Source organism: Streptomyces sp. NPDC059874 (assembly GCF_042731135.1).
Taxonomy (GTDB): domain Bacteria; phylum Actinomycetota; class Actinomycetes; order Streptomycetales; family Streptomycetaceae; genus Streptomyces.
The window spans coordinates 1-55,334 of sequence record NZ_JBHWJY010000040.1 but is presented as its reverse complement, the minus strand read 5'-3'; the positions used below and the strand labels follow the sequence as shown (position 1 = coordinate 55,334).

The 55,334-nt window shown below is 71.1% G+C and carries 53 protein-coding genes and 1 tRNA gene (1 of these 54 running past the window's edge); 24 read left to right on the top strand and 30 right to left on the bottom strand.

Going from position 1 to position 55,334, the window contains the following annotated elements:
- Window positions 1-154: the start of an SDR family NAD(P)-dependent oxidoreductase gene (locus ACFV9H_RS22910; RefSeq protein ID WP_385401182.1), read on the bottom strand. Its footprint begins 578 nt before the window's first position; only the first 154 of its 732 coding nucleotides appear in the window; the start codon lies at window positions 152-154; its stop codon lies beyond the left edge, outside the window.
- Window positions 155-341: 187 nt separating this feature from the next.
- A complete protein-coding gene (locus tag ACFV9H_RS22905; RefSeq protein ID WP_385401179.1) occupies window positions 342-2,135 on the bottom strand; it encodes an IPT/TIG domain-containing protein in 1,794 nt (597 codons plus the stop codon).
- Window positions 2,136-2,618: 483 nt separating this feature from the next.
- On the opposite strand from ACFV9H_RS22905, the gene ACFV9H_RS22900 reads away from it, so the two are divergent.
- Window positions 2,619-3,242, top strand: coding sequence for a hypothetical protein (locus ACFV9H_RS22900; protein WP_385401176.1), 624 nt, complete (start codon window positions 2,619-2,621; stop codon window positions 3,240-3,242).
- A 493-nt stretch (window positions 3,243-3,735) separates the two neighbouring features.
- On the opposite strand, the gene ACFV9H_RS22895 is transcribed toward ACFV9H_RS22900, so the two are convergent.
- Together ACFV9H_RS22895 and ACFV9H_RS22890 are read right to left on the bottom strand one after the other, a co-directional pair.
- Window positions 3,736-4,521, bottom strand: a complete 786-nt coding sequence (locus ACFV9H_RS22895; protein ID WP_385401173.1) for a TIGR04222 domain-containing membrane protein — start codon at window positions 4,519-4,521, stop codon at window positions 3,736-3,738.
- A 163-nt stretch (window positions 4,522-4,684) separates the two neighbouring features.
- Window positions 4,685-5,923 (bottom strand): MFS transporter, encoded by a 1,239-nt coding sequence (locus tag ACFV9H_RS22890; protein WP_385401170.1) that lies wholly within the window; start codon window positions 5,921-5,923, stop codon window positions 4,685-4,687.
- A 99-nt stretch (window positions 5,924-6,022) separates the two neighbouring features.
- Between ACFV9H_RS22890 and ACFV9H_RS22885 the strand changes: the two genes are divergently transcribed.
- Both ACFV9H_RS22885 and ACFV9H_RS22880 read left to right on the top strand, forming a co-directional pair.
- Window positions 6,023-7,105, top strand: coding sequence for a DUF5937 family protein (locus ACFV9H_RS22885; protein WP_385401167.1), 1,083 nt, complete (start codon window positions 6,023-6,025; stop codon window positions 7,103-7,105).
- A gap of 115 nt (window positions 7,106-7,220) precedes the next feature.
- Entirely contained in the window at window positions 7,221-8,348 is a 1,128-nt protein-coding gene (locus tag ACFV9H_RS22880; RefSeq protein WP_385401165.1) for a MerR family transcriptional regulator, read from the top strand.
- A gap of 124 nt (window positions 8,349-8,472) precedes the next feature.
- Here ACFV9H_RS22880 and ACFV9H_RS22875 read toward each other — a convergent pair.
- The 3 genes from ACFV9H_RS22875 to ACFV9H_RS22865 form a co-directional block, all read right to left on the bottom strand.
- Window positions 8,473-8,549, bottom strand: a tRNA-Met gene (locus tag ACFV9H_RS22875).
- 102 nt (window positions 8,550-8,651) lie between these two features.
- Entirely contained in the window at window positions 8,652-9,014 is a 363-nt protein-coding gene (locus ACFV9H_RS22870; protein ID WP_385401162.1) for a hypothetical protein, read from the bottom strand.
- Window positions 9,015-9,201: 187 nt separating this feature from the next.
- Window positions 9,202-9,429: a hypothetical protein gene (locus ACFV9H_RS22865; protein ID WP_385401159.1), complete on the bottom strand. Its 228-nt coding sequence runs from the start codon at window positions 9,427-9,429 to the stop codon at window positions 9,202-9,204.
- 152 nt (window positions 9,430-9,581) lie between these two features.
- Between ACFV9H_RS22865 and ACFV9H_RS22860 the strand changes: the two genes are divergently transcribed.
- From ACFV9H_RS22860 to ACFV9H_RS22850, 3 genes are all read left to right on the top strand, one after another.
- Window positions 9,582-12,110, top strand: a complete 2,529-nt coding sequence (locus tag ACFV9H_RS22860; protein ID WP_385401156.1) for a helix-turn-helix domain-containing protein — start codon at window positions 9,582-9,584, stop codon at window positions 12,108-12,110.
- A gap of 158 nt (window positions 12,111-12,268) precedes the next feature.
- The gene (locus tag ACFV9H_RS22855; RefSeq protein ID WP_385401153.1) at window positions 12,269-13,378 is read left to right on the top strand and encodes an alpha/beta hydrolase; all 1,110 of its coding nucleotides are present in this window, start codon (window positions 12,269-12,271) and stop codon (window positions 13,376-13,378) included.
- A gap of 21 nt (window positions 13,379-13,399) precedes the next feature.
- On the top strand, window positions 13,400-14,089 hold the full coding sequence (locus tag ACFV9H_RS22850) for a DUF6585 family protein (RefSeq protein WP_385401150.1): 690 nt from the start codon (window positions 13,400-13,402) through the stop codon (window positions 14,087-14,089).
- A gap of 56 nt (window positions 14,090-14,145) precedes the next feature.
- Here the strand turns inward: ACFV9H_RS22850 and ACFV9H_RS22845 are convergent, their stop codons facing one another.
- Window positions 14,146-14,718, bottom strand: coding sequence for a hemerythrin domain-containing protein (locus tag ACFV9H_RS22845; RefSeq protein WP_385401148.1), 573 nt, complete (start codon window positions 14,716-14,718; stop codon window positions 14,146-14,148).
- A 263-nt stretch (window positions 14,719-14,981) separates the two neighbouring features.
- Between ACFV9H_RS22845 and ACFV9H_RS22840 the strand changes: the two genes are divergently transcribed.
- From ACFV9H_RS22840 to ACFV9H_RS22825, 4 genes are all read left to right on the top strand, one after another.
- Window positions 14,982-15,431 (top strand): SRPBCC family protein, encoded by a 450-nt coding sequence (locus ACFV9H_RS22840; protein ID WP_385401146.1) that lies wholly within the window; start codon window positions 14,982-14,984, stop codon window positions 15,429-15,431.
- Window positions 15,432-15,506: 75 nt separating this feature from the next.
- Window positions 15,507-16,316, top strand: a complete 810-nt coding sequence (locus ACFV9H_RS22835) for a crotonase/enoyl-CoA hydratase family protein (protein WP_385401143.1) — start codon at window positions 15,507-15,509, stop codon at window positions 16,314-16,316.
- A 74-nt stretch (window positions 16,317-16,390) separates the two neighbouring features.
- Complete coding sequence (locus tag ACFV9H_RS22830; RefSeq protein WP_385401140.1) at window positions 16,391-18,427, top strand: DUF4139 domain-containing protein; 2,037 nt, start codon at window positions 16,391-16,393, stop codon at window positions 18,425-18,427.
- 8 nt (window positions 18,428-18,435) lie between these two features.
- Complete coding sequence (locus tag ACFV9H_RS22825) at window positions 18,436-19,998, top strand: mucoidy inhibitor MuiA family protein (RefSeq protein ID WP_385401137.1); 1,563 nt, start codon at window positions 18,436-18,438, stop codon at window positions 19,996-19,998.
- A gap of 20 nt (window positions 19,999-20,018) precedes the next feature.
- Here ACFV9H_RS22825 and ACFV9H_RS22820 read toward each other — a convergent pair whose 3' ends face one another.
- Window positions 20,019-20,408, bottom strand: a complete 390-nt coding sequence (locus ACFV9H_RS22820; RefSeq protein WP_385401135.1) for a hypothetical protein — start codon at window positions 20,406-20,408, stop codon at window positions 20,019-20,021.
- A gap of 654 nt (window positions 20,409-21,062) precedes the next feature.
- Between ACFV9H_RS22820 and ACFV9H_RS22815 the strand changes: the two genes are divergently transcribed.
- Window positions 21,063-21,341 carry a DUF6296 family protein gene (locus ACFV9H_RS22815; RefSeq protein WP_385401132.1) on the top strand — a complete coding sequence of 93 codons (279 nt, stop codon included), beginning with the start codon at window positions 21,063-21,065 and terminating at the stop codon, window positions 21,339-21,341.
- Window positions 21,342-21,372: 31 nt separating this feature from the next.
- Here ACFV9H_RS22815 and ACFV9H_RS22810 read toward each other — a convergent pair whose 3' ends face one another.
- From ACFV9H_RS22810 to ACFV9H_RS22800, 3 genes are all read right to left on the bottom strand, one after another.
- A complete protein-coding gene (locus ACFV9H_RS22810) occupies window positions 21,373-21,804 on the bottom strand; it encodes an SsgA family sporulation/cell division regulator (RefSeq protein ID WP_385401129.1) in 432 nt (143 codons plus the stop codon).
- Between the two features lie 201 nt (window positions 21,805-22,005).
- A complete protein-coding gene (locus ACFV9H_RS22805) occupies window positions 22,006-24,438 on the bottom strand; it encodes a SpoIIE family protein phosphatase (protein ID WP_385401126.1) in 2,433 nt (810 codons plus the stop codon).
- Between the two features lie 91 nt (window positions 24,439-24,529).
- Window positions 24,530-28,270, bottom strand: coding sequence for a HAMP domain-containing protein (locus ACFV9H_RS22800; protein ID WP_385401123.1), 3,741 nt, complete (start codon window positions 28,268-28,270; stop codon window positions 24,530-24,532).
- A gap of 190 nt (window positions 28,271-28,460) precedes the next feature.
- On the opposite strand from ACFV9H_RS22800, the gene ACFV9H_RS22795 reads away from it, so the two are divergent.
- Window positions 28,461-28,919 carry an ATP-binding protein gene (locus ACFV9H_RS22795; protein WP_385401121.1) on the top strand — a complete coding sequence of 153 codons (459 nt, stop codon included), beginning with the start codon at window positions 28,461-28,463 and terminating at the stop codon, window positions 28,917-28,919.
- Here ACFV9H_RS22795 and ACFV9H_RS22790 read toward each other — a convergent pair.
- Window positions 28,914-29,261 carry an STAS domain-containing protein gene (locus ACFV9H_RS22790; protein WP_385401118.1) on the bottom strand — a complete coding sequence of 116 codons (348 nt, stop codon included), beginning with the start codon at window positions 29,259-29,261 and terminating at the stop codon, window positions 28,914-28,916. The genes ACFV9H_RS22795 and ACFV9H_RS22790 overlap by 6 nt on opposite strands.
- 225 nt (window positions 29,262-29,486) lie before the next feature.
- Here ACFV9H_RS22790 and ACFV9H_RS22785 point away from each other — a divergent pair, with 225 nt between their 5' ends.
- From ACFV9H_RS22785 to ACFV9H_RS22770, 4 genes are all read left to right on the top strand, one after another.
- On the top strand, window positions 29,487-30,428 hold the full coding sequence (locus ACFV9H_RS22785) for a SigB/SigF/SigG family RNA polymerase sigma factor (RefSeq protein ID WP_385401117.1): 942 nt from the start codon (window positions 29,487-29,489) through the stop codon (window positions 30,426-30,428).
- A 9-nt stretch (window positions 30,429-30,437) separates the two neighbouring features.
- Window positions 30,438-30,866, top strand: coding sequence for an STAS domain-containing protein (locus tag ACFV9H_RS22780; RefSeq protein WP_385401115.1), 429 nt, complete (start codon window positions 30,438-30,440; stop codon window positions 30,864-30,866).
- Window positions 30,863-31,822: an anti-sigma factor RsbA family regulatory protein gene (locus tag ACFV9H_RS22775; protein ID WP_385401113.1), complete on the top strand. Its 960-nt coding sequence runs from the start codon at window positions 30,863-30,865 to the stop codon at window positions 31,820-31,822. Before ACFV9H_RS22780 ends, ACFV9H_RS22775 begins: the two co-directional genes overlap by 4 nt.
- Before the next feature lie 185 nt (window positions 31,823-32,007).
- Window positions 32,008-32,472: an ATP-binding protein gene (locus tag ACFV9H_RS22770; RefSeq protein WP_385401110.1), complete on the top strand. Its 465-nt coding sequence runs from the start codon at window positions 32,008-32,010 to the stop codon at window positions 32,470-32,472.
- A 78-nt stretch (window positions 32,473-32,550) separates the two neighbouring features.
- Here ACFV9H_RS22770 and ACFV9H_RS22765 read toward each other — a convergent pair whose 3' ends face one another.
- From ACFV9H_RS22765 to ACFV9H_RS22755, 3 genes are all read right to left on the bottom strand, one after another.
- Complete coding sequence (locus ACFV9H_RS22765) at window positions 32,551-32,919, bottom strand: hypothetical protein (RefSeq protein WP_385401108.1); 369 nt, start codon at window positions 32,917-32,919, stop codon at window positions 32,551-32,553.
- A 555-nt stretch (window positions 32,920-33,474) separates the two neighbouring features.
- On the bottom strand, window positions 33,475-34,290 hold the full coding sequence (locus ACFV9H_RS22760; RefSeq protein ID WP_385401106.1) for a DUF1206 domain-containing protein: 816 nt from the start codon (window positions 34,288-34,290) through the stop codon (window positions 33,475-33,477).
- A 216-nt stretch (window positions 34,291-34,506) separates the two neighbouring features.
- The gene (locus tag ACFV9H_RS22755; protein ID WP_385401104.1) at window positions 34,507-34,962 is read right to left on the bottom strand and encodes a transglycosylase SLT domain-containing protein; all 456 of its coding nucleotides are present in this window, start codon (window positions 34,960-34,962) and stop codon (window positions 34,507-34,509) included.
- Window positions 34,963-35,448: 486 nt separating this feature from the next.
- Between ACFV9H_RS22755 and ACFV9H_RS22750 the strand changes: the two genes are divergently transcribed.
- Window positions 35,449-36,099: a CatB-related O-acetyltransferase gene (locus tag ACFV9H_RS22750; RefSeq protein WP_385401102.1), complete on the top strand. Its 651-nt coding sequence runs from the start codon at window positions 35,449-35,451 to the stop codon at window positions 36,097-36,099.
- 44 nt (window positions 36,100-36,143) lie between these two features.
- Here ACFV9H_RS22750 and ACFV9H_RS22745 read toward each other — a convergent pair whose 3' ends face one another.
- The 3 genes from ACFV9H_RS22745 to ACFV9H_RS22735 all read right to left on the bottom strand — a co-directional run bounded on the left by ACFV9H_RS22745 (window position 36,144) and on the right by ACFV9H_RS22735 (window position 38,299).
- Entirely contained in the window at window positions 36,144-37,412 is a 1,269-nt protein-coding gene (locus ACFV9H_RS22745; protein WP_385401099.1) for a hypothetical protein, read from the bottom strand.
- A gap of 180 nt (window positions 37,413-37,592) precedes the next feature.
- Window positions 37,593-37,814: a helix-turn-helix domain-containing protein gene (locus ACFV9H_RS22740; RefSeq protein WP_385401096.1), complete on the bottom strand. Its 222-nt coding sequence runs from the start codon at window positions 37,812-37,814 to the stop codon at window positions 37,593-37,595.
- The gene (locus tag ACFV9H_RS22735; protein ID WP_385401094.1) at window positions 37,814-38,299 is read right to left on the bottom strand and encodes a DUF2975 domain-containing protein; all 486 of its coding nucleotides are present in this window, start codon (window positions 38,297-38,299) and stop codon (window positions 37,814-37,816) included. Before ACFV9H_RS22735 ends, ACFV9H_RS22740 begins: the two co-directional genes overlap by 1 nt.
- Before the next feature lie 823 nt (window positions 38,300-39,122).
- Here ACFV9H_RS22735 and ACFV9H_RS22730 point away from each other — a divergent pair.
- On the top strand, window positions 39,123-39,299 hold the full coding sequence (locus tag ACFV9H_RS22730) for a hypothetical protein (RefSeq protein ID WP_385401092.1): 177 nt from the start codon (window positions 39,123-39,125) through the stop codon (window positions 39,297-39,299).
- A gap of 51 nt (window positions 39,300-39,350) precedes the next feature.
- Here ACFV9H_RS22730 and ACFV9H_RS22725 read toward each other — a convergent pair whose 3' ends face one another.
- Window positions 39,351-40,598: an acyltransferase gene (locus ACFV9H_RS22725; RefSeq protein WP_385401089.1), complete on the bottom strand. Its 1,248-nt coding sequence runs from the start codon at window positions 40,596-40,598 to the stop codon at window positions 39,351-39,353.
- Window positions 40,599-40,600: 2 nt separating this feature from the next.
- Window positions 40,601-42,691, bottom strand: coding sequence for a bifunctional polysaccharide deacetylase/glycosyltransferase family 2 protein (locus ACFV9H_RS22720; RefSeq protein ID WP_385401225.1), 2,091 nt, complete (start codon window positions 42,689-42,691; stop codon window positions 40,601-40,603).
- A gap of 867 nt (window positions 42,692-43,558) precedes the next feature.
- On the opposite strand from ACFV9H_RS22720, the gene ACFV9H_RS22715 reads away from it, so the two are divergent.
- Complete coding sequence (locus tag ACFV9H_RS22715; protein WP_385401087.1) at window positions 43,559-44,506, top strand: glycoside hydrolase family 16 protein; 948 nt, start codon at window positions 43,559-43,561, stop codon at window positions 44,504-44,506.
- Window positions 44,507-44,600: 94 nt separating this feature from the next.
- Window positions 44,601-45,254 carry a tetratricopeptide repeat protein gene (locus tag ACFV9H_RS22710; protein WP_385401085.1) on the top strand — a complete coding sequence of 218 codons (654 nt, stop codon included), beginning with the start codon at window positions 44,601-44,603 and terminating at the stop codon, window positions 45,252-45,254.
- Between the two features lie 52 nt (window positions 45,255-45,306).
- Here ACFV9H_RS22710 and ACFV9H_RS22705 read toward each other — a convergent pair whose 3' ends face one another.
- Window positions 45,307-45,906 (bottom strand): ABATE domain-containing protein, encoded by a 600-nt coding sequence (locus tag ACFV9H_RS22705; protein ID WP_385401082.1) that lies wholly within the window; start codon window positions 45,904-45,906, stop codon window positions 45,307-45,309.
- Between the two features lie 82 nt (window positions 45,907-45,988).
- On the opposite strand from ACFV9H_RS22705, the gene ACFV9H_RS22700 reads away from it, so the two are divergent.
- A complete protein-coding gene (locus tag ACFV9H_RS22700) occupies window positions 45,989-46,777 on the top strand; it encodes an MBL fold metallo-hydrolase (protein WP_385401079.1) in 789 nt (262 codons plus the stop codon).
- Between the two features lie 100 nt (window positions 46,778-46,877).
- On the opposite strand, the gene ACFV9H_RS22695 is transcribed toward ACFV9H_RS22700, so the two are convergent.
- Complete coding sequence (locus tag ACFV9H_RS22695) at window positions 46,878-47,594, bottom strand: hypothetical protein (protein WP_385401076.1); 717 nt, start codon at window positions 47,592-47,594, stop codon at window positions 46,878-46,880.
- 130 nt (window positions 47,595-47,724) lie between these two features.
- On the bottom strand, window positions 47,725-48,183 hold the full coding sequence (locus ACFV9H_RS22690; protein WP_385401073.1) for a nuclear transport factor 2 family protein: 459 nt from the start codon (window positions 48,181-48,183) through the stop codon (window positions 47,725-47,727).
- Window positions 48,184-48,318: 135 nt separating this feature from the next.
- On the opposite strand from ACFV9H_RS22690, the gene ACFV9H_RS22685 reads away from it, so the two are divergent.
- On the top strand, window positions 48,319-49,209 hold the full coding sequence (locus ACFV9H_RS22685) for a LysR family transcriptional regulator (protein WP_385401070.1): 891 nt from the start codon (window positions 48,319-48,321) through the stop codon (window positions 49,207-49,209).
- A gap of 7 nt (window positions 49,210-49,216) precedes the next feature.
- Here the strand turns inward: ACFV9H_RS22685 and ACFV9H_RS22680 are convergent, their stop codons facing one another.
- On the bottom strand, window positions 49,217-49,837 hold the full coding sequence (locus ACFV9H_RS22680) for a TetR/AcrR family transcriptional regulator (RefSeq protein ID WP_385401067.1): 621 nt from the start codon (window positions 49,835-49,837) through the stop codon (window positions 49,217-49,219).
- An 84-nt stretch (window positions 49,838-49,921) separates the two neighbouring features.
- Between ACFV9H_RS22680 and ACFV9H_RS22675 the strand changes: the two genes are divergently transcribed.
- Window positions 49,922-50,359 (top strand): DUF4345 domain-containing protein, encoded by a 438-nt coding sequence (locus ACFV9H_RS22675; RefSeq protein WP_385401064.1) that lies wholly within the window; start codon window positions 49,922-49,924, stop codon window positions 50,357-50,359.
- Window positions 50,360-50,511: 152 nt separating this feature from the next.
- Here the strand turns inward: ACFV9H_RS22675 and ACFV9H_RS22670 are convergent, their stop codons facing one another.
- From ACFV9H_RS22670 to ACFV9H_RS22650, 5 genes are all read right to left on the bottom strand, one after another.
- On the bottom strand, window positions 50,512-50,727 hold the full coding sequence (locus ACFV9H_RS22670; RefSeq protein ID WP_385401061.1) for a heavy-metal-associated domain-containing protein: 216 nt from the start codon (window positions 50,725-50,727) through the stop codon (window positions 50,512-50,514).
- Complete coding sequence (locus tag ACFV9H_RS22665) at window positions 50,724-51,794, bottom strand: sulfite exporter TauE/SafE family protein (protein ID WP_385401058.1); 1,071 nt, start codon at window positions 51,792-51,794, stop codon at window positions 50,724-50,726. Before ACFV9H_RS22665 ends, ACFV9H_RS22670 begins: the two co-directional genes overlap by 4 nt.
- A 93-nt stretch (window positions 51,795-51,887) precedes the next feature.
- Window positions 51,888-52,298, bottom strand: coding sequence for a hypothetical protein (locus ACFV9H_RS22660; RefSeq protein WP_385401055.1), 411 nt, complete (start codon window positions 52,296-52,298; stop codon window positions 51,888-51,890).
- 247 nt (window positions 52,299-52,545) lie between these two features.
- On the bottom strand, window positions 52,546-53,193 hold the full coding sequence (locus ACFV9H_RS22655) for a hypothetical protein (RefSeq protein ID WP_385401053.1): 648 nt from the start codon (window positions 53,191-53,193) through the stop codon (window positions 52,546-52,548).
- A 102-nt stretch (window positions 53,194-53,295) separates the two neighbouring features.
- Window positions 53,296-53,895, bottom strand: a complete 600-nt coding sequence (locus tag ACFV9H_RS22650; protein WP_385401050.1) for a hypothetical protein — start codon at window positions 53,893-53,895, stop codon at window positions 53,296-53,298.
- Window positions 53,896-54,258: 363 nt separating this feature from the next.
- Here ACFV9H_RS22650 and ACFV9H_RS22645 point away from each other — a divergent pair.
- Window positions 54,259-55,334: ATP-binding protein (locus tag ACFV9H_RS22645; RefSeq protein ID WP_385401047.1), on the top strand; the 1,076-nt coding region annotated here is incomplete at its 3' end.

Here is a 55,334-nt window from a genome sequence, read left to right as displayed (position 1 = left end):
TGCCCAATTCGGCTGCGGCCGTGGCGAGTTCCGCCTCCCGCCGACCGTTGAGGAAGACCTGGGCGCCCTCCTGGACGAAGCGGGCGGCTATCGCCAGGCCGATGCCGGACGAACCGCCCGTCACCACCGCGACCTTGCCATCGAGCTGTCCCATACGTCCTCCGCACGGTGGGGCCCCTGACGAAGCGGGCGGGGGTGCGCTGAGGGTCGAGCAGCGGCCGAACAAAGTCAATGAGCCCGGAACGGCCGCGGCCCCGCGAGCCGGTGGGCTTGCGGGGCCGCGGCCGCGCCCCGGAAGGTGTGCGTCGTCCGTGTGCGGAGCGCCGGGGGCTGTCCGAGGATCAGGGGCAGGTGGACAGGAGGACGGAGACGACCGTGCAGGTGGCGGTCGCGCTGTCGTTGAGTGTGTTGGGGTCGGTCGGAGCGGACACCGTCCGAGTGGCGGTGATCGAGACGCGGCCCAGTGAGAGCAGGCTGAGCGGTACCCGGAACGTCTTGGCCGAGACTGCGCCGCCGGCGATGGCGCCGTAGACGCAGGTCACGGTGGTCCCCATCGCCGTGCACCCCGGGGCCAGGGCGGTGGCGGACGAGCCCGGCGGCAGTGTCGCCGTCAGCGTGGCCGAAGTGACCGTACCGGGGCCGGTGTTGTGAGCGGTCAGGGTGTAGCTGAGGTACGGGGCGAGGAGGCTCAGGCCCGGCTGCGCGGTCAGGTCCACGTCGATGTCCGCGGGCGGGAGCTGGTACGTGTACCGGCCCGCGCCGACCACGGCGCTGGTGCCGCCGGGCGTGGTGACCTGCACGTCGACGGGGCCGGCGGCGTGCGCGGGTGCGGTGGCCGTGCACGTGGTGGCGGTGCAGGACAGACCGCCGGCCGGGTTGCCGGGGCCGAAGGTGAGCGAGGTGGCGCCGCTCAGGCCGGTGCCGTTGACCGTGACGACGGTCCCGCCGTCCGTGGTGCCCGAGGACGGGCTGAGCGAGGTCACCACGGGTACGGGAATGTAGGTGTAGCGGTCGGTCGGGGAGGCCGCACTGGTGCCGCCGGGCGTGGTGGCCTGTACGTCCACCGTCCCGGTCCCGGCCGGTGCGGTGGCGGTGCAGGAGGTCGGGGTGCAGGAGACGCCGGTGGCGGGGTTGCCCGCGCCGAAAGTGATGGCGGCGCCCGCCAAGTTCGTGCCGGTGACCGTCACCGTCGTGCCGCCCGCCGCAAGTCCGGAGGTCGGGCTGATGGCGGTGACCGTGGGCGCGTCCCGGTGGAAGGCGAACACGATCCGGCCGTCCGCGGCGTTGGCCCCGTCGGTCAGCGTGACCGGTGAGCCGGGAACCGTTCCGGAGACCAGGCTGGATCCGCCGCCTCCGCCACCGCCTCCGCCCCCGGTGGTTCCGTACCGGCCACCGGCTCCGCCCCGGCCTCCGCCGCCGTACCCGGCCCCACCGCGCCCGCCGGCGCCGGTCGGACTGAAGACTCCCTGCGCGGCGGAGCCGCCGGAGCCGTTCGGGTAGGCGCCGGGGGAACCGTTCGCGCCCTCGTTGTCCGCGCCGGGCCCTCCGGTCCCGGCCGCCCCGCCGGCGGTGTCGGTGCCCGCGCCTCCGCCCGTACCGCCTTGCGCGTCCGGAACCAGACCGTTGCCATCGGCGCCCGCGCTGCCGCTGTCACCACCGGCCGCTCCCGGGTAGGCCGGGGAGCCGATGCCCGGTCCGCCCGCGCCGCCGCCCGAACCCGCCGTCAGCAAGGGGGTGTTGGATGCCGTGGTCACCGCGACGAGGGCTCCACCGGACCCGGGCGCCCCGAACTGCGAATTCGCGGCGGCGTTGGCGCCGCGCCTGCCGACGGTGACGTTGAACGTCTGGCCGGGAGTCGCGGGGACGGTCGCCACGAGGTGGGCGCCCTTGCCGCCCGGTGTGCCGTCGTAGGCGTTCCCGCCTCCGGCGCCGTCGAGGGTGACCACGGCGCTGGACACGCCGTCGGGCACAGTGAGGCTTCCGGAACCACCCGCCGTGCAGGTGATCGTGGTGACGGCATCCGCCACGACCGGGGCGGCGCACACCCCTTCCGCCGCCGCCGGAACCGCCAGAACCGTCAGGCCGCCCGCTGCCAGCGCGGACGACGCGGCCACCGCCAGCAGCCGGTTGCGCAACCGGGATCTTGGTCCGCGTAACACCGCATTCGATGACATCGAAGTCTCCCCCTCTCAGTTCCGCCCGGCGGCGGCCGGAGGCGAGACTCCTGGGAAGCCGCGGCCGGACGCTCCGGCACGGCGAACCGGAGAGCACCGTTCCGCACGACGCCGCCGACCGTTCGCCCGTATCGAGGACCGCTCGCGGGAGCGACGGCCCGGTGATACCGGCGGAAGCATCGCAGCGGCCGAGGCGCGGCGCGCAGGAAATGCCGGATCGTCACGTCGCCCCTGTCGAAAACTCCGACCGAGAGGCCGAGTTCGCACGGACGTACGAGCATTTCGCGCGGCCCGCCCCGAACCGGGGAACATCGTCGACCGTCATGCCCAGACACGGCCGCCGGAGTATGCCGCCGACTACGACCAGGCAGTCGTCCTTTGGGGATGTGTTCGACTGACGGGCCCACATCAGGCCATGTCAGTGGCGGGTGACACGCTTACGGCGTGCTGATTCCGGGATACGACGACGGCCCACTGGTCGCTGGGGAGCCGTTGCCGGCTCGCCCGGGCTTCTGGTCGAACCACCTCATGGCGCTGTGCGAGGACGGGACGTGTGTTGAGCGTCCGGTTCCGGAGTGGTTCGGCGATGACGGCGCCGACGCCGATGCCCTGTCCGAGACGCTCTTCGATCCTGAGCGCTGGCCCGTCTTCCGCGTGCCCGCCGCCGACGGTCCCGGAGTCGTAGTGATCTACCGCAACCTGGTCGGCGACTACGGCATCGACTACCTGCTCACCCACCCGGGTCACAGCTACGCCCAGAAGATCGCCGCCTGGCAAGGGCACCTGCCGGGGAGCGGGCTGGTCTGGCAGGAACTGGCCCGTATCGCCGATACCCCGGCCCCCGACGCCGAAGGGGTCCGGGATGCGGCCGCACGTCTCCTCCTGATCCTTCCCCTCTTCAACGACCTGGACATACCGTCGGCGGCGCTGACAAGGATCCGCGCTGCCCTGACTGCGGTGGGAGCGCCGGAGGACACCGCCGCCGACACAGCAGAGCACCTGATGGGCCACCTGACGAGAAAGCCGTCGCACGATCCCGGGTGGGGTTCGCCGCTGAGCGACGGCTAGGGGTTAGCCCGGGCTGCCGGCACCCGCACTCTTGTGATGGGATGTCCGACGGCGGGCGCGTCGGACACGGTGCGGATACGGAGAGGCTGAGTCATGACGAGCGGGCACGCCGGCTGGGCAGACTCCGACGCCGGACTGCCGGCGACGCGCGCGCTGGTCCGGAAGTCCGGGCGAGCTCGGCGAGGGGGCACGAGGTCCGCCCCGCCGGGTTCGACGCCCGCCCGCCGGCTCGTCTTCCTCGGCCGCCAGTCGGGAACGCGGCGGGCGAGGCCCGAGGAGCCCACGGCGGGATCCTCGGCGAGTGCAGGGGATGGTCTTCGGTCATCTCAACTCGGGCCCTCCCCTTCGTTCGACAACGGAATCACCGGCGGCCACCGGGGAATTCGACCGGGCTCGTGGATCGGTCCACGCCGACACGATGGGTATGCGAACCAGGCGCTTCACGATCGACCTCAAGCTCTGACCGACCCCGCCGAGCGACACAGCCCGCGTACTAGCCGCCGCAGCTCGCGAACGCTTCGCCGGAGCCGCCGCCTCGGTCCATGGGCTCCCTCGGAGGGCGGGTCAACAGGCCGCTCTCCTCGGTGAACCGGGGGAGCTGGGCGCGCAGCGCCGGGGCGCCGAACAGGGCGACGCTCAGCAGCAACGCGTCCGGCCGGCGCTCGGTCGCCCGGCGGACTCCCGCCTGGTCGCGGCGCAGCCGGGCGAGCAGTGCCGCGCCGCGCAGGGTGCGCCGGGGCCATACCCACAAGGCCACCGCGCCGGCGTCGGCGAGGAGGTCGAGCGCGAGCCACACCGCCGTCTGCCCGCCTGCGGCGGCTCCGAGCGGGGCGGCGGCGAAGACCGGCAGCAGCAGGCTCCGTACGACCCACACCCGTCTGCGGGACACCACCAGCCGCGCCCGCTCCAGCTCCGTCGACACCCCTTGGACGGCACGTTGCACCCGCTCCATGCCTTGCAGGCGGCGCGGGTGCAGGGGCCCGTACAGCACGTGGTACTGGGCGCGGGCCACCTCGGAGCAGCCGCGCGGCAATCGGGCCTCGCCGGGTCGGACGGTCTGCCGCCATCCGGCTTCGACCGAACCGGCCAGATACAGCTCGACCAGCCCGGTCTGCGCCGCACCCCGTCGGCCCCCGCGCAGCAGGCCCGTCTCGACGGGCGAGAGCCGCCGGTCGAGTGGGTCGGGCACCGGGCGCAGGTCGGGGCGAAGGCGTAGAGCGGCAGCCATCAGCAACAAGAGCCACGCGGCTCCTGCCGACACCGCGTTGATCACGAGCACGGGCCACCACCCCTCCTTTTGGCACCAGACTGGCGTCAAATCACGTTGTCCGCCAGCCGGTTGCCGGCGCAGGCGCCCGGAATGCCGGTCCCGATGACTGGCCACGCGACGTACGACAACGGGCCTCGCCGCGTTCTCGTCGGTCGCCGACGTCCCCAGGTGGTCATGCGGGCATGCGGTCGTTCTCGGTGGCGACGGCGGAGGCGGACAGGAGGGTCGCCACGGCGAGGGTGCCCCAGAGGGCGGTCGGGCCGTGGGGGGCGAGGGCGGTGATGGCGGCCGGGGAGACGGCAAGGCCGAAGCCGGTGGAGAGTTCGAAGCGGGCGAGTGTGCGTCCCAGGGCATGGGCCGGGGCGAGGGCCGTCACGAGAGCGGTGGCGCTGCCGGCGTAGATGATCTCGCCGAGGGTGCAGGCGACGGAGACGGCGGCGACGGCCGGGGCGGCCCACCCGTTCGCGTCCCCGTGTCCCAGGGACGTCACGGCGAGGAAGCCTGCGTACGACGCCGTGAGGACGACGCCGGCGATGGTCAGCGCGGTGCGCCGGGAGTATCGGGACATCAGGATGGTGACCGGGACTTGGAAGGTGACCACCAGCACCGTGTTGGCCACGAAGATCGCTGCCGACCACACCGGGGAGGCGTCCAGCTGTGTCAGCAAGACCAGCGGGAGCGCGATCTCGGGGACGTTGAGGCAGAAGACGTAGACCACGTTGGCGGCCAGTAGGGCGCGCATGCGGGGTGCGGGCTCGTCGTGCCCGGCGGACGTGACGGACAGGGTTGCCGCCGGCTCCACGCGCACGCGGACCGACCACGCGAGGCCGGCGGCCACCAGGTACGCCAGGCCTGTGGCGCCGGCCAGCGTCTGCAGGGCCGAGGTCCCGCCCGCCAGGCAGGCCATGGCGAGGAGCGCCCCCACTCCCAGCCCCGCATTGCGCAGGGCGCGTCCCGCCGCGAGCGCGGTGTCACGTTCGCGCCCGTGGGCGATGGTGGCGACGAGGGCCGCGTGGGCGGCCGGCCATGCCTGGTTGCCGATGCCGAGGAAGAGGGCCGCGGCCGCGAACGGCCAGATGTGCCCCGGCGGGGTCGCCAGCAGCACGGCCACGCCCGCCACGCGTATCAGCATCGATGCGGCGACGACGGTGCTGCGCGCGCCGCGGTCCAGCCAGCGCCCGACCGCGGGCATGCACAGCAGTCCGATGACGATGCCGGCCGTCATCGCGATGCCGGTGGCCGGCGCGGACAGGCTGAGCACCGACACTCCGTAGAGGAGGAGGAAGGGCCTCAGCAGGCCGGTGCCGAGGGCGTCGACGGCCAGGGCGACGGCGTAACGGGGGCCGCCGGAGGCGCGGACGAGGGCGCGGGGCCGGACCTTGGAGGTGTGGGTGGTGCTCGTGACTGCCATGGCGTGAACGGTGGGTTCGCCGGCCCGGCCGGGCACGTCGGTTGACGGAGACCGTCAACCGACGTCGTCGCCGCCCGCCGGGGCGGTGATGATGTGCGGATGACGTTGAGGATCGACATCAGCGGCATGCCGCCCGAGCGGCTGCGGTTCGCCGCCTCCCCGCTGGCCGAGCTGACCGCGATGCTGCACGTGCTCGCCGAGCCGGAGCACCATCCGCAGTTCGCGGCCTGGGCTGCCGATGTGTGGGCGGGGCTGCGGCCTGGGCCGGCCGAGCGGTTGCGGGAGGCGGAGTTCCTCTGGCGGGCGTCACAGGCCGACTTCATGCTGCCCGCGCGGCCCCGGCCGACCCTCGCGGAGGAGCTGGACGACGTGGACCGGATCGATGACGAGACGTACGTGTCCGCCGCACTGGTCACCACGTGCGGCAACCGGATCCACCTCACCTCCCCGTCGCCCCTCACCGATACCGCTGCGCGGGAGCTGGCTCTGGAACTGGCCCAGGCCCGAGGACCGCGCCAGGAAGCGTTCGCGGAACGGCTGCTCGAGGACCCGACGGCGGTACGAGCGCGGGTTCGCGACACCCTGGAGGCCTGCGCCGAAGCCTTTTTCAACGCGGCCTGGGCCGACTCCGCCGTCCAGCTCGCCACGGACCTGCGCCTGAAGAAGGACCTGCTGAAGCGCCAGGGCCTCGGGGCGGCCCTCGCCTCGGTCTCCGGCGCGGTCACCCTGGCCCCGGACGGCGACTGCATCCTCGTGGACAAGCTGCTGGACAAGGCGACGACCGCCCACGGCACCGGCGTCACCTTCATCCCGAGCGTCTTCGGTCGGCCGCACCTGGCGATGGTCCACGCGCCCGGCTGGCAGCCGGTGGTCCAGTACCCGGTGGCCGAGCCGGGCCCGTCGGAGCCGGTCTCACTGGACACGGTCACCCTGCGTCTGGAGGCCCTGGCCCACCCGGCACGGCTGCGTCTGCTCCGCACCCTCGCCCGGGGCCCGCACACCAACGGCGAACTGGCCCACGCCTGGGACCTGACGCCCCCGGAGGTCTCCCGCCACCTGGCCCTCCTGCGGCGCGCGGGGCTCCTCGTAGCTCGGCGGGAGGGGCGGTACGTGCGCTACAGCCTCAACCTGTCGGCCCTGACGGCGCTGGGGACCGACCTGCTCGCGGCGGTATTGCGGTAGCCCGACTTCCTCGGTCGCCGTCCCGCGACAGGCCCTGGGGCCGCGGACCGCTGCTTCGCGTTCGGCTGTTGCCGCCGTGAGTGCGGCTCTTGACCCTCACCTGGCGTCAGGCTGCATGGTCGTTGCCGTGGAAGATCACTGGACCGTGGGACGCGTGGCCGAGCCGGCCGGCGTGAGCGTCCGCACGCTGCATCACTATGACGCGATCGGGCTCGTGCGTCCGTCGGCGCGGACCGCGGCCGGGTACCGGGCCTACTCGGCGGGCGACGTTGAGCGGCTCAGGGAGGTGCCGGCCTACCGGCGGCTGGGCTTCGGTCTGCGGGAGGTTGCGGAACTGGTCGGCGACTCGTCCACCGACGCGGTCGCGCACCTGCGCCGACTGCGCGGCCTGCTGCTGGAGCGGCGTGATCGAGCTGACGCCATGGTGGAGGCCATCGACAGGGAACTTGAGGCGCGGGCGAAGGGACTGAAGGTGACACCGGAGGAGCAACTGGAAATGCTCGGTGCACGACTGTACGACGCGATCGGCGGCGCCTACACGGCGACACACGGTACCTATCCGCGGATCGCCGCGCAGATCTGGGATGCGCTCGGGGACGCGCAGACGGTGCTGAACGTCGGGGCCGGCACCGGCTCCTACGAGCCTGCCGATCGCGACGTGACCGCGGTGGAGCCATCGGCGGTCATGCGGGGGCAGCGGCCTGCGGGCTCGGCGCCGTGCGTGGCCGCCGCCGCGGAGAGCCTCCCGTTCGAGGACCGCTCCTTCGACGCCGCGATGGCCGTTTCCACCGTTCACCACTGGGGGGACCCGATGGCGGGGCCGCGCGAGATGCGGCGCGTGGCCCGACGCGTGGTGGTGCTCACCTTCGACACCGACGAGCCCGGATGGCGGGACCGGTTCTGGCTCACCCGCGACCACCTGCCCGAGTTCGCCACCGTCCTCACGGAATTTCCCTCACTGGCCGGGATGGCCGATGCGATCGGCGCCCGCGCCGAGCCGGTGCCCATCCCGTGGGACTGCGCTGACGGCCTGTTCGAGGCGCACTGGCGCCGACCGGGGGCGTATCTGGAGGATCACGTGCGCCGTGCGATGTCGGTGTGGACGAGGGTCGGGCCGGAGGCCGAGGAGCGGGCGGTACGAAGCCTCAGCGACGACCTCGATTCCGGCCGGTGGACCGAGCGCAACGGCCACCTCTCCGACCTCGACGCGGCAGATCTCGGCCTCCGCCTGCTCATGGCTTGAACCGCGTCGCAGCGACAGCGTCATGGCGACTCCTGGACATCCCGCCGTTCTCGCCGAGCCGTTTTTCGTGAGCGTGGCTGTCGGGCGGGCCCGTCGCTCGTAATGAGCGACGGGCCCGCCTCTTTGGTGGCCGGGGCGGGATTTGAACCCGCGACCTCTGGGTTATGAGCCCAGCGAGCTGCCGACCTGCTCCACCCGGCGACCTCCACCGTAAGACGCCGGGGCGCGCGGGCGCGAACGAATATCCGGATGATGCCGTTGCCGTGGCCGGTGATCGGGGACCGCCGCGCGCACCGTGCCGGCTCAGTTCTCGTCGAGGTAGAGCTTCGTCGCCGGCCGTTCGCACAGCACGATCAGGGTCACGGCAAGGATGAAGGCAATGACGAAGCCTGCCAGTTGAGTGAGGGAGGCGTCGTTGTCCCAGTCGGCCCCCGCCGCCATGCCGCCCATACCCAGCCCGGCCAGGACCGCGGGTACGAAGGCCAATTGACTCAGCCGGTCACCTGAGTGGGCCACCCCGGCGAGCACCTTGACGCCGTTGCGCAGGAGGCCCACGCCGAGGGCGAGCACGGGCAGCCCGAACAGCCCGAAGCCGTTCCCGTCCGTGAGGAGGAGCAGCACGTACACCGCGCCGCATGCGACGACGACACCGAATGCGATGCCCATGGCACCCGCGCCGGTGGCCGACCCCGGCCGTTGACGCGGCCGCTCCGGTCGAGGCCGCCTTGACTCCATAGAGAAACCGCTCATTGCTCAAACTCTCTTTCTGTCGTCCGGTTTTGCTCTGTTACAACCGGCGTCGACGCTTTGCCCAGTGGCTCTGCGCCATGCCCTGTGGATGCCCCGCACACGCTCAATGGCGCCAGGCGGCCACGATGCCGAGCACGACGAGTGCGGTGGTCGCCAGCAGGAGGCATCCACGGCTCGCGACCGGGCTGCGTCTTCGGGTCTCGACCTGGCCGCCCGGGGAAGAGCCGGGGTGCTTGCTGGCGTAGTGCTCGATCTGTCGGCGGAGTCCCTCGGACTTCTCGAGCCAAGGTGTCTTGAAGCCGCACTCTCCGCACCAGTAGCGGTTGGCCACGTCGGCTCCTCGCCTTCCGTCGGTGTGTGGCGCTGACGACGATGGTGACCCTGGTGACGTGGGCTGCACAGGTCAGACACCCGGCCATTGGTGACCGGCGGCCACAGGTAGGCTCGGGGCCGTTCGTACTGGTTGCTCAGGGGAGATGGTGGATGACGGAGGACCTCGGCACCTTGCTTCGTGAGCTGCGCGATGGAGCGAACCTGACGCAGGAACAGGTGGCCGAACGCTCCGGGGTCAGCGTGCGCACCATCCGCCGGCTGGAGAGCGGTAGATCCACGAACCACCGGACCGGAACGGTGAATCTGCTCGCGGACGCACTCGGCCTGGACGAAGTGCACCGTCTGCGTCTGGCCGCCGCGCTCACCAACTCGTCCAGCTCACTCGCCGCCCGAGCGGGCACCGGCACGGGACAGCGGCCCGAACCCTCACCGGAACGTTTCCCCATACCCGACCCGGAACCCGGCTCGGCGATCCGCGACACCGGTGCCCACGGCCCCGGCCACGGGGTGTGGGCACCCGCCCCACCCGCCCGATCGCCCGTCCACGACGCACTCGCCGACGCCGCGCAAGAGCTGGCGACGGAAGTCCGGCGCCGCTGGCGCCACGAGGAGGCGCAACGCCGCGTCCACGACCCGTTCCCGCTGCCTGTCCGGTGGAAGCCGGCGCCGGCCGTTCTGACCGACCGCGCCGAGAACATCCAACGCCTCGGGCCGGGTGAGACTCCGCGTGCGGTGGATCTCGATGGCGACCTGCGGAGCATGGCCGAGGTCTACCTCAGGATCCCCTCCGGACGACTGGTGATACTCGGCCGGGCCGGCTCGGGCAAATCCGTCCTCACGATCAGGCTCGTCCTGGACCTCCTCGACACCCCGGCCCCGCACCACCGCGTTCCGGTCATCTTCAGCATCGGCTCCTGGGACCCGTCCACCACCACACTGCGGGATTGGCTGATCGGGCGACTGCTGCGCGACCACCCGCATCTGGCCCGCCGCAGCTCCGGCGGGGCCTCCCTGGCAGCCGTACTGGTCGACACCGACCTCATCCTGCCGGTCCTGGACGGGTTCGACGAGATCGCCGAAGGCCTGCGGCGGGACGCCTTGGACGCCCTCAACGCGACCTCCTTACCGCTCGTCCTCACCAGTCGGCGCGACGAGTACGCCGAGGCCGTCCGGGCCGCGCACGCGCCCCTGGTGTGGGCCGGCGGCATCGAGCTCACCGACCTCACCCTCCAGGACCTCGCCGACTACCTTCCCCGCACCTCCCGTACCCTCCCGCCCGACGAGAGCGACGCCCGCGGCACCGACCCGGCCGGCTCTCCATGGGACGTGGTGCTCACGCAGCTGCGCACGCGCCGGAGCCCGGCACACGAGAACCTCGCCACGGTGCTCACCACCCCGCTCATGGTCATCCTCGCCCGCACCCTGTACAGCGAGACGCCCGGCCGGGATCCCGCCGAGCTCCTCGACGCCGCCCGGTTCCCCTCGGTGAAGAGCCTGGACGAACACCTGCTGGCGGGGTTCGTGCCCGCGGTCTACCGACGCCGTGTCCCGGAACGGGACGCGGCCGGCCGGCGGCCCGGGGCGTCGTACGCGGACCCGGTCCGGGCCGAAGGCTGGCTCGGTCACCTCGCCCACCACCTGGTGCGTCTCGACCGCGAACGTCAGGATCTCGCGTGGTGGCAGCTCGGCGATTCGATGTCACGGCTCCAGCGGACCCTCGCCTTCATCCTCGCCACCGCCGTGAGCATCGCCCTGGCCGACTGGCTGGTCGGCCTACTGCTCACCCCCCTCTCCGTCAGCGAGGTCCTGCTCCAGGGCGGACTCATGGGGCCCGCCGTCGGCCTCGGATTCGGAGCCCTCCACGCGATGACGGACAGATCCGGCGGCGGGTTCGAACCAGCCCGTGTCCGGCTGACCCTGCGCGCCGCCCGCGACGGTCTCGGCCGACGGTCCCTGCGCACCTTCTCCTTCCGGTTCGGGCAAGGTCTGATCGGCGGGACCGTCATGGGCATCGGATGCGCCTGCGCCCTCACCCTCCAACGCGCGCTGGTCTCGGGGACGCCGCTCACCGACCCGCACGTGGTGCAGGGCACCCTGATCAACATGCTGGTCTTCGGACTGATCTTCGGCTCGGCCGCCGGTCTCGTCTTCGGGCTCATGTCCGCGCTCGAAGCGCCTGTGGACGTCACCGCGGCGGCCACCCCGGTCAGTCTGCTGTCCGCGAACCGTACGACGGTCTGCCGTCAGTTCCTGATCCTGGCTCCGGCGTTGACCCTGGCCATCGCCGTCGGCGGGTACCTCATCGTCGATCTGCTCCGGAACGTGATGGGACCGCTCAACTGGGGTCTTCAGGACAGCCTGTTCATCGGCACGGTCGGCGGCCTCGGCGGCACGGCCTCCTACGTGCTCACCTTCACCGCCTGGGGTCAGTGGATCGTCCTGGCACGTGTCTGGCTGCCCTTGGCCAGCCGACTTCCCTGGGACCCCGCCGCGTTCCTGGACGACGCCTACCGCCGGGGGGTGCTGCGGCAGACCGGGGCCGTGTTCCAGTTCCGCCACGTCCGGCTGCAGCACCACCTCGCACGCGTGTTCCGCAGCCGGCACCGGGACTTCGCACCGGCCACCTTCACGACCCCGCCCGCCGGCGCCCCGTCGCCGGGGGAGCACGACGACGGGTGACCTCGGAGCCGACACGGTCGGCTGCTCCCCCGGGCGCCGGTCACCGATGGCCGGTCGTTTGGCCTGTCGGCCGGGCGGTACGGGGCGCCAGCATCGGAGGAACGTCCCGCTCGCGGCAGCTCGCCGCGGCGCGGGCTTCCTCGATGAAGGGTTCGCCGATGACTTCCCTGCGCCTCACCACATTCGGCGCGGCACTCGCGCTCACCGTCCTGGCGGGTGCCGGCGCCGCGCACGCCGCGCCGGCCACCGCCACGCCGGCGGTCACCGACGCCCACGCGGCCTCCGCCGACGTTCCCCCGTTCTCGAACGGGTTCGGTCTGACCTTGGTGCCCGAAGACACGCAGGTGCACAGCCCCACCGACTTCACCCTCACCGTCACCACGGCACAGCTCTCGGGGAAGCACAGGATCCGCATCCTTCTCCCCACCGCATACGCCACCGACCCCGACCGGCGCTGGCCGGTCACCTACTTCCTGCACGGTGGCAGCGGCAACGTGAACGACGTCGCGGCAGCGCCGGCACTGCATGCGGAATCGATGATCACCGTGGTTCCGGACGGCGGGCTGAAGGGCTGGTACGCCGACTGGCTGATGCAGAACACCGCCGAAGGGAAGGCGAACTGGGAGACGTTCCACCTCACCCAGATCGTCCCCTTCATCGACGCCAACCTTCGTACCCGCAACGACCGGGCCCACCGGGCCGTCGTCGGGCTGTCCATGGGCGGCTTCGGCTCGCTGCACTACGCCCAGGCCCGCCCCGACCTGTTCGGACACGTGGCCGCCCTGTCGGGCGGCATCGACTTCGGCATGTGGCAGGTCCGCGCGGCCGTTCTGGGGACCGAACTCAACGTCACGGGCGCCTGGTGCGCGAGCAGTACTTCCGGTTCGGCCGGTTCCGGCCAGTGCACCGGTTTCGGCCCCGTCGTGGACAGCGACGCGATCTTCGGCTCTCCGTACCCGTTCTTCGACGCCGACCGCGTGTGGAAGGCGGTCGACCCGGCCGCGCCGACCAACCTCGCCAAACTGTCCGGCACCGGTATCACGCTCTACACCGGCAACAACGACCTCATCGACGTCCACACCGAAGCGGCCTCGAACACGGTCAAGGCCCGCCTGGACCAGCTGGGCATTCCGAGCCGCCTCGTCAACTACGGCAACGGTGCGTCGCTGGCCCCGAGCTGCAACGGCGGCCACAACTACGGCTGCTGGGCCCCGGCTTTCGCCGACTACGTCCCGCGCCTCGAAGCCGCCTTCGCCGCAGCGGGCTGACCGGCCGAAAGGAGGGAAGACATGGAAGAGAAGGACACCTACGAGAAGCCCACCGACGAGGTCGTGGCGCTGGCAGCCGAACGCGGACTCGGCCAGTGGCAGCGGACCTTCCGGATGAAGCAGAGCCGCCTGTTCGGCAAGCACAACGCGTCGCGGCTCTACATCCACGCCAACGGCGCGGTGGTGACCGGACCCGAGGGTTTCCGGGCCGCGTACGACTGGGAGACCGTGCGGGTCCTGCGGTACATGAGCACCCGCAACGGCGTCCCGTGGGACGCCCGGTACACCCTGTTGGACCCGCAGGGCGCCGCGGTGAACATCGGCCCGGGCACCCGGGTGTTCCTCAAGGAGGAGAAGCAATCACTGGGCATCACGTCAGTGGTGCAGGGTGCCCTCTTCCTGTGGCCGGACGTCTGGGGGGAACACATCATGCAAGCCGTCACGCGGACGCAACTGCTTAAGGTCCTCGACGCCATCGAACGCGGCGGGACGGTGGACTTCGGTGCCTACAAGGTCGACCGGAAGGGCCTGGCCGGCCGTAAGCACTCCGCTCCTTGGTCCGACATCACCACGATCTCCTCCTTCAGCGGAAGGCTGATCTTCAACGGCTCCCAGAGGCGCACGACCGTGGACAGTGCGGACCTGCAGAGCATCGCCAACGTGGATCTGTTCCTCCGGCTGTGCCGGGGTTTCAAGGCCGACGGCAGGTGACGCGCCGCCGGGCGGAGCCTAGTGCTGTGACCCGGTGAACCTTTCCGGTCACAGCACTAGTCGCCGCGTCCGGTGGCGAAGTCCCTCGCCCGGTCGACCAGTCCGGTGCCGGCGGACAGCAGCCGGTGGTGCGGCTGCGAGGCGAGGACGCCGGGGTGCGGCCTGGTCGGCGCGAACCTCTTGGTCCGCCGGACCTTGGCCCCCAGCTTCACCAGGGCTTCGGGGGAACACGCCTGGCGGAGCCGGGGGAAGAGGTTCTCCTCCTCGTCGTGCACGTGGGCCGTGACCTCCGCCTTCAGCGCTGCGATCAAGTGGTCGAACTCGGGGCCCGCGGCGTCCAGTCCCTCGAGGTCCTTGAGCAGCTTCTCGACGAGGGCGTGGTCGGCCAGCTCCTTGTCCGCGATGAGGTCCCCGTCCGGGAAGTGCTCCCGGACCGCCGGGTAGAGATGTTCCTCCTCCGCAACCGAGTGCCGCACCAGTTCGATGGTCAGCTGCTCGGCCGCCTTCTGGCGTTCGCCGGCCGGTGTGGTGTGCTCGATCCTGTCGAACAGTCCGGCCACCTCGCGGTGGTCGACGGTCAGTTCGGCGATGATGTCCGCTGCCTCCGCCTGTCCCTGCCCGTGTCCCATGCCGTTGCCCCTTCCCTATCGGCCTCGGCCGGCGGCGCGCCCGCCGGTCGCTTCGCGCGTACCCGGGATGACGCGGCGCTAACAGGACGGCAACCAGTCGGCCGGGGTGTCCGGGGTCGATCCCCTTGACGTCGCCGTACCGCGGCGCATGTGGCACCCGGGGGCGGGTAGCCGGGCCTTGAAAGGATTCTGAGGGCGGCGACGACCGGCGGCACCGTGGGGTGCGGCGGCCCGCTGCCGACGACGACACGGAAGGGTTGCGCATGTCGCACGTCGAAGAGTACGTCGAGGTCAACGTTCCCGTACGCACGGCCTACAACCAGTGGACGCAGTTCGAGGAGTTCCCCGCCTTCATGGAAGGGGTCGAACGCATCGACCAGCGCACGGACACACTCACCCACTGGGTGACGAACGTGAACGGTGTACAGCGTGAGTTCGACGCCCAGATCACCGAACAGCTCCCGGACCAGCGCGTGGCGTGGGTGACGGTGGACGGCGAGGCGCGCCAGGCCGGGCTGGTCACCTTCCAGCCGATCGATGCCACCACCACCAAGGTCGTCCTGCACTTGAACTGGATTCCCGCGGGACTGGCCGAGACCGCCGCCGACAAGCTCGGTTTCGTGAGGCGCCAGGTCGCCGGGGATCTGGAGCGGTTCAAACTGTTCATCGAGGCGCGCGGCATCGAGACGGGCGGCTGGCGGGGCGAGGTCTGACGCGCTGAGCCCCTGCGGCCGGGACACGCGCACGGCGGGCTGGCCGCCTGGGCGCGGCCACGTGAGAATGGCGCCATGACCCAAACCCCGGCGACACCTGCGGAGCAGGACGCCGTGCGCGCCGTCCGCGTCGAGCGTGACGGGCCCGTGACGACGGTGGTGTTGTCCCGGGCCGCCGCCCGTAACGCCGTGGACGGGCCGATGGCCCGTCAAATGGCCGACGCTTTCCGCTCGTTCGAGGCGGACGAGGACGCCTCGGTCGCCGTGCTGTGGGGCGAGGGCGGGACGTTCTGCGCGGGCGCCGACCTCAAGGCGGTCGGCACCGAACGCGGGAACCGCGTGGAGCGCGACGGCGACGGCCCGATGGGGCCGACACGGCTGAATCTGACCAAGCCCGTCATCGCGGCGGTCTCCGGTCATGCCGTGGCCGGCGGGCTGGAGCTCGCCTTGTGGTGCGATCTGCGCGTGGTCGAGGAGGACGCGGTCCTCGGGGTGTTCTGCCGCCGGTGGGGGGTGCCGTTGATCGACGGCGGCACGGTCCGGCTGCCGCGGCTGATCGGCGAAAGCCGCGCCATGGACCTGATCCTCACCGGCCGGCCGGTCCCCGCCGCCGAGGCGTACGCCATCGGGCTGGCCAACCGCCTCGTACCGCCGGGGCAGGCCCGGCAGGCGGCGGAGCAACTCGCGCGGGACATCGCCGCGTTCCCACAGCTGTGCCTGCGCCACGACCGGCTGTCCGTACGGGAGCAACACGGACTGGCCGAGTCCGAGGCGCTGGCGGACGAGCTGCGGCACGGCATGGTGCCGCTGTCCGCCGGCGAGACCCTCTCGGGCGCCGCGCGGTTCACGTCCGGGGCGGGACGACACGGTTCGTTCGCCGACTGAGTCGCCCGGCCCCCTCCGGCTCAAGTGCGGGGCGTAGGCTGCGCTCAGCACGGACGCGGTGGGGGGTAGTGCGCATGACGGCTGAGACGGCACACAGGTGGGGGTCGACCCTCGATTCGGTCGTGGTGTACTCGCAGGGCGCGGTATGCCGCCGCCTGGCGCGGGGCAGCGTTCCACCGGACGGTCGGGTGCGGGTGACGGGTCTGCCCCGCTCGCTCGACCCGGCCTCGCTGCGGGCCAAGGTCCTGCGCGCCCCCGGGGTACGCGTCACCGAAGCCCGGCTGGAGATCGAAGCCGAGCCGCTCGACGCCGCCGCACCCCATGGGTTGCGGCGCGAGGTCGAGCGGCTGCGCGACGAGTACGCGGCGGCTCAGGGCCACCGGGACCGGCAACTGGGCCTGATCGAGGAGGTCAGGGGGCTGCGTCCGGTGGCGCCGCGCAGGCGCGAGGACGTGCACCGCCGTACCCCGGTCGACGCCTGGCTCGAACTCGCCGACTTCGTCGACGAGCGGCTGTCGGGACTGCAGACCCGCCTCGTCGAGCTGGAGGACGCACTGCTGCGCGCAGGCCACGAGCTCGCCGTCGCCGCGGACAGGCTCGCCCGTGCCTCCACGGACGCCCCGTCTGCGCATGTGGAGACCACGGCGTGCGCGGTCCTGACCCTCGACTCGAGCGGTGACACGGGCGCGGAGACGGAAGCCGAGGTGGAGGTGGAGGTCGAGTACGGGGTGCCGGGCGCCGTTTGGGTCCCGGGCTACCGTCTCACCCACCGTCAGGGCGACGGCATCGCCCGGCTGGTGCTGCGCGCCTCGGTCGCCCAGCGCACCGGCGAAGACTGGACCGGCGTGCGCATTGCCCTGGCCACGGCGGACCTTCGCCGCCGCACAGACCTGCCGAGGCTCCGCTCGATGCGGATCGGGCGCCGGCAGCCCGCCCCCGCGCCTGCCGGATGGCGCGAGCCGCCGACAGGGCTCGCCGACCTGTTCGCCGGGTACGACGCCGCCGGCGGCGCGCCCCGTCCCGTTCCGCCGCCACCGCCACCGCCACCGCCACCGCCACCAGCACCAGCACCGCAGAGCTACGGTGCGCCGCCCTCCGTGCCCCCGGCGCCCGGCGGCGGGATGCCGGATCGGGCGCAGCCTGCCCGCCCGTCAGCCCGCAGCGGATCCTTCGCGGGAGCCCCCGCACCCATGGCACCAGCGGCTCCCGGTCGGGCCGCACCGCCCTCGGCGCCGGCATCGGCACCAGCACCGGCACCGGCACTGGACGTCGGTCCGCCGCAGCCGAGTGGAGCCGAACTCGACTACGCCTCACTGGTCTTGTGCGGCCCCGACGAGCAGGGACCTCGTAGAGGGAGGCTGTTTCCCGACTCCCCCTTCGACCCGGTGGCGGCCGAGTGCCGGCGCCGCGCCGAAGCGGTGGCCGCGCTGCCGCTGCCCGGACACGCCGTGCGACCGCGCGAGTCGGCGGGGTCCTTCGACCACCGTTTCGACGCCGCCGCCCGCGCCGACATTCCGGCGGACGGCACCTGGCACACCGTCACCGTCGGTGAAGTGCCAGTGGGCTTGCGCACCGAGTACCTCTGTGTGCCGTCCGTCGAACAGACCGTGTACGCGACGCTGGTGCTCTCCAACGCGACCGACCAGGCACTGCTGGCCGGTCCGGTGGAGGTCATCGTCGACGACGACTTCCTGCTGACAACCGCACTGCCCACGCTCGCTCCCGGCGGTGTCTGCCGGGTCGGGCTCGGGCCGGCCGAGGGCATTCGGGTCACCCGCCGCACGAACCTGCACGAGTCGACCTCGGGGCTGCGGTACAACATCACCGTTCTCGACCACCGCGTCCACGTGGAGCTGGCCAACCAGCTCGCGCGCCCCGTCACGGTCGAGGTCCGCGAGCGGGTGCCGGTCACCTCCGAAGCGGACGTCCGGATCGAGGAACGGGCCGACTGGACGGCGCCCGAGGAAGGCGTGGAGCCCGAACGCCACGCGCCGGGCACCCGCCTTTGGCGGGTTGACCTGCCCGTGGGCGGCACCGCCGGCCTCGACGGACGCTACGAGATCCGCTTCCCGGCAGCCAAGGGGCTGGCCGGCGGCAACCGCAGGAGCTGAACACCGTCATGTCCACGGCCCCGCAGCCGATCGCCCTCCCCGTCACAGCCGTCACCTGCATGGAGGACCGCGCGCACATCGAGCGGGCCGTCGTGCTCCAACTCGAGGCCGGGGTCCAGCGCCTGCGTCTCGGTCCGGTCACCGCGCTGGCGGTCGACCGTACCCTCCACGCCGAGCTGACCGCCGATCACCCCGCAACCGTGCTCGACGTACGGATCGTCCGCACCTGGGTGCCCCGCGGGCCGCTGCCGTCCGCCGAGGACGACTCCGCCCTGCGCCGACGCGTGCACACCCTCGAAGAGGATCGGACTTCCCTGCGACAACACGGCGACCGGCTGCACACCCGCCTCGACCTGCTCGGCCGCCTGACCGCCGATCTCCTCCGCGAGATCGGCGAGGGGGCGGGCCGCGGGGAGACGGACGGGGCCCGCTGGACCCGCGAACTGGACCGGCTGGACGCCGAGCGCGACACTCACGCCGAGCAACTGCGCACCGTGGAGGCCCGGCTGGCCACACTCGACGCCGAACTCGGTGAGGTCCGGCGGGCCATGGCCCTCGCCGAGGAGGAGCCGGCCGAGTTGGTCGGCCACATCGAGCTGACCGTGCAGGCGTCGGCGGCCGGGCCCGTCGGGCTGCGGCTGACCCACCTCACACCGTGTGCTCTGTGGCGGCCGGCCTACCGGGCCGAACTCGCCGGGGATTCCCTGATGTTGGAGACCGATGCAATGCTCTGGCAGCGCACCGGCGAGGACTGGTCGGACGTACGGCTGACGCTGTCGACGGCCCGGTCTGCGGCGGCCACGGACCCACCGCGGCTGACCGAAGACCGCCTGACGCTCCAGGACCGCACCACCGCGGAGCGCCGCACGGTCGACGTCGAGCTGCGCGAGGAGGAGATCGGGCAGCTCGGCCCGGCCCCCGTGCTCGGCCTGCCGGGGGTGGACGACGGCGGCGAAGCCCGCGTGTTGAGCTGCCCCGGGCCGGTCTCGGTGCCCGCGGACGGTCGCGCCCACCGGGTGTCCCTCTCCGTCTTCACCGCGCCCGCGGCCGGCGAATACGCCTGCTCACCCGAGCTGTCGACGCTGGTTACACAGGTGGTGCGGTTCGACAACCGGTCCGGCCATGCGCTGCTCGCCGGGCCCGTCGACCTGGTGCGCGGCGGCGGATTCAGCGGCCGCGGCACGCTGGACTTCACCGCTCCCGGCGCCCCCGTCGAACTCGCCTTCGGCAGCCGCGACGACCATCGCGTGGTCCGGCTCGCCCAGGAGTCCCGCGATTCCGTCGGGATCACGCAGCGGACCGTGGTCACCCGCACGATCCGGCTGCACGTGTCCCGGTTCTCCGCCCCTGGAGAGCAAGGCGAACGGGTCGTGGTCCTCCGAGAGCGGATCCCGGTCTCCGAGGTCTCGGCGGTGGAGGTGCGCCTGCGCCGGGAGGCCTGTTCCCCGGTGCCCGACGGGGTCGACGCCGAGGGGATCGCCCACTGGGCCGTCGCCCTCCCGCCCGGCGGCCGCCGCACGGTCACCCTCGTCTACGAGCTGACCGCGAGCGCCAAGGTCGCGGGGGTCTGAGCGGGCGGCCGGATTTCGCATTACTGCGGCGTGACGGGGGAGATCTTCGCGGCGTGGACGGTGAGCCGCCCTATCCGCGTTTCGTGGTTCGACGCCGTCGTGCTGTGGTCCGCGATGCCGTCCGGCTTGGCGTCGTGGAGGTGCCACGTGGTGACCGGGGTCGGCGAATCCGGGACCATTTCCTCGATCGTGACGTCGCAGGACTCGGCCAGGCCCTCCGCCGAGAGGGCCCACTCCTGCGCCCCGGGAACATCGGTGAGTACGCAGTCGTCCAGGGTGAGCGTGAGCTCCTGTCCGGGAAGGCCAAGGCCCCCTTGGGGGCCGAGGCCCGAGATCTGCGCACAGGTGAACCGCTCTCCACTGACGGTGACGGAGTAGCTGCGGGATGCTTTGTCAACAGAATCGGTCATGCGTGGCGCCTGCCCAGCCCGCGCGGTCCCAGACACCAGCCCGTCAGCGATTCCCGTCCCGACTGCGGACGGTCCGAGGGACGGCTCCCCGCACATGCCCCCGTCGGCCGGTCCTCTATCGAGCCCGGTCCTCCGTCGCCGAACCGGGACGAGCGGCATGACGGTGACGGGCCCTGTGACGGCTCGGCCGCGCCGCGGCGGAAGCCGCTTCCGGGGGCCGGTCGGGACCGGCTGTCGGCAGGGAGGGGTCCGGGCGGGGCCCGAGCATGAACTCCTCGTACCGGCCGAGGGCGAGGACGGCGCACAGGAGAGCGGGTAGGAGCAGCAGCGCGGTGATGAACATGGGTGTCCCTTCGGCAGCCTCTCCCCCGCGCATGCCCCCGACCTGCCGTGGCACGCAGCCGACGCCGAGCCTTTCAGCCGGAGCAGCTCCAGGATCCGGGCCGTACGGTAGGCCGGGCCGGCCGCGCCGCGCCGCGCGCCAAAGCTTCCCCGGCGCGGGCGGACGCCCTGGCGACATCGTTCTCCACGGGCTGTCCGCCGTACGGCCGCGGTGTGGCCTGCGCGGCCGCCGAGCCGGGCTTAGCGTGGCAGGGGAGGGAGAGCCACCGCCATGCGAACGGCAGAGGGCACGTCACGGCAGGAAGGTCAGCCATGGGCACGGTGCACGAACCTGAGGGCCCCCGATCGCCGGACGGGGACACCGGTCCGGTGGACGCCTTCGAGGTGGTCTTCGCGGCCTCGGACGGAATCGGGGAGGACGTGGTCCGCATGACCCGCACCAGCGCGGCGGGGCCGGGCGGTCACCCCGTCTACGAGGACGCCACCGGCATCGTCAGGGCGGAGATCAGCGGGCAGGGCGAGGTGCGCGTACTGGCGACCGGGGGCGGCCAGGAGCCCGCCCGCGTGCTGCGGGCCCGGGCCGTCGCCTGACGCCCGGACCCTGAACACGCCCGCCCACGGCCTAGCGGTCCCCGAGGAGGCCGTCGAAGAACTCCCAGTCCAGGCACTCCGCCTCGGTACCGGCCGGAACCACCTCCCACGTGTCCTCCAGCCAGGACCGCAACTCGGCCCGGTCCAGCGTGAAGAGGGCGGGCGGCCTGCTCCCCAGCCGCAGCAGCACCTGCCCCGCCCGGCCGGGCCCGGCCGTGGGCTGGATCCGCACATCTCCTTCGCCCGTCAGCGTACGGACGCCCCGGGCGAGGAGGTCTCGGCCGAGCACCCAGGTCACGTCGGACCGGCCCGCCCGCGCGTGGAAGGTGACCTCGACGTCCAGGGGGGCGTCGGGGCGCCACCGGAACGTGGCCCGGAGAGGGAACCGCAGCCGCGTCCGGTGTTGATGGATCTCGATCGTCCGGGTCAGGTCGTGCTCGGCGACGGAGGACCGGAGGGCCATGGTGACTCGTTTCTGCGAGAGGGCGGACCGGCAAGCCGGCCAGAGAGAGGTCCTCTGCCCGGAGGGGCACCGGGAAAGCACTGGCGCCCTTGCTCGCGTCTGTTCACTCGTGCCCATCCCAAACGACCATCCCCTGTCCCGGTTTTCGGCGGTGCACGCATCACCGGCCCCGTTTCCGAGCCCGCAGACGTGTGGCCGGCGTCAGCCGACCTGGATGCCGATCACGCAGGTGTCGTCGTCCGTGTCGGAGCGGCTCTCGGCGAGGAGGCGGTCCAGCTTCCGGTCCAGGTCTCCGGCGCCCGCGGCCGCCGCGTTGACCAGGTGGCCGAGCGAGTCCTGCACCGAGGAATCGCGTCGTTCCACGAGCCCGTCCGTGAACATGAGCAGGGTGTCGTCCCGTTCGAGCTGTACCTCTCGCTCGACGTACGCCACATCGGGGAGGGCGCCGAGGAGCAGGCCCTCGATGAGCGGGAAGACCCGGGCCTCGCCGTCGCGGACGAGGACGGGCGGCAGGTGGCCGGCGCGCGCCCAGCGCATCACCCGCGTGGCGGGGTCGAAGAGTCCGCAGACGGCGGTGGCCGTTACGTGCTCGGCCAGGTGGTGGGTGACCGTGTTGAGCCAGGACAGCAGCTGAGCCGGCCCGGCTCCCGTGACGGCGAGGCCCCGCAGTGCGTTCCGGAGGACGACCATGCCGGTGGCGGCCTCGATGCCGTGTCCGGCGACGTCGCCCACGGACAGCATGATCAGCCCGGAGGGCAGGACCACGGTGTCGTACCAGTCGCCGCCGACCAGCGACTCGGTCTCGGCCGGCCGGTAGCGGACGGCGACCCGCAGGCCCGGCGCCTCGATGGCCGGCGGCGTGGGCGGCATGATGGCGTGCTGGAGCTGGAGGGCGAGCCGGTTGCGTTCCGCGGACTCGGCCTCGGTGTGGGCGAGTTGGTCCCGGGTGGCGGCCAGGGCGACCTCGGTCCAGTGCTGGGCGGAAATGTCCTGGTAGGCGCCGCGGACGGCGTACAGGCGCCGGTCGGCGTCGAGGACCGGCTCGGCCACGACACGGATGTGGCGGGTGATCCCGTCGGCCCGCTGGAGGCGGAGGTTGACGGATGCGGGACGGCGGTGGCGCAGCACCGCGCGCAGGAAACGCCCCAGGGCGGCGGAGTCGTCGGAGTGGGCGTAGCCGGGCAGCTCCCGCAGCGGCACGGGCGGCGCGGTCGCCGGCAGTCCGTGCAGCGCGTACAGCTGCGTGTTCCAGGTGACCTCGCCGGTGACGAGGTTCTCCTCGAAGCCGCCGATCCGGCCCAGGCGCTGGGCGTGCTGGAGGAGGTCGGCCAGGCGCGCCGTCTCGTCCTCGACGCGCCAGATCAGCAGGACGGCCGCGCCGTGCCGGCTGACGCTGATGTCCGCGACCGAGGTGAGGGGGATCTGGTCGACGAGCGCGGTCAGGCTCATGCGTTCGGCGCGGAAGGGTTCGCCCGTCGCGTGCACGCGTTCGATGATGTCGAACAGTCCGCTCTCGCCGGCGGCCATGGGATAGGCCTCCAGCAGCAGCGCTCCGTTCACTTCGCCGCGCGGCCGCCCCACGGGGTCGACGAACCGGCTGCTGACGTGGCGGATGCGGAAGTCGGTCAGCCGGCCTTCGGGATCGGGTACCGGGGTGAGCACCACGGCGGGGTCGTGGAGTCCCTCGGCCAGGTCGATCAGCTCCGAGACGTCCGGGGGCACCGCCTCGGGAGCAGCCGGGTCGCACGGGGGCGAGATGTCCATCGTGCGGGCGCACAGCTCCGCGATGGCCTCGACCTGGCGCTCGATCTGCTGGGACTGGGGGGCGAGGGGCTGCGGCCAGCAGATTTCGAGGACGCCGTGTATCCGTCCGCCGGTCCCGGCCGGTGCGGCCATCCGTCCGCCGTCGGGCCAGTGGAGGTGGCCGATCGAGGGAAGTCCGGCGCGCCCCAGGCGGGCGAGGCCGACCAGCCGCCGGTCCCGCAGCGCGAGGCGGGCGACGGTGGAGACGCCCGGGGGGACGTGGCGCCAGCGCGCGGCCTCCCCCGGCGGGAATCCGGCGTGGCCCGCGAGGGCCAGGGAGCCGTCGGGCGCCGCGGCCCACACGGCGACGGCAACCGCTCCCAGCGGCCCCAGTGCGTTCGTCAGGAGTGACTCGGCCACCGCCTGGGTGTCGGCGGCGGCGGCCAGCACACCGCTCTCGGCGGTGCGCAGCCGTACCGCCATCGTGGTCGCCCGTGCGGACGGCTGGGACGGCTGTCGCGTGCCGGCGCGCTCGACGAACTCGGCGGCCACCTCGCTGACGTGGTCGCGTGCAGCCTGGTTGACGATGTCGGCGGCGAGTTCGAGCGGGGACATCCCGGTCTCGCGGCACAGCTCGTCGAGCTGCCGTGCCGCCGCGGCGGGAGTGCAGCTCAGCTGTCCGATCAGGATGCCCTTGGCCAGTTCGACCAGGGCCCGGCCGTCCGCGGCCGCGTGCGCCTCCCGCACCTGGCGGCGCAGGCGATCGACGGTGGCGACCAGGCGCCCGAGAGGGGCCGGAGTCCGGTGCGGGAGGGCGTCTCGGGAGGGCTCCTCGACCTTCTCTCCCGGGTACCGCGCGTCCTCGTGCTGTTGTGCGTCGGGCGTGTTCACCGTGCTGCCGACTCCTTGCTGGGACGGTGGTGGCTCCGCTGTCCGGGCCCGGTGGGGCGCGGGCGCGCGGACCCTGCCGACGGGGCGGCGGTCATCTCGTGAGCCAGGGCCGGACGCGGGCGATGAGGTCGTCGGCGTCGACCGGCTTGGTCACGTAGTCGCTGGCCCCCGCGGCGAGGCTCTTCTCCCGGTCGCCGGGCATCGCCTTGGCGGTGACCGCGATGATCGGCAGACCGGCGTAGGCCGGCATCCGCCGGATTTCCGCGGTCGCCGCGTAGCCGTCCAGTTCCGGCATCATCACGTCCATCAGGATCAGGTCGATGCCCTCGTTGTGGGTGAGCATCTCGATGCCCTTGCGCCCGTCTTCCGCGTGGAGCACGCGAACACCATGCAGTTCGAGTAGGCCGCTGAGGGCGTACAGATTGCGCGCGTCGTCGTCCACGACGAGGACGGTACGTCCGGCCAGATCCGCGTCGAGCGGGTGGGCGGTCCGCTGCGGCTCCGCGCTCCCCTGGACGAGGGCCTTCGCACCCACCGGCTGGTCTGCGGAAAGGTGCAGCACGATGCGCTCCCGCAGCTCGTCGAGACTCGTCAGCAGTTCCAGGTGGCGTGACGCGGCCCGCTCCCGCAACGCCTGCTCCTGGCCCGTCTTCAGACGGGAGTTGTCGTGCGCGAGGACCGGTAGGGAGGAGAGCGCCGGGTCCCCGTCGAGCGCGTCGAGGAAGCGCAGGGCTTCGCCGCCGGGCATGTCGAGTTCGAGGACGACGCAGTGGAAGGAAGCCGATGCCAGGGCCGCGGCGGCTTCCCGTGAGCTCGTGGCGTTGACCACCTGGATGCCCCCGCGGTCCCCGGCCGGTTGGCGGTTGGGAGCGAAGTCCCGGTCGGCGCTCTCGGCGACGAGGGAGAGCAGGCCTCCCTGTCGTTCTTCGATCACCAGGAGGCGGCGGGCCGCCCGCTGCGGCGGAAGGGCGATACCCGCACGGCCCCTTTGGGGGGTCTCGGTTTCGGCGGCGCCGTGCGAGGCGGGCGCCGGAGCGTCGGCGCGGGCGGCCTCTTCGTGGTCCGGGCGGCCGACCGGCAGGTAGAGGGTGAAGGTGCTGCCCTGCCCCGGTGTGCTCTCCGCGGTGACGGCGCCGCCGAGGAGTTGGGCGATTTCGCGGGTGATGGAGAGCCCGAGGCCGGTACCGCCGTACTTGCGGCTGGTGGTGCCGTCGGCCTGCTGGAAGGCGCCGAAGACGGATTCCAGCTGCTGCTCGGGGATGCCGATGCCGGTGTCCCGTACCCGGAAGGCCACCAGGGGCCCGCGGCCGGCGAATCCGGCGGGGACCTCTGGACCCGTCGCCGGTTCGATCCGCAGCTCGACGCCGCCGCGTTCGGTGAACTTGACCGCGTTGGAGAGCAGATTGCGCAGGATCTGCCGCAGCCGCGAGTCGTCCGTGTGCAGGTCTCCCGGGGCGTCGGGGGCGGTGGTGACGGTGAAGTCGAGGCTCTTCTGCGTGGTCATCGGGCGGAAGGTGGCCTCGACGTATTCCAACAGCTGCGGCAGGTGCACCCGCTCGGGGGTGATGTCCATCTTTCCGGCCTCGACCTTCGACAGGTCGAGGATGTCGTTGATCAGCTGGAGCAGGTCCGAGCCCGCCGAGTGGATGACGCCCGCGTACTCGACCTGCTTCGGGGTGAGGTTGCGGGCGGGGTTCTGGGCGAGCAGCTGGGCGAGGATGAGGAGGCTGTTGAGCGGTGTGCGCAGCTCGTGGCTCATGTTGGCCAGGAACTCGGACTTGTAGGTGGAGGCCAGCGACAACTGCCGGGCGCGGTCCTCCAGTTCCTGCCGGGCCTGTTCGATCTCCAGGTTCTTGGCCTCGATGTCACGGTTCTGGCTGGCGAGCAGGGCCGCCTTCTCCTCCAACTCGGCGTTGGAGCGTTGGAGTTCCACCTGCTGGACCTGGAGTTCCTCCGAGCGGGCCTGCAGTTCGCCGGTGAGTCTCTGGGACTCGCCGAGGAGCTCGTCGGTGCGGGCGTTGGCGACGATCGTGTTGAGGTTGACGCCGATGGTTTCCATCAACTGGCCGAGGAAGTCCCGGTGGACGGGGGTGAAGGTCCCGAAGGAGGCGAGCTCGATCACTCCGAGGACCTGGTCGTCCACCACGATCGGCAAGATGATCAGGCTGCCGGGGGTGGTGTGGCCGAGGCCCGAGGAGATGACGTAGTCGCCGGGGACCTGGTCGGTGAAGATGGCGCGGTGACTGCGCGCGGCCTGCCCGACCAGGGATTCCCCCAGGGCGAAGCCGATGCCGCCGGCGCCGGCGGGGCGCCCGTAGGAGCCGACCAGGGTGAGGACGGTGCCGTGGGGGCCGTCCTCGGCGAGGTAGAAGGCCCCGTACTGGGCGGCGACCAGCGGTGTCAGCTCGTCCATGATGAGTTCGGCGACGACGGCGAGGTCGCGGTGGCCCTGCATCAGGCCCGAGACGCTGGCCAGATTGGTCTTGAGCCAGTCCTGTTCGTGGTTGGCGCGGGTGGTCTCCCGCAGCGATCCGACCATCGAGTTGATGTTGTCCTTGAGTTCGGCGACCTCGCCGGAGGCGTCGACCGTGATCGAGCGGGTGAGGTCGCCCTCGGCGACCGCGCTGGCGACCTCGGCGATGGCCCGGACCTGGCGGGTCAGGTTCCCGGCCAGTTCGTTGACGTTCTCCGTCAGACGTTTCCACGTGCCGGAGACGCCCTCCACTTCGGCCTGGCCCCCGAGTCGGCCTTCGCTGCCCACCTCGCGGGCGACGCGCGTGACCTCGGCGGCGAAGGAGGAAAGCTGGTCGACCATCGTGTTGATGGTGGTCTTCAACTCCAGGATCTCGCCACGGGCATCCACGTCGATCTTCTTCGACAGATCACCGTTGGCCACGGCCGTCGTGACCAGTGCGATGTTGCGGACCTGTCCGGTGAGGTTGTTCGCCATGGAGTTGACGTTGTCGGTGAGGTCCTTCCAGGTGCCCGCCACGCCGCGGACCGTGGCCTGGCCACCCAGGTTTCCCTCGGTGCCGACTTCGCGGGCGACCCGGGTGACTTCGTCGGCGAAACCGGAGAGCTGGTCGACCATCGTGTTGATGGTCTCCTTCAACTCCAGGATCTCCCCGCGCGCGTCCACCCGGATCTTCTGCGTCAGGTCGCCCTGGGCCACCGCTGTGGTGACCTCCGCGATCGAGCGGACCTGCGCGGTCAGATTGTCGGCCATGACGTTGACCGATTCCGTGAGGTCCTTCCAGGTACCGGAGACCCCCTTGACGTCCGCCTGACCGCCGAGCCTGCCCTCGGTGCCGACCTCCCGGGCGACCCGGGTGACCTCGCCGGCGAAACCGGAGAGCTGGTCGACCATCGTGTTGATGGTCTCCTTCAACTCCAGGATCTCCCCGCGCGCGGTGACGTCGATCTTCTGGGAGAGGTCTCCCTTGGCCACGGCCGTCGCGACCTGGGCGATGGACCGAACCTGGGCCGTGAGGTTTCCGGCCATGGAATTGACCGAATCCGTGAGGTCCAGCCACGCGCCCCCGACGCCCGGGACGTCCGCCTGACCACCGAGCGTTCCCTCGGTGCCCACTTCGCGTGCCACCCGCGTCACTTCGGACGTGAACAGCGACAGCTGGTCGGCCATCCCGTTGAAGACCGTGGCGATCTCGCCGAGCAGCCCGTCCGCCGTTTCGGGCAGCCGCGTACGGAAATCCCCGTCCCGCACGGCTGTCAGGCCGGCCAGCAGCCGGCGCAGCTCCGATTCGCCGATCCCGTCCTGGCAGGGAAGCGCAGCCGACCCGCTCGGTGACTCCACGTCCGTCCGCTCAGCCATCCCGCCCACCTCACTCTAGACATCGACCGCTCCGGCGCACGTCGGTAAAGGCCGGCACCACCGAATGGACCATAAGGCACACCCGATCACTCGGAGGCATCGCTTCCGCGGACTGCTGCGGGAGCAGCGGGTGCTTGCCCAAGCTGCGGGTAGACGAATCGGTGACGAACGACACAACCGATGAAGTGGGGTGAGGGCATTGGCGGTCAAGGCAGTGGGCTGGGCACGCTCGTTTCCGGTTTCGAAGGGAGTGCGGGCGGCACGGCAGTGGACCGCCTGGCACCTGGCGTCGCTCCCGTGGAACGACTCGGCTGCGGACACGGTGCATTCCGTGCTTCTGAGCGTCTCCGAGCTCGTCACGAACACCCACCTGCACGCGGCGTGCACCGCGCACCTCGTGCTGACGTGGGACGGCAGCTGCCTCCACGTGAGCGTCGCAGACTCCGATCCCGGGCTGCCCATCCCGCGCGCGGCCGACGCCGGCGCCGCGGGCGGCCGGGGGCTGGGAATCGTCGCCACCCTGGCCGACTCCTGGGACGTCCACTCGTTCCACGGCGGCAAGGCGATCACCGCGTGCTTCCGCCCCCGGGGCGGACCCCCTCCCCGCCCCGGCCGACCTCCCGACCGGGGCGGTGCCCGCCCGTCATGACGCGCGGACGGCGTCCTCGACGTTCGGGTGCAGGGAGAGAACCGTATCGGCGCCCGTCAGGGCGAAGAGGCGGCGGAGCTGATCTCCCGGAGCGGCGATGCGCAGGGTGGTGAGATGGTGCACCCGCAGCAGCAGGTTCAGGAACGACGAGTCTCCGAAGGTGACGGAACCGGCGTCCAGCACCACCAGCCGGTGCTGATCCGCGGCAGAGGCGAGCGCTTCCTCCAGCGGGCCCAGCGTGTCCTGGTCGAGCTCGCCGTGCGCGGCCACCACCCACCCGGCACCCGCCAGGTAGCTGTCCTTGATCACGCCTTCACCGTTCGTGTCCCTAGCTCCGGTCATGTCCCGCGCCTCCCCGGATCGTCACCTGTACGGCCTCCGCAAGGGAGTATGCCTGCTCATCGACCGGACGGGGCCGCCCCCAGGTCGCGGTACACGGGCGGAGGTGGCCGACGCCCCTGTCCGCCGGAGGCCGAACGCCCGATCTTCGGCGAGGGCGTGTAGGACCGCGGGAAGCGGGCAGGAGCGCCCGAGCAGCCGTCAGTCAATCGGGAGGGAACGGCCACCATGTCTCGCTCGGCCACCGCCGTAAGCCCCATTCGTGCAACAGACGTGCAGATTCGTGCAACGGACGTGCAGACCGCCCCCGCTGTGCCGGGCACGGTGCAAGCCCCGGCGCAGGACCTGGCACTGCCCGAGGTGAAGAACGCCGGGGAGATGGCGCCCGCCGACGCACGCAAGCTTTCGAAGCTCTTCTTCGGGCGCCTTCGCGCCCTGGAAGAGGGCACCCGCGAGTACCAGTACGCCCGCAACACGCTGATCGAGATGAACCTCTCGCTCGTCCAGTTCGCCGCGCGTCGTTTCCGCTCCCGAGCCGTCGGTGGCGGCCTCGACATGGACGACATCATCCAGGTGGGAACCATCGGCCTCATCAAGGCCATCGACCGCTACGATCCCGAGCGCGAGGTCGAGTTCTCCACCCTCGCCCTCCCGTACATCACCGGTGAGATCAAGCGCTACTTCCGCGACACCACCTGGGCCGTACACGTCCCGCGGCGCCTCCAGGAACTGCGCATCGAGCTCGCCAAGGCCCAAGAGGCCCTGACCGACGTCCTGGGCCGCGCACCGACGGTCAAGGAAGTCGCCCAGCACCTCGAACTGACGGAGGAGCAGGTCATCGACGGGCTGGTCGCCGCGAACGGCTACACGAGCGGTTCCCTGGACGCCGCCGACAGCGACGAGCCGTCGACGACGGGCCGGGCGACCCGGCTGCCGGCGGACCGGCTCGGTGAGGTCGACCCGGCAATGGAACTCTTCGAGGACTTCCACATCCTCGCGCCCCTGCTGGAAGAGCTGGACGAACGCGACCGGCTGATCCTGCACTTGCGCTTCGGCCAGGACAAGACCCAGGCCCAGATCGGCGCCGAGCTCGGCATCTCGCAGATGCAGGTCTCGCGTCTGCTGTCCCGGACCCTGACCCGGCTGCGTGCCGGAATGCTCTCGGAGTAGGCGGCTGCCATGCCATCGCCTCACCGACACGACGGGTCCGTCCCGCCCAAAGGCGCACCGGCGCTCTACGACGACGTCGTCTGGGCGGACGCGGTCGTGCGGTGCGCGAACACGGGGCCGGGGGCGACTCCGGCGCTGACCGCCGAGCCTTTGCGCGACCGTCCCGGCGCCCTCCTGAGCGGCAGCTGCGACCTCGACACCCGGCCGATACTCCGCGCGGCGCTCGGCGTCGTCACCCGGATCCCCGGCCGGGTCGTCCACCTCGATCTCTCCGCCGTGGCCTTCCTCGACACGGCGGCGGTCGCCGCCCTGGTGCAGGCCACGGCCACCGTTTCCGGGCAGGGGCGTCGCCTGCTGCTCCACCACCCGCCCTACTCGCTCCGCAAGGTAGTGGAGATGTTCCCGGACGAATGTGCCGCGCTGGAGGTCGCAGCATGATCAACCTTCCTGCGTCCACGACCTCCGGAGCCTTCGTCCACCCTGCCCTCTTCTACGAGGGTCAGGCGGAATACCTGGCAGGCGTCGGCGGGTTCGTACGTACCGCACTCGCGGCCGACGAGCCGGTGCTCGTGGCCGTGCCCGGTGCGCGACTGGACGCCCTGCGCGAAAGCCTCGACGTGGGCGCGGCCGAGGTCACGTGGACGGACATGACGCGATTGGGCCGCAATCCCGGCCGCATCCTGGCCGCCTTGCAGGATTTCGCGGACCGACACGCAGGCCGGTCCGCCCGGATCGTGGGCGAGCCGATCTGGCCCGGCCGCTCGCGGGCCGAGGTATTGGAAGCCACGCGCCACGAAGCCCTCATCAACACCGCTTTCGCGGGGCGGCGGGCCACCATCCTGTGCCCGTACGACGTCCAGGGCCTGCCGGCCGCGGTGGTGTCCGATGCCCGGCGCACCCACCCCACGCTGATCGAGAAGGGCGAGGACCTGCTCAGCCCGGACTACGCCGATGCCTCGGCGGTCTGCGCCGACTGCGATCACCCCCTGCCGGAACCCGACGGGGCCGTTCCCCGGCTCGAGTACGCCCACGGACAGCTGGGCGAGGTGCGCGCGTACGCCGAGGCCTGGGCCCGCGGCACGGCCCTGAGCGCGGCGCGGCGGGGCGATCTCGTCCTCGCGGTCAGCGAGGCCGCCGCCAACTCCCTCTCCCACGGGGACGGGAAGGGCACACTGCGACTGTGGAGCGCGTGGAACTCCGCCGGCTCCGGGGTCGTGGCCGAGATCCGCGACGGCGGCCATCTGGCCGATCCGCTGGCGGGGCGCCGCCGCCCCTCGCTGGCGTCACCCCATGGAGGTCGCGGCCTGTGGATGATCCATCAGCTGTGCGACATGGTGGAGATCCGCGCCTCGGCCGACGGCCTCACGCTAAGGCTGCACATGACAGCCCCGTGAGAGCGTCGGTCGCCTAGACTGCACGGACTTGCTCTGGTGTCCTCGTTCCCGGGTCATGGGCGGGCTCCAGGACACCGGGGCCGTGAAGTCGTCGGCCGCGCCGGCCGGGGCCACGACGGTTCCCGCGAGCAGTGATCAGTGTCAACGGAGTGATCAGTGTCAACGGTGGGGGGTAAGAGACCACAGTGGAAACCATCGGGCCGGAAGCACGCGATCCACTGCGCGCCGGGCCTTCCGTCACGGGGCAGCGCCGTCGACTGGCCCTGTCCGGCGTTCGCGGCCACGTGGCCAAGGGCCGCGACTTCACGCACCAGGCCTTGCTGGACTGGGGCTGGGACGGGACCGAGACCTCCGAGGACGTCCTGCTCCTCGTGTCCGAACTGCTGACCAACGCGTCGCTGCACGCGGGTGGCTGCATCGAGCTCGCGCTCACGGCCGGCGAAGTCCTGCGGATCGAGGTCTTCGACGGCACGACGACGCCGCCCCGCCGCCACCCGTCCCCACAGCGGGGCCTCCCGGGCGGGCACGGCCTGTACATCGTGGAGCGCATCTCCGATCGCTGGGGCACCCGCACCCATGAGAACGGCAAGGCCGTCTGGGCCGAGATCGAGGCGTCCCGGCTGGTTTCGGGCAGGTCCACGGGCCGCTGACCCGGGTGAGCCGACCTGGCCTACGACCACCGGGTCCTGGCCCCGGGCGGCGGTGCCGAGGCCGCCCTCCTCGGTTGGTCAGGAGCGGAGGCGGAGTCCGATCTCCTTCTCCTGGTCACCCGAGACGGTTCCGGTGTCCTCGATGGCGAAGTGCCCGGCAAGCGCGGCATGCACCCGCTCCACCGCGCGGGGGCCTCCCTGCAGGGTGACGCTGACCGTGTCCTTCAGCCGGACGGCGGTCTCCCGCCGCTCCGCCGGCTTTGCCGCGTCGAGGGTCGCACTCCACACGGTCGCGCCCCCACCACCTTCCGTCGGGCTGCCCTCAACGGCCTCCGCGGGGAACGAGTGCTCTAGCAGGTCGAGGACGGTGCGAGCGTCCTCCGGCGAGCAGTCGCCGACCGCCACCACCACTTCGGCCGCCGGGTTGTCGTTGTCCTGGCTGTCCATGGGCTGCCACCTCTCTCGTGTCATGCAGTTCGGTACGGAACCGGGCATGCAGGGGGGACTCGCCCGTGCGGTCAGATCCTGTCGCGCTTGCCGTGGAGGGAGTCCTTGATACCGCGGGCCCGCTCGTCGGACTCGCTCACCGCTGCCCGCGCCTTGCCCTTGGCGTGGGGTCCCCGATGGGATCAAACAGACGAAATCTAACCATTGTGTGCGTCGGGGTCGGCAGTTGCCGCGCCGCATGCGGAGAGCGCCGGCCGGGCGCCGAATTTTCCCGGCGTTCTTGTTTGAACCCCCGGTTCGAGGCCATACGCGTGAATGACGGCGGGTCGCCGTTCGAGCGGGCGGTGACCCTCCGAGATCGGCGGCCGCGCGCCCTGTCCCGTCCCCCCGGGCACTGCGTGCGGCCGCCCTCGTGCGCCACCAGCGTCACCAGCGCCGCTACCGCCCGCGGGCGGGCGGGCGGGCCACGAAGCAGAGACGGTCCTCCCCCAGCCGCCGGCGGGCCAGGCACACGCCTCAGCCGCGGCCGCGTCCTGGTCGACATCCGCGCAAGCATCACACCCGCCGCCAGGCAGCCATGGCCCAGGAGAACACGCCGAACAGCACCAGGCCGGTCGCGACGACGACCAGCAGCCACGGCCCGGCGGGGGTCTGCGCGAAGGAGCGGAGCGTGTCGTCCAAGCCCTTGGCCTTCCCCGGGTCGAAGGACACGGCGGCGTAGACGAGGATTCCACCGGCGGCCGTGAACACGGCGCCGCGTGCGAGGCCGCCGATGACCCCGAGCGCCTCCACGCCCTGGCGGACGCGCTCGGGCAGGTGGCCGATGTCCATCTCCTCGCGGAAGCCGAGCCGGGCCGCGCCCACGATGATCACGATGCCGCCGATGGCGATGGCGATGCCGGCCAGCGCCACAAGCCATTGACCCGCCGGGGCGTCCAGCACCTTGGCCGTCACGTCCCGCGACTGCTCGTCGCTTGAGCGGCCGCCGCCCGCGCCGACGGCGAAGGACAGTACCGAGAAGGCCAGCACCGCATAGAAGACAGCGCGTGCGGCGGACGCGACGCGCTTGGTGAGCTTCCGTCCGTCAGGTCCGGCTGCGCCGAAGACCGCCTCCGAGAGCCGCCACAGCGTCATCGCCAGCAAGCCGATGCCGATGACCCACACGAGCACCCGTCCGTAGGGGCGCCCGGCGAGCTCGCTGAGCGCCCCCGAACGGTCGGCCTCCTCCCCGGTGCCCCCGAACGCGATCTGCAGGGCCAGCAGGCCCACCAGTACGTACAGCACCCCGCGCGTGGCCAGGCCGCACCGGGCGGCCACGGCCACTACCGCGTGCGTGCCGTGGGTCCGGGTTCCGCTGGTGGATGCCTCCATGAGTCACCCTTCCTGAAGGTCTCCCCCGCGACGCCTGCCCGCTCTGGCCCGCGCCATGCGAAGCCGCGCCGGGCCCACAAGTCGTCGAGCAGCAGCTGAGCACGTTGCTTGTACACGGGGCGCGCTCCGATTGCCTCGGCGGCCACATACGCAAAGACGCCCGGCGGGGAGGTCCCTGCCGAGCGTTTTCGTGCGTCTGCTGCTGGTGTTGGTGGCTCAGTACCAGTGGTTGGCGGACCAGAAGTTCCAGGCCTCGACCGGGCTGCCGTAGCGCTCGTTCATGTAGTCCAGGCCCCACTTGATCTGGGTGGCCGGGTTGGTCTTCCAGTCCGCGCCCGCGGACGCCATCTTCGACGCCGGCAGGGCCTGGACCAGGCCGTACGCGCCGGAGGAAGCGTTGGTCGCGGTGTAGTCCCAGCCGCTCTCGTGCGAGATGATCTTGTCGAAGGCGGCGAACTGGGCCGGGTCCTTGATCATCTGCTGCGCGATCGCCTTGGCGCTCATCGGGGCGGCCTGCGCGGGAACCGCGGCAAGCATGGAACCGGCGACGCCCAGGGCGAGGACGGTACCCGCGAGGGTCTTCTTCGAGGCGGCGATGCGGCGGATGACGGCGTTGGACACGGATTGACCTTCCGAAGGCGACAAGGACGGTCGCGGGCATGCCGAAGACATGCGTGAGCCACTCACGCGAAGGAGAGGGGTTCGTCGGCGGCGGGTGAAACACCCTGCCGCCCTGCGACTCATCCAGTTCTACAGACGCCCCCACCCCCTGGCAACGAGCCCGCTTACTAGCGGCCCTCGCAGCCGGGGCGGAACGACCCCCTCGGGCGCAGGTCGTGGTTTCCGCAGGTGACGGGCGGCGCGAAGGGGTGCGCATGGGGCGGTAAAGGACTACTAGCCCGGTTCGTATGTGACCTGGGTCCTGTGGGGCGGCTCACCGCCGCAGGCCCCGAATCTCACTAACAGTGACCGCCACTCACCTTCGAGAAGCCCAGCCGGGTGTCCGGATTACCCCGAAATCGAATGGGATGTGGGGGGTGGGGGTTCCTTCCTTACGGCCGCCACGGTCGCCAACAGCTGTGGCGTGCGCCCCCTGCAGTTCGTGCCGTCAGGCTGTATGGGCAGCCGCCACCCCCTACGAGCCGAAAGCAGACCGCCGTGATTCGTCTTCCCGCAGACCCGGACCCGACCGTGCTCCACCCGTTTCCCGACCAGCCTCGTGTGGTCCTGCTGAAGCCGCTGGTGACGTCGCCGCTGATCGAGGCCGGAGATTACTCGTACTACGACGATCCGGAGGATCCGACCGCGTTCGAGACCCGCAACGTGCTCTACCACTACGGGCCGGAGAAACTGGTCATCGGGAAGTTCTGCGCGCTGGGCACCGGGGTGCGGTTCATCATGAATGGCGCCAACCACCGCATGGACGGACCCTCCACATTCCCCTTCCCCATCATGGGCGGCTCCTGGGCCGAGCACTTCGACCTGATCACCGGACTGCCAGGCCGGGGCGACACCGTCGTCGGCAACGATGTCTGGTTCGGCTACCACACCATGGTGATGCCCGGGGTTCGCATCGGGAACGGCGCGATCATCGCTTCGGGCGCCGTCGTGGTCGACGACGTCCCCGACTACGCGATCGTCGGAGGGAACCCGGCCAAGGTCATCCGCACCCGCTACCACGACGACGACATCGCCCGCCTGCTCGAGCTCGCCTGGTGGGACTGGCCCGTCCCCCACCTGACGCGGCACATCCGCGTCATCATGTCCGGCACCGTCGACGACCTCGAAAAGGTCGCACCACGAGGCTGAGCGATCAGCCCACTACCGGCAGGCCGGGCCCCTGGTTCAGCGGCTCAGAAGCGGTTGCTCCGGACCGGGCCCGCTGAACGGAGTGCGACGCGCGGACCCTGGAGCCAGAGCGGGGCAATGCCGGCGGCGAAGGCGCGGAAGGCCGCGTCGGAGTCCGCGTCCGCGGGAGCGGAGCCGTCGCCGGGGTCGGCCTCGGCCGCGTCGGCCGTGACGATGTCGCGGGCGATCGCCTCCTGCGGCCGGGAGTCCGCCTCGCTGCGACCGTCCACACCCAGCTGCTCGCCCCAGGGCTCGGAACCGACCTGCCGTTGTAGACCGCTGAAGTCGGCCGGAACCGTGCCGGGTTCGGTCCACCGGGTCGCGTGCTCGTACAGGACCTGACCGGGCGCGCGGTCACGGAGTCCGACCTGGACGTCCTCGTCGTGCGCGCTCAGGTCGTAGGCCACGAGCAGGGTGCCCGGACGGTCCGGGTCGTACGGCACCAGCTCCAGACCCAGGATCTCGGCCGCCGCCAGGGCGAGGATGGCGTCGGAGCGACCCGGGAGGGCGCTCACCGCGTCCGGGCGGTGACCGGCCGCCTCCAGGGCGGCCGACAGGCGGTCCAGGCCGCGCCGGCAAGCCTCGTAGCTGTCGCTCAGGTAGGCGTAACGGCCCGTCATGACCTCGAAGCCGTACGGGGAAAGCGTGCCGAGCAGTGTCCCCGTCAGCGCGAACTGCCAGCCGCGGAGGTCCGTGGCGTCCAGCCGAGCCACCCGGGCGGCGGCCTCGGCCCGGTCGAGCATCCGGCGCAGCCGGCCGTACGCCCAGGTCCAGGTGTCGTCGTCGGGTGCGGGCAGGCCCACTGCCCGGTCGCGGGCGGTGGCGAAGTCGCCGGAGAGCAGGGCGTTGTACGCCACCAGGTACTGGCCGGGCCACGGCTCCAGGAGGGCTTCGTGGCGCAGGAGTTCTCGCGTCGCCTCGGCGTGCCGGTCCTCCGCCTCCAGCGCGGCGACCAGCTCGGACAGGATCCGCCGGGCGGAGCCCGGGGCCAGGCGCAGCGCCTCGCGCATGGCCGGTACGGCGGCGAAGGCTATGCCGTGCTCGATGCACAGGTAGCCGAACTCGTAGAGCCGGCGCGGGTCGCCGGGCTTCCGGGCGGCCTTCTTGGCGGCCTTGGCGAGGTCGTCGAACCCGACGGCCTCGGCGAGCGGGCGGACTTCGGCCGCGAGGTCGCCGAGAGCGGCCGTGTCGGTCAGGGGGCGCAGGGCTCGGACAGCGCCGGGTATGTCGCCGGAGGCCACGTGGCGCCGGACGTCGTCAAATGCGTTGCTCATCGCCCCTGATCATGGACGATGGGCGGGACCGGACCAAATGGATTTCGCGGCGGGTTCGGCCAGGTATGGCGACGAGTTGCCGGCCGGGTGCGGCGCGATCTCCTCGGGTACGGCCTCGGGGTGCTCGCACAGTTGGTCAATGGCGGGCAGGATCGGCGATGAGGCGTAGGCCGGCACGGTTCAATCGCCCACCGTGTCCTCGGCCTCCCAGCGCAGCAGGTCGCCCGGCTGGCACTTGAGCACCTCGCAGAGCGCGGCGAGGGTCGAGAAGCGCACCGCCTTGGCGCGGCCGTTCTTGAGTACCGCCAGGTTGGCGGGAGTGATCCCCACGCGGTCCGCGAGCTCCCCCACGGACATCTTCCGCTTGGCCAGCATCACGTCGATGTCGACGGCGATCGGCATCAGATCACCTCGTCCAACTCGGCCTGCATCTGCGCGGCTTCGACGTCGCGCGCGACGGCCTGAGCGAGCAGCATCCGCAGCACGAGCACGATGAGGGCGACCCCGAGGATGGCCACGCCGACCCCGCCCATGATGACGGTGACACCCGGGTCTTCCCGCTGGCCCGGCGCATTGATGGCCGTGACCGCGAACCACACGAGGGCGGCCGCCACGATCGCGCCGATCACGCCGTCCACGTACCGGAAGGCGGCGTGGGAGAACACGGTGCCGCGTCGCACCATCGTCACCAGCCGCCACACGCAGACCAGGGCGACCTGCGCCGACACCATGCCCAGGATCGTGATCAGGCGCAGCGGGGTCAGCGGGAGCGACCCGTCCTCCGGGTCCGTGGCCAACGCCCACACCATCAATGCCTGTACGAACACCGTGCCGACGAGCACCACCACGAGCACGGCACGCAGCGCTCCCACTGTCAGCTTTCCCATATCCCCAACCTTCCATCGAATTACAATGAGAATCTATCGATTTTCGATAGGCGAGGCAAGGGCTGGGACAGAGGATGAGGGGGCCGACAGCATGTCCGTACGACTCGTGACGATCTTGAAACGCCGTTCGCCTCCCCCCGCAGCCCTGCTCACCGCCGGTCGCGAGGCCTATGCCCAGGCCGTCACGATCCTCGACGGAGCCGAGGTGTCGCGGGTGGAGTTCGCCTCGTGGCTGCATTTCGGCGCGAAGGTGCTGGGCCACGACGCCTACGCCGACCTGGTCGCCGAAGCCGAACCTGAGCGGGGACGCCAACGTCGAGGTCCACGAGGCCCCGGACGGCCGCCTCCTGCTGAAGCTGTGGTCGCAGTGGACCCGGGAACGCCGGCTCGATCCGGCCACCGGCCAACGACTCCCCGCGCCGGCGGAAGGCGAGTTCACCGAGCGGCCGCACGACGCCGCCGTCGAGTGCTCCGTCGAGGGGCCCGTCCTCTTCGACCCGGACGACGACCACGGCTTCCACCAGCCCGGCACCCGGGAAGAGCCCACTCCCCCTCCCCGGGAGCCGGCCGTGACGGCGGGGCTGCCGACGTGGTTCGCCGCCGGGGTCGCCACGTTCACGCCGGCCTGGGCCGACGGGAAGGCGCACGGGCTGGAGCCCGACGAGAACGGCCTGCTGCACCTGGGCACCTTCGACCTGGCGTACGCCGACACCGGCCGGGTGCTCGTCCACCCCGAGACGGGCGCGGTGTCGATGCTCTGCGACGGCGAGGGGCCGTTCCCCTTCGCCCGGGACACCGAGACCTTCGTGCGGCTGCTGGAGACGTGTACCGGTTCATGGGCGCCTGCTGGAACTCATACCCGGGCGAGAACGGCAAACGGGACTTCCTGCGCGAGGTTGCCGCCCTCGAACCGCTCGCGGTCGACGAGGGATCGCCCGCGGAAGACGTCTGGGGACACCCGTTCGCGGCCATCGTCGAACTCAGCCCGTGTGGCTTCTGACACCGGACACCCCTGCAAGGGGTACTCGGTGTTCGACCGCGGGCTGCCCCATCAGTCGGCGGCCCGGCGCTTGCCCCGTTGGCGGCGCGGGTACGGGAAGAGTCTCGGCGAGCGCTTGGCGGCCACGTCCTCGACCCAGCCGAAGGTCAGCACCAGCAGGCCGACCAGCGGGATGGCCACCAGCAGCGTGAACCACTGGCTGGCCAGCAACCACTGGAAGTTGGCGTAGACGAAGGGGACGCTCCAGAGGGGGTCGATCAGCGGGATCGCGGCCACCAGCGCGACCTGGTGCCAGAGATAGACGCTGACGGCGCGCGAGTTGAGCAGGCTGACGAGGCCGTTCCAGCGTTCCAGGGGCCTCGGCCACTGTTCCCAGGACGGGCTGACGTGGAGCAGCATGGCGACGAAGCCGAGGGACCACAGGGCCTGGGCGATCGGCCAGGCCTCGATGTCGGTCGGTTGGGACGGATCGACCGGCCGGGTCTGCAGGTACCAGAGGCCGGCCACCATGATCAGCGGCGCGATGGACGGCACCACGTACTGAGGGATCTTCTTGAGCAGTCCCTCCTGGTGAGCCATGCCGAGGATCCAGCAGGAGCCGAACATGGTGAAGTCGTTGGCGGTCTCCCAGACCCGGCCGTAGATGAACTCCTGGTCGACGAAGAACGTGTTCATGACGATCAACACCGCCAGCGGCGTGAACAGCGTCACCACCGGGAACTTGCGCAGTGCCCAGAGCATCAGCGGCGAGAGCAGCACGTACCAGAGGTAGGCCCGGAGGTACCAGAGCGGGACGATGATCTGCTCGGCCCAGGTCTGTTCCACGTGGTGGTGGAGACCGGCCAGCTCCTCCCCGAACGGCGGGGTGCTCAGTGGCAGGATCCAGAACGCCAGCTTGCCCCACCACCAGTTGGGGTGGCCCTCGGAGTCGGGGCCCCAGCCGTCGACTATCTGGAGTGTGATCACGATCGCGCCGAACAGCCACATCGGCGGCAGGAGGCGGCGCAGTCGGCCGCGGATCACGCCGAGGGCGGGACGGCTGAGCGAGCGGGTCATCAGGGAGCCGGCCAGCGCGAACATCACGCCCATGGACGGGAAGACGAGGGGCAGCCAGAACCAGCCGAAGTTGTGGTAGAGCACCACACGGCCCAGCGCCAGCGCGCGCAGCAGGTCGAGATAGCGGTCCCGGCCGCCCTTGCGCTGGACCGGTGCCTCCGGCTCCGGCTCCTGCCGAAGAACGGCGGGGACTCTCAACTGGACGGTGTCGTAGGCGCGCCCGGACTCGACGGATGCGGTCATGGTCAGGCCTCCACGGGTGCGGTGGCGACCTCGCCGGTGCGCCGCAGCTTCTGCCAGCGCAGTCGGCCACCGGTCATCGCCGTGATCGCGGACTGCAACAGGACGATGTACATCAGCTGCCGGTAGACCAGCTGCTGGATCGGCAGGCTGATCAGGTGCCAAGGCTTCTCGCGGTCGAGCCGGAAGGCGTACCAGGACAGCGCGGCCTGGAGCAGGATGAAGCCGCCCCAACTGGTGAGGGTGATCGGGGCGTCCCCGAACAGCACGCCGTACACCAGGAACATGTCGACCAGCGGCGCCAGCAGCGGGGCGACCACGCCGAACAGCACGATGAGCGGCAGCCCGAGCCGGCCGAAGCGCCCGGCCGGGCCGCGGGAGGTCACCGCGCCGCGGTGCTTCCACATCGCCTGCATGCTGCCGTAGCTCCAGCGGTAGCGCTGGGACCAGAGCTGCTGGAGGCTGGCGGGAGCCTCGGTCCAGGCGCGGGCCTCCTCGGCGTAGACGATCCGCCAGCCTTCGCAGAGCACCGCGATGGTGATGTCGGTGTCCTCGGCGAGGGTGTCGTCGCTCATTCCGCCGACCTGTCGCAGGGCCTCCTTGCGGAAGGCGCCGACCGCGCCGGGGATGGTCGGGATGACGCCCAGCACGTCGTACATCCGGCGGTCCAGGTTGTGGCCGAGGACGTACTCGATGTGCTGCCAGGCGCCGATCAGGCTGTCGCGGTTGCCGACCTTGGCGTTGCCCGCGACCGCGCCGATCCCCGGGTCGCCGAAGGGCTGGACCAGCTCGCGCACGGTGGACGGCTCGAAGACGGTGTCGCCGTCCATCATCACGACGATGTCGTGCGAGGCGGCCGCGATACCGGTGTTGAGCGCGGAGGACTTGCCGCCGTTGACCTGGCGGATCAGCCGGACGAACGGCAGGTCCATCTCCTCGACTATGTCCGCGGTGCCGTCCGTCGAGCCGTCGTCGATGACGATCACCTCGATCGGATAGTCACTGGCGGCCAGGGAGTTCAGGGTGTTGGCTATGCACTCGAGCTCGTTGTAGGCCGGGACCAGTACGGTGACCGGCTCGGTGACGGGCGCCCCCCAGGCGTCCCGCCGCTTGGCGCGGCGGGCGTGGATCGGTGCGAGGACGATCATCAGCGCGAACCGGCCGAAGTTGAGGAAGCCGACGAGGGCCAGCAGCGCGACCAGCACAGGCAGGGTGAGCACGGCGAACTGGGTGGCCCAGATGAATCCCTTGCCCGCCCACAGCTGGAAACCGTGCACCGGCACGGTGGCGCTGGAGGCGCCGAGCGCCTCGGAGATGGTGGTGAAGCGGTAGCCCTGCGCCTGCAGCTTGTCGATGATCTGCTCGAGCGCGGCGATGGTCTGGGTACGGTCGCCACCCGCGTCGTGCAGCAGGATCATCTCGCCCGCACCGGGCTTGGACGGCATCGCCGCCTTGACGATCTCCTCGACGCCGGGCCGCTTCCAGTCGTCGGTGTCCTTGTCGATGAACGCGGTGAGGTAGCCGCGCGCACCCACGTACTTGATCACCGGGTAGTTCCAGTCGTCCAGCGCGGTGGCGTCGGAGGAGTACGGCGGGCGGAACAGCGCGCTGTGCACGCCCGCGACGCCGGCCAGCGCCAGCTGCGTCTGCGCCAGCTCCCAGCTGATCCGGGCGTGGGACTGGTACACCAGGTCGGGGTGGGTGAAGGTGTGCACGCCGAGTTCGTGGCCGCCCGCGACGATCTGCCGGATCAGGTCCGGGTGGCGCGTGGTCATCGCGCCGGTCACGAAGAAGTCGGCGCGGATCTTGCGGGCCTCGAGCAGCTCCAGGATCTTGGGGGTCCACTCCGGCGAGGGACCGTCGTCGAAGCTCAGCACCACGGTGCGGTCGGGGATGCGGTAGCTCACGGGGTGCTCGTTCTTGCTGCCGCGCGCGTCGATGATCGGACCGCCCTTGAGCAGGTTCTGCGGCACGGTGTCCTTGTCGACCGAGATCGCGATCCGGTCGTCGTGGAACGCCTCGTTGGTGGCGAGGCCGCGCAGGACGAGCAGCGCGAGCAGGCAGGCCAGCAGGGACAGCGGCATGAAGAAGCGCAGCGGCGGGGCGGCCAGTCGGCGCGGCCTGCGCAGGGACTGCCGGCGGCGCTGGTGGCGGGACAATGACGCTCCTGGAGGGGGTGGTGCGGACGATCAGGGGCGCTTGGTCGGTTGACCCGAAGGCTTTGCCCCGCGCGGCGCGGTGGTGGTGGGTTTCGATGTGCCGGCCGAGGTCTTCGTCTGGGGTGACGCGGACCGCGTGGCCGTCCGAGGCGAGGACGACGAGGACGACGGGGGTGACGAGCGTGCCGGGGTGGGCGACAGCGACGGCGCGGGTGAGGGCGACGGGGCTGGCGGCTGCGAGGGTTGCGCGGGTTGCGCGGGTATGCGCATCGCCGGGGCGTCCGCCTGCACACCGATCAGGCTGCTGCCCATGGCGACCGCCAGGACCGCACCGACCACGGAGACCGGCCAGCCGAAGCCCCGCAGCAGACGGCCGCGGAGACCCGATTGGTCGACGAACACCGGTGCCGGAGCGGGCTCCTCAAAGCTCGACTCGGACGTCTCAGGTTGTGCCTGGTGCGCCGATCCGCGTTCCATGGAAGTGATGACTGTGCGCACCTTGCGAGGCCTTTCATTGCAGGGTACGTAGACCGCGGGATCGCAGGGCGAACGCTAGTGCACTGGCCTGAATCCAATTCGACGCGATGTCTGGATTTAGCTCCATCTGCTCAAGTGTCGTAATCGGATCGAAATGCCTACCGGCGCGTACTGGCGCCCCTGGCGGCCAGCCCACCATCTGCGGTGACCACCTGCGTGACACCATCCGAGCCGTCGTTAAGATGACCCCCTCATCTGACCGGTCATAGTCATTTGATCCTGCAAGGGGCGTGTCCAGGTACCGCCTCTACGCCCCAAGGAGCCCGTGTGAGCCAGCCCCGTCGCACCTCTCGTCGCCGTGCGTGGACCGCGCTCACGCTGCCGGCCCTCCTGTGCGTACTGGCCGCGTGTTCCGGCGGCGGCCCCGCAGCCGGCGGGGGTGCCGCTGACGGCCGACCCAGCGCCTCGCCGACCCCGTCCGGACCCCCGGGGACCCTGTTCGACGACTTCCAGTACAGCGGCCCCGACGACCCCTCGCTCACCGCCCACGGCTGGCAGGTGCGGACCGATGGTGGTGGTCCGGGGATCAAGGACACCTGGTCCACCGGTGGTGCCGCCTTCCCCTCCGACCCGACCGCCCAGGGAGGCAGGGTCCTGCAGCTGCAGTCCTCCACCGACGGCACCAAGCAGGGCACCAAGCAGGTCGAGGTGCAGAGCACCGGCAAGAACCTCTTCACGGGGACCTTCGCCGCTCGGGTCCACTTCAGCGACAAGCCCACGAGCGGCCGCAATGGCGATCACGTCGTCCAGACCTTCTTTCCGATCTCCCCCGCGGACTCCTCGGCCAACTACAGCGAACTCGACTTCGAGTACCTGCCGAACGGCGGCTGGGGTTCGGTGGGGCCGCGACTCGACAACGTCAGCTGGTTCAAGGCCGATCCGCCGGACCGGGTCAACCAGACGCTCAAGCAGCGCCTTGAGGGCTGGCACATCCTGATGATCACCGCCATGAACGGCAAGGTCACCTACTCCCTGGACGGCAAGGAGCTGTTCACCAGCTCCGGCAAGTACGTCCCCCGCGAGAAGATGGACGTCCACTTCAGCAACTGGTTCATCGACCTTCCCTTCACCGGTGGTCAGCGCACATGGGACATGAAGGTCAACTGGTTCTACTACAAGGCCGATGAGGCCGTTTCCCAGGCGGATGTCCAGAAGACGGTGGACGGCTTCTACAGCGCCGGCACCCACCACATCAACACCGTGCCGAAGTCCTGACCCCGGTCCTACCGCGGCGGCAGGCGGCCACGAATCGCTCCTGCGACCGCAGCGCTACCGGTTTCACGACCTCATCCGGCTGCCCGCCCGGGAGTTGGCCGCTTCCGAAGATTCGGACGCCCAGCGGGACGACGTACTGGGCAGGGCCTTGGGTGGCCGGCTCGCCCTGGCCGAGGGCGCTCATCGCCGAGAGTACGGGGGCGACTTCGCGGTCATCCACGGGCCGGCGGAGCGCTGGCACCTGCCCCCCGATGTCGTGGACTCGGTTCTGGCCGAGCCGGCCGGGTGGCTGGAAGCCGAGCGGCTGTCGCTCGGCTCCGCCGTCTCGCGGGCAGCGGCACTGAGGAAACCCGCCCTCGCCCGGGATCTGGCCATGACCTCAGCCACCCTCTTCGAGCCCCGGGGCCATCTGGACGACTGGCAGCGCACGCACGCATGCGTGTTGGAGGCTTGCCGACAGGGCGAGGACGTCCTGGGCCGGGCGGCGATGACGTACAGCCTGGGCAGCCTGGAGCTCTTCCGGCAGCGTTACGAAGCCGCCGCGCGGCTGCTGGAGGAGGCACTGGAGATGTTCGCCGAGGTGGGCAGCAAGCACGGTCACGCGCTGGCCCTGCGCAATCTGGCGCTCGTCGACAGGCTGGCCGGGCGGTTCGACCTGGCGCTTCAACGCTACCGCTGGTGGGTGGACTACACGTGCCTCCCGCTGGGTGACGGCAGCGCTCAGCTCTTCGTCAAGTACCACTGGTAGACCTGAGGCGCCTGACGGGGCAGGACCCTTGTCAGGCGCCTCTCCACGTTCGTCAGTCTGCTTTTGTCTGGGTGCGCCGGGCATAGGCGCGGGCCGCACGGGCCCGGTCGCCGCAGCGGATGGAGCACCAGTGTCGGCGTCCGTGGCGCAGCAGGTAGCGGTTGCAGGGGGTGGAACCGCAGCCGGTGAGGCGTTCGGCGTCGGGGCCGGTGAGGAGGTCGGCCGCATTGGCCGCGAGGGTCGCGAGAGCGCGGGCGAGGATCTCGTTGGTGGGACACGGCGCCGCGCGGTAGGGGCCGTTCTTCTCGTCCCAGTAGAGCAGCCCTGCCGTGGGAGCCATGCTCAGCGCCTCGTTGACGGCGGATAGGGCCACGGGCAGGGCGGGCAGTCCGCCGACGCGAGCGGCGAACAACGACCTGAGGTGTTCGCGCAGGGAGCGCAGCTGCGTCGCGCACATCTCCTGCACCCCGGCATCGGCCGGCGCGAGTCCGTGGTCGGTGAGCCACCGATTCGCGTTCTCGGGGGTGCCGAGGAAATCGATGAACTGCCCTCCGGGCAGCGCGATGGCGCTGTTGACGAAGTCGAGGGCGAGGTAGTCCTCCGCCCCCGGGGCAGGCAGTCGCACGGATTCGAAGCTCGGGGTCTCACTCATGATTCTCATGTTACGCCTTGCATCCATCCGTGAGTCGCCTATGATCATCACGGATGGACCGCAACCCAAACGTGAGGTTCCGATGGTTGATACCAGCACGCCCGTTGAGCAGATTCCCGTCCGCGTCTTCGGTGGCCCGACCGCACTCTTCGAGTACGGCGGCCTGCGATTCCTGACCGACCCCACCTTCGACGCGCCCCGCGAGTACCCCGTGCCGGGCGGCCGGTTGACCAAGACGGCGCCCGCTTCCGCCACGCCTGCCGACCTCGGCCGCATAGACGTGGTCCTGCTCTCCCACGACGAACACCCCGACAACCTCGACGAGTCCGGCCGGGCACTGCTCGCCGACGTTCCCCTGACCTTGACCACGCCCGGGGGCGGACAGCGGCTGGGGGCGGGGGCCAAGGGGCTGGCCGACTGGGAGTCGATCGACCTCGAGCGAGCCGGTGGCGGCACCATCACGGTCACGGGTGTGCCCGCCCTCCACGGGCCCGGCACGCGCGAGGAGGTCGAACCGTTCACCGGCCAGGTCGTCGGGTTCGTCCTGACCGGGCAGGACCTGCCCACGGTCTACGTCAGCGGCGACAACGCCTCCCTCGGCCTGGTGAAGGAGATCGCCGATCGGTTCGGACCGGTGGACACCGCCATCCTGTTCGCCGGAGCCCCTCGCTTCACCGACCTCTTCGACGGCGCACTGATCGTCCTCGACAGCGCGCAGGCCGCCGACGCCGCCACCATTCTCGGAGCTCGCCGGGTGGTTCCCGTCCACTACGACAGCTGGGGGCACTTCACTGAGGGACGTGACGAACTGGTCGCCGCCTTCACCGACGCCGGGCTGCTTGACCGCTTGGACCTGGGCGACCGGGGCTGACCTCGCCCGGCCGGGCGGACGGACCCCGACCGGGAACTGACGGAGGCCTTCACGCACGCGGCGTGAAGGCCTTTCGTCCGCAGCGGTTCCTCGCCACCTCTCAGGGACGCACCCGACCGACGCGACGGGTCAGCACCACGGCGACCACCGTCAGCCACAGCAGCGAGAGGAACCGGCCGATGGGCACGAGGAAGGCGAGGCTGCCGTCCTCGGGGATCAGCATGACGACCGACCCCAGGCAGATCACGCCCAGCGCGACGCCCACGTAACCGAGCCACTTGTGCAGCAGCCCGGCGCGTAGGAGCGCGATGCCGCCGACCGCGACGATCGGAGCGAGGCTGGTCACCACCAAGGGCCCGCCGAGAATGAAGGCGATCTGGTGCACCACGCGCAGGACCGGCATCTCGGCCAGCGTCTCCGGCCTCTGCGCGACCCACTGCAGCACCCCGCACAGGAAGAGCCCGAGCGCGGAGAAGAGCCCGCCGGCGAAGACGACGAACGCCGCCTGCGTCCGGCCGGTCCGGTGGATCACCGAGGCGAGCCAGGAGCAGAACCATGTGAAGACGAGCGCGGCGACGCTCAGCGCCGCACCCGACAGGCGCGCCACATCACCGTTGTCCCGGCGCCACTCGAGGATCAGGTCGGCCGGGTCGTCCGGTGCGGGATAAGTCGCGGTGGCGAAGACACTGTTGAACATCACGCCCAGGATGAAGAGGAGAAAGAACACGGCGATGCTCACCGTGCCGCCGGGCTCCCGGGCCGGTGCCGTCGCCACGCGCTCGGCGGCACGGTTGGTGGACGGGGACTGGACAGACATCTGGAACGACCTCCATGGGATGGATCGGGCGAAGGGAACAGGAAGGGCGGGGGCGGGGACTCGGCCACTCCTGGGGGACGGCGCGCAGCGAAATGAGCCTGGCCGCGCGGCGGACCGGGGAGCTCGGTCGTCAGACGCGGCCACGCCCCAGGGGCAGGGGCGGTGAGCCCGTGAGCGGGGTGGAGTCGAGGTACCTGACCTCGTAGACGCGTTCGCTGAACTTCCAGCCGTCGGACGTGCGCTGGTAGCGGTCGTGATAGAGGGCGTGGTTCAGGTGCGAGCTGCCGTTGTGCATCCGGCCGAACTCATGGATGTACACGCGTCCGACCGCCGTGTTGCCGTCGAGCCGGATGACGCCGGGGTGGGCGTTCTGCACGAAGAACTCCCACAGGCCTTGCCCCCACTCGATTCCCGCGCGGATCTCCTCGCGGCCGATGAACTCCTTGTCGATGTGTGGCCATCGCATGATGCCGTCGGGCGTGAACAGCGAGGCGACACGGTCGAAGTCGCGCATCATCACCGCGTCGGTGACCTCGGCGCGAAGCTCCTCGATCTCGAAGCGATCGACGAGGTTCTGCATATCGCTCATCGGTTTCCCCTGCCTTATCGATGCGTCGGTGAGGCGTCTGCCGCCTGGCCGTTGGGAGACGTGTCCAGCATCGATGCAGGTCAGCGGCCGAACAATGTAGAGTCCGTGGAGCTATCCATAAGGTGGGGGTTATGTATGGAGCTGCGTGACATCGAGATCTTCCTGACGCTGGCGGAAGAGCTGCACTTCGGCCGCACCGCCGAACGGCTTCACGTGTCCCAGGCCCGTGTCAGCCAGGCCATCCGCATACAAGAACGCCGTCTCGGCGTGGCCTTGTTCGATCGCACCAGCCGACGCGTGGCCCTGACCCCCGTCGGTCGGCGCCTGCGTGAAGACCTCCAGCAGGCCCTCGACCTCCTCCACGCGGGACTCGCCCGCGCCCAAGCAGCCGGCCCCGGCACGGGCCGGACCCTGCGGCTGGGCGTCTTCGGCCACGCCGGACACGAACTACGGCCGCTCGTCGACGCGTTCCGCACCCGCTACCCGGGCAGCGACATCCAGTTCGGCGAAATCAACGGCTCCGACGCGTTCACCGCCCTGCGCGCCGGAGAGCACGACGTGAACGTGCTGTGGCTGCCCGTCGCCGAACCGGACCTCACCGTCGGCCCCACCGTGCTCACCGGGGGCCGCGTGCTGGCCGTGGCCGCAGACCATCCCCTCGCCCAACGCGGCACCGCGTCCCTGGAAGACCTCGCCGACAACCACGTCGTCGACCTCGGCCCCGAAGCCCCCGAGTACTGGGTCGCCTCCATGGTCCCCACCCGTACCCCGCTCGGCCGCCGCATCCCCCGCGGGCCCGCCGCGCGGACGTTCCACGACATCCTCTCTCTGGTCGCTGCCGGACGCTGCGTCCACCCGCTCGGCGAACTCGCCGCGCGCTACAACAAGCCCCCCGGCATCGTCTTCCTGCCCCTCCATGACGCCCCCACCCTCGAATGGGCGCTCACCTGGCGTACCACCGCCGACAGCCCGACCATCCGCGCACTGGCCCAAACCGCCGCCGACCTCGGCCCCGTCGCGATGTGACAGCGGTTCAGGCGGGCGGGGCGGGCGGCCAGTTCGGGGCGGGGTCCTCGGAGAGCAGCGGTCGCAGGGCGCCGACCGCCGCGCCGATGCAGGTGTCCCGCAGCTCGGTGCGGGTGCAGGTTTCGCGCGTGAGCCAGTCCACGCACAGCACTTGGACGAACACGAGCCAGGCCTTCAGTGCCGCGGAGACGGCGGCGTGCGTGCGTTCGTCGGCGAGCGGGAGCACACCGAGCAGGCGTGAGCGCAGGGCGTCGAGTTCGTCCGTCATGATCGTCTGGATGACAGGGTCGCCCGCCAGCACCCGGTTCGCCGCCAGGACGGCGTGGCGGTTGGTGATGAAGTAGTCGAGGTGGGCGTCCAGGCCTTGGGCGAGCTGCTCGACGAGCGTGGCACCGGGGTCGAACGTGGTCGCCTCCAACAGCCGGTCGGCCGCCTGCTGGTAGACCGCGGCGAAGAGGGCGTGCTTGCTCGGGAAGTGCTGGTAGAGCAGGGCGCGGGACACACCGGCCTGCCGGGCGACGTCCTCCATCAGCACGTCGTCGTAAGGGGCGGCGGAGAAGAGGCGGGCGCCGACGGCGAGCAGCTGGGTTCGGCGGTCGGCAGGGGACAGGCGTCGGCGGGGCGGCATGCACCCAGATTACTTGACACGCGTCTACCAAGGGGGGCTACCCTGAAGTTAAGTAGACACGCGTCAACTAAGTGGGGTGGAGTCATGGCCAAGGCACTCCGGGTGTTCGCATGGGTGATGGGAATCGCCTGCACGGCGATCGGGCTGTTCCACGTGATCGGCGGCAATGCCGCGATTCCGGGCGAGGCCGACGCCGGCCCCACTCTGGACAGCCTGGGTCGGTTCTTCGGCGCGATCTTCGCCGGGTACGGGCTGGCCTGGCTGTGGGCGGCCCGGCAGGACCCCGTCCCGGCGAGGGTGGTGCGATGGCTGGCGGCGGTGTTCCTGCTGGGCGGCCTGGGGCGGCTGCTGTCCCTGGCGGTGCACGGGTGGCCGCACTGGTTCCAGGTGGCACTGACCGTGATCGAGCTGGCCTTCCCGCCGGTCTGGTTCTGGCTGGCGAACGCCGACGAGCGGGCGTCCCGGGAGCGGCGGAGCGCGGGTGCGCCGGCCGCCGGGCCGTCTCTTCCGGATCTTGCCTGACCCGCGCCGCCCGGCACCGTACGCGCCGCGTCGTGGAGACAACGGGGCTCACCTCTGCGCCGCCCATCGGGGCGGGGAACCGGGCAGGGAGCCCCGGCCTCCGCTGCCCGGCCTGGGCGGCCCTCGTGGGCCGGGGCCGCCCTGACCGGGGGTCAGCCGGCCACGGTGGCGGTGTACCCGGCCGTGGCGATCGCCTCGATGATCTGCTCGGCCGGAACGGGCCGGTCGAGTTCGACGACGGTCCGTTCGGTGCGCAGGTCGGTGGTGCTGGCGGTCACGCCGGCAAGTTCTTCGATCTCGTCGTCGATGAGGAGGCCGCAGCTGTTGCAGTGCATGCCGCTGACGGCGAACTCAAGGCGGAGGGTCATCGGGCGGTCTCCTGAGGTGCGGTGGGATTCGGGCCGGTGGTGAGGTTGGCGGGCGGCTGGAAGCGGATTTCGCCGCCGTACATGCCCATGCCGCAGGTGAAGGCGAGTACTCCGGGCTTGGGGGTGCCGAGGTCGATGACGGTCTCGCCGGTGACGGGCAGGATTTCCTGGACGCCGCGGTCGGGGACGACGAAGGAGCGGACACAGCCGTTCGTGCCGCGGGTGGCGACGACCAGCTTGGTCGGGACTCCGGCGACGGCGGTGATGTCGGTGGGCGCGTAGGAGTTCGTACGGGCCTGAACGGCGATGGTCTGCGTGCCGTTGACGGTGGTAACCGTAGTCTCCGCAGGAACGGTTGCGGCTGCAGCGGCGGGCGGAGGGGCGGGCCACCAGCCGCCGAGGCGCAGCCCGGACGCGAGTGTCCATACCGCGACGGCCAGCACGATCACGGCAGTCACCACGGTGAGCCGGCCCGCCCAGATGCGGGCGGCGGAGCGGAGGAAGAACCCGAGTACGGCGAAGAGCGGCCCGGTCCCGAGGACGAAGCCGGCCATGACCGCCGCGCCGGCCAGGGGTGAGCCGGTGGTGATGGCGATCAGTTCGACGCTGAGGGTGACTCCGCAGGGGATGAGGACGGTGAGGAAGCCGAGGACGGCCGGCGTGGTGACGGCCGTCGATTTCGCGGACCTGCGCACCCGCCGTCCCCAGGAGGTGGGCGGCCGCGGCACGAAGCGGCGTACGGCTCGAACGCCGAGCATGTCGAGGGCGAACAGCACCATCAACACAGCGCCGGCCACCAGGAGAACAGCTCGGGCGTGTGGGCCCGGCTGGACGGCGGCCCCGGCAAGTCCCAGGGCGGCGCCGAGCAAGGCATGGGAGGCGAGCTTGCCGCCGAGGAACGCGCCGACCGGAGCGAACAGACCGCTGCGCTCCCAGGCTTCGGGCGTCCAGGCGGTGGCACGGCGGCCGACGGCCCCGGCGAGGAGGCCGCCCTGGACGGCAGCACATGAGGCGCCGCCCGCGAAGAGGCCGGTGGTCAGGCCGGTGACGAACAACGTGGTGGACATGGAGGAGGAACTCTCCCAAGGGACGGGTACCGGATCAGGACACGGCGAGGCACCCGTCGGTCGCTGCGCGACCGATCCGGGTGCGGGAGCGTGTCAGGTCCGGCTGACGCAGAGGAAAGCAACCGGGTCAGGTGCCCTCGGCCAGGCACAACCGTCCTCGGTGCTCCGTGCCGACTCCGGGTCGACCACGGCCGGCTGCGCGAGGGGCACCGAGCCCGGTGGTGCGGCGAGAGCGACGGGAAGGGGCGGGTGCGCGCTCGCGAGCGGGCAGTCCATGCTCATCGCCGGGCAACCGTCGTGGCCGGCGGTGGCGAGGGCCGGATGCTGTCCGGCATCCGGCGCCGTGTCCTGTGCCGCCATCGCTGTCATGCCCGGCATGAGGTCGGGCACGCTCATCGCGGCGGTGTGCCCGGGGCTCCACATCAAGTAGGCGCAGGCCAGCAGTACACCGGCCAGGAAGGCGGCGACGGCCGGTCGGGAGCGCCGGGCAGGGCGGACGAGCATGCCCTCGACTCTACCCAGCCACTCCCGGGTGCCCAGCCACCGCCCTGCCGGTGTGGGGTCAGGCGGCGCGACGGTCGACGCCCGACATGAACCGGCCACGGCCTTGCACGCCTCGTCCCCGGCACGGACCCCTTCGCGCCGGCCTGCGCGCACAGGCCGAGGCATCAGCGGCGTCAGCGAAACTCCGGTAGTGGCGGCCGCCCCGCCGAAGCCGACGCACGGCCCCGGTGGGGCGTCGGCAAGGGCCTCAGGACGTGGGCGCGTCCAGCTGCGGCTCCAGGCGCACTTCGGTCACGCTCACGCCCTCCGGAGCGCCGAACGCCTCGACCATCACGCCCAGATGGCCACCGGTGACCTCCAGAGCCAACCGGTCGGCTCCCACGCGCAGGTCGAGCCTTGCCACGGGCTCGCCCGAGAAGTCCGGCATGCGATGGATCCGCGCCGCCGGGTAGCCCAGGCTCGTCAGCTTCTGCCGCATCTGCTCGTACGTGGCCGTGTCCGCGCCAGAGAACGCCCTGCTGATGCGCCCTGCGTGCCTCTCGGCGGCGCACTGCTCCTCAGCGAGCAGCGGCACCGCATCGACCAGGATGGGCAAGGTGGAGTCGGGGGCCGGCTCCACTGCCGCGGTGTCGGCCGTGGAAGCCGGCGCCACATCACCGGCGCCGCCTGAGACGTCCGGAGCGCAGCTCTGCGAGATGAGGTTCGCCAACCCAAGGAACCACATCTCCGCATCGTCGTCGCTCGTCGCGGCGACGCTGACCATGGAGGTTTGAGCAGCGCCGGCGTTCTGCACGCCGAAGCCGGCCAGGACGACGACACCACCGAGCGTGGCCGCCAGCAGGGACTTCGGGAGGGATATCGATCGCATGTCCGCAGCATGCAGGCTGCTGATCACCACCCACATGAGTACCCGTACTCAATCCACCGGAGCATCAGCTCACCAGCGACCCCAGTCCACCAGAGCCGCCGTCGTCTCGAGCGATCCGGTCCGTCGTGGCTACTCGTACACCTGGGCCGCTGCGAGCTGGTGGGCGACTGACCACCAGGTGACCGGTTCGAGTTGGGCGTGGAATGGCGAGTCGGCGGCCAGCCAGGCCGCCCAGGCGTCGAGCACGTTGTACAGCGCGCTGTGCACCCAACTGCCACCGTCACCGGCCCATTCACCTCGGCTGAGCTTCGCCCGGGTTGCCCGTTGGTCACGGGTGAAGTCGACGGCGAGCGTCGCGACATACATGCGCAGGTCGTGGGCGCCGTCCACCTCGTCCGGCGTGGCGACGGAACCGGCGAGAGCACTGTCGAACCCAGGCTCGTAGGTGCGGAGGGCGTCCAGTTGGAAAGCCAGCCCTCGCCATCCGGGCCGACCGCAAGCCTCCTCGTGCAGCAGGTCGGTGCCGTCGAGCCGGCTCCCCAGAAGCCGGACCCAGGCCCAGAGGAACCCGTCCACGGACGGGTTGGTCCAGCGCGGAGCCGCAGATGTGCTGGATGCCTGCCCGCGGCACGCCATCTCGCAGTCGGCCGACAACAGCTGAAGGAAGGCCGCGAAGTCCCGCCGGGATTCCACCTGCTGCCAAGAGTCGGTCTTTCGGGGTACGGGCACATCGCGAGGGTACGAACCCGCCTGGCTCCCGTCGATGAGGTTTTTCAATTGCCCCCGCAGCCCTTCCCGCCCGAAGCCCCCTCAAGGGCCTGTGCGGCCATCTGGGCGCCGAACTCGTTGCCACACAAGGGGGGATAGGCCACCCCCCTTGACATCTCCCCACCCGGGCGCCTGGGAGGTCCAGAGGGGCGATAGGCCATTGAGTAGACCCTGACGGCAAATAGAATGGAATGGATGTCGGACCCGGTGCCGAACATCCATCCATGACCGCGTCCGGCCAGTCCGCGCTGCCTACCGCGTCCCCCTCTCCACACGCCGCTCCCCTGCGGGAGCGCGGCTTGTGCTGCCCTGAAGGAGTCCTTCGTGACCGATCCCGGCAACCCGACCGAGCCCGCCTCGGGCGCCGTCACCGCCTCGCTCGCCGGCAGTGGCCCGGCGTCGGCTCCGTCCTACGACGCCCATAGCATCAGCGTTCTCGACGGGCTCGACGCGGTCCGCAAACGGCCGGGCATGTACATCGGGTCGACCGGCGAGCGCGGCCTGCACCACCTGGTGCAGGAAGTTGTCGACAACTCCGTGGACGAGGCGCTGGCCGGCGTGGCCGACACCATCGGCGTCACCATCCTCGCCGACGGTGGCGTCCAGGTCGTCGACAACGGCCGCGGCATTCCCATCGACATCGTCGCCTCGCAGGGCAGGCCCGCCCTGGAGGTCGTTCTCACCGTGCTGCACGCGGGCGGCAAGTTCGGCGGTGGCGGCTACGCCGTCTCCGGAGGCCTGCACGGTGTCGGCCTGTCCGTCGTCAACGCCCTGTCCACGAAGGTGTCCGCCGAGGTGCGCAAGGACGGTTACCGGTGGAGCCAGGACTTCAAGGACGGAGTGCCCGTCGATGCGCTCGCCCGGCACGAAGCCACCGCCACCACGGGCACCACCATCACCTTCTGGGCCGACGACCGCATCTTCGAGACCACCGACTACTCCTTCGAGACCCTCTCCCGGCGCTTCCAGGAAGTCGCCTTCCTCAACAAGGGCCTGACCATCTCACTCACCGACGAACGCGCTTCGGCAAGAGCCACCGCCGGCGCCGAATCAGCCGACGGTGACACGGTCCGCCCAGCACGCAAGGTGACCTACCAGTACGAGGACGGCATTGCCGACTTCGTCACCCACCTCAACTCCCGCAAGGGCGAGACCATCCACCCCACCGTCATCTCCATCGGAGCCTCCGACCCCGGGCGGACACTGTCCGCCCAGATCGCGATGCAGTGGAACACCGGCTACAACGAAGGCGTCTACTCCTTCGCCAACGCCATCCGCACCCACGACGGCGGTATGCACGAGGAGGGCTTCCGTGCGGCGCTGACGGGTCTGGTGAACCGTTACGCGCGTGACAAGAAGCTGCTGCGCGAGAAGGACGACAACCTCGCCGGTGAGGACAT

What these genes read in the sequence shown, in the direction of transcription:
- ACFV9H_RS22890 (WP_385401170.1), bottom strand. Translation starts at nt 5,923, where the DNA reads ATGGCAGTCACGAGCACCACCCACACCTCCAAGGTCCGGCCCCGCGCC.
- ACFV9H_RS22885 (WP_385401167.1), top strand. Translation starts at nt 6,023, where the DNA reads ATGACGTTGAGGATCGACATCAGCGGCATGCCGCCCGAGCGGCTGCGG.
- ACFV9H_RS22880 (WP_385401165.1), top strand. Translation starts at nt 7,221, where the DNA reads ATGGTCGTTGCCGTGGAAGATCACTGGACCGTGGGACGCGTGGCCGAG.
- ACFV9H_RS22870 (WP_385401162.1), bottom strand. Translation starts at nt 9,014, where the DNA reads ATGGGCATCGCATTCGGTGTCGTCGTCGCATGCGGCGCGGTGTACGTG.
- ACFV9H_RS22860 (WP_385401156.1), top strand. Translation starts at nt 9,582, where the DNA reads ATGACGGAGGACCTCGGCACCTTGCTTCGTGAGCTGCGCGATGGAGCG.
- ACFV9H_RS22855 (WP_385401153.1), top strand. Translation starts at nt 12,269, where the DNA reads ATGACTTCCCTGCGCCTCACCACATTCGGCGCGGCACTCGCGCTCACC.
- ACFV9H_RS22850 (WP_385401150.1), top strand. Translation starts at nt 13,400, where the DNA reads ATGGAAGAGAAGGACACCTACGAGAAGCCCACCGACGAGGTCGTGGCG.
- ACFV9H_RS22845 (WP_385401148.1), bottom strand. Translation starts at nt 14,718, where the DNA reads ATGGGACACGGGCAGGGACAGGCGGAGGCAGCGGACATCATCGCCGAA.
- ACFV9H_RS22840 (WP_385401146.1), top strand. Translation starts at nt 14,982, where the DNA reads ATGTCGCACGTCGAAGAGTACGTCGAGGTCAACGTTCCCGTACGCACG.
- ACFV9H_RS22835 (WP_385401143.1), top strand. Translation starts at nt 15,507, where the DNA reads ATGACCCAAACCCCGGCGACACCTGCGGAGCAGGACGCCGTGCGCGCC.
- ACFV9H_RS22830 (WP_385401140.1), top strand. Translation starts at nt 16,391, where the DNA reads ATGACGGCTGAGACGGCACACAGGTGGGGGTCGACCCTCGATTCGGTC.
- ACFV9H_RS22825 (WP_385401137.1), top strand. Translation starts at nt 18,436, where the DNA reads ATGTCCACGGCCCCGCAGCCGATCGCCCTCCCCGTCACAGCCGTCACC.
- ACFV9H_RS22820 (WP_385401135.1), bottom strand. Translation starts at nt 20,408, where the DNA reads ATGACCGATTCTGTTGACAAAGCATCCCGCAGCTACTCCGTCACCGTC.
- ACFV9H_RS22815 (WP_385401132.1), top strand. Translation starts at nt 21,063, where the DNA reads ATGGGCACGGTGCACGAACCTGAGGGCCCCCGATCGCCGGACGGGGAC.
- ACFV9H_RS22810 (WP_385401129.1), bottom strand. Translation starts at nt 21,804, where the DNA reads ATGGCCCTCCGGTCCTCCGTCGCCGAGCACGACCTGACCCGGACGATC.
- ACFV9H_RS22800 (WP_385401123.1), bottom strand. Translation starts at nt 28,270, where the DNA reads ATGGCTGAGCGGACGGACGTGGAGTCACCGAGCGGGTCGGCTGCGCTT.
- ACFV9H_RS22790 (WP_385401118.1), bottom strand. Translation starts at nt 29,261, where the DNA reads ATGACCGGAGCTAGGGACACGAACGGTGAAGGCGTGATCAAGGACAGC.
- ACFV9H_RS22785 (WP_385401117.1), top strand. Translation starts at nt 29,487, where the DNA reads ATGTCTCGCTCGGCCACCGCCGTAAGCCCCATTCGTGCAACAGACGTG.
- ACFV9H_RS22780 (WP_385401115.1), top strand. Translation starts at nt 30,438, where the DNA reads ATGCCATCGCCTCACCGACACGACGGGTCCGTCCCGCCCAAAGGCGCA.
- ACFV9H_RS22775 (WP_385401113.1), top strand. Translation starts at nt 30,863, where the DNA reads ATGATCAACCTTCCTGCGTCCACGACCTCCGGAGCCTTCGTCCACCCT.
- ACFV9H_RS22765 (WP_385401108.1), bottom strand. Translation starts at nt 32,919, where the DNA reads ATGGACAGCCAGGACAACGACAACCCGGCGGCCGAAGTGGTGGTGGCG.
- ACFV9H_RS22760 (WP_385401106.1), bottom strand. Translation starts at nt 34,290, where the DNA reads ATGGAGGCATCCACCAGCGGAACCCGGACCCACGGCACGCACGCGGTA.
- ACFV9H_RS22755 (WP_385401104.1), bottom strand. Translation starts at nt 34,962, where the DNA reads ATGTCTTCGGCATGCCCGCGACCGTCCTTGTCGCCTTCGGAAGGTCAA.
- ACFV9H_RS22745 (WP_385401099.1), bottom strand. Translation starts at nt 37,412, where the DNA reads ATGAGCAACGCATTTGACGACGTCCGGCGCCACGTGGCCTCCGGCGAC.
- ACFV9H_RS22740 (WP_385401096.1), bottom strand. Translation starts at nt 37,814, where the DNA reads ATGCCGATCGCCGTCGACATCGACGTGATGCTGGCCAAGCGGAAGATG.
- ACFV9H_RS22735 (WP_385401094.1), bottom strand. Translation starts at nt 38,299, where the DNA reads ATGGGAAAGCTGACAGTGGGAGCGCTGCGTGCCGTGCTCGTGGTGGTG.
- ACFV9H_RS22725 (WP_385401089.1), bottom strand. Translation starts at nt 40,598, where the DNA reads ATGACCGCATCCGTCGAGTCCGGGCGCGCCTACGACACCGTCCAGTTG.
- ACFV9H_RS22705 (WP_385401082.1), bottom strand. Translation starts at nt 45,906, where the DNA reads ATGAGTGAGACCCCGAGCTTCGAATCCGTGCGACTGCCTGCCCCGGGG.
- ACFV9H_RS22700 (WP_385401079.1), top strand. Translation starts at nt 45,989, where the DNA reads ATGGTTGATACCAGCACGCCCGTTGAGCAGATTCCCGTCCGCGTCTTC.
- ACFV9H_RS22695 (WP_385401076.1), bottom strand. Translation starts at nt 47,594, where the DNA reads ATGTCTGTCCAGTCCCCGTCCACCAACCGTGCCGCCGAGCGCGTGGCG.
- ACFV9H_RS22690 (WP_385401073.1), bottom strand. Translation starts at nt 48,183, where the DNA reads ATGAGCGATATGCAGAACCTCGTCGATCGCTTCGAGATCGAGGAGCTT.
- ACFV9H_RS22685 (WP_385401070.1), top strand. Translation starts at nt 48,319, where the DNA reads ATGGAGCTGCGTGACATCGAGATCTTCCTGACGCTGGCGGAAGAGCTG.
- ACFV9H_RS22680 (WP_385401067.1), bottom strand. Translation starts at nt 49,837, where the DNA reads ATGCCGCCCCGCCGACGCCTGTCCCCTGCCGACCGCCGAACCCAGCTG.
- ACFV9H_RS22675 (WP_385401064.1), top strand. Translation starts at nt 49,922, where the DNA reads ATGGCCAAGGCACTCCGGGTGTTCGCATGGGTGATGGGAATCGCCTGC.
- ACFV9H_RS22670 (WP_385401061.1), bottom strand. Translation starts at nt 50,727, where the DNA reads ATGACCCTCCGCCTTGAGTTCGCCGTCAGCGGCATGCACTGCAACAGC.
- ACFV9H_RS22665 (WP_385401058.1), bottom strand. Translation starts at nt 51,794, where the DNA reads ATGTCCACCACGTTGTTCGTCACCGGCCTGACCACCGGCCTCTTCGCG.
- ACFV9H_RS22660 (WP_385401055.1), bottom strand. Translation starts at nt 52,298, where the DNA reads ATGCTCGTCCGCCCTGCCCGGCGCTCCCGACCGGCCGTCGCCGCCTTC.